This is a genomic window from Gordonia heveisoli (assembly GCF_030315745.1).
Classification (GTDB): Bacteria; Actinomycetota; Actinomycetes; order Mycobacteriales; family Mycobacteriaceae; genus Gordonia.
Genome location: NZ_JASXSH010000015.1, coordinates 56,268 through 113,938, shown reverse-complemented (window position 1 = coordinate 113,938; position 57,671 = coordinate 56,268). Strand labels below are relative to the sequence as shown.

At 67.0% G+C, this 57,671-nt stretch carries 41 protein-coding genes (2 of these 41 cut by a window edge); 12 read left to right on the top strand and 29 right to left on the bottom strand.

What is annotated here, in order from left to right:
• The 6 genes from QSJ18_RS14375 to QSJ18_RS14350 form a co-directional block, all read right to left on the bottom strand.
• Positions 1-10,391: part of a non-ribosomal peptide synthase/polyketide synthase coding region (locus tag QSJ18_RS14375; protein WP_286327215.1), annotated on the bottom strand (this coding region is incomplete at its 3' end). 8,437 nt of the annotated region lie to the left of the window's left edge; the window shows 10,391 of its 18,828 annotated nt.
• A gap of 23 nt (positions 10,392-10,414) precedes the next feature.
• Positions 10,415-18,490 carry a non-ribosomal peptide synthetase gene (locus QSJ18_RS14370; protein ID WP_286327214.1) on the bottom strand — a complete coding sequence of 2,692 codons (8,076 nt, stop codon included), beginning with the start codon at positions 18,488-18,490 and terminating at the stop codon, positions 10,415-10,417.
• Positions 18,491-18,846: 356 nt separating this feature from the next.
• Entirely contained in the window at positions 18,847-19,719 is an 873-nt protein-coding gene (locus QSJ18_RS14365) for an ABC transporter permease (protein ID WP_286327213.1), read from the bottom strand.
• On the bottom strand, positions 19,716-20,588 hold the full coding sequence (locus tag QSJ18_RS14360; RefSeq protein ID WP_286327212.1) for an ABC transporter permease: 873 nt from the start codon (positions 20,586-20,588) through the stop codon (positions 19,716-19,718). The genes QSJ18_RS14365 and QSJ18_RS14360 overlap by 4 nt, the downstream gene beginning before the upstream one ends.
• A 1-nt stretch (position 20,589) precedes the next feature.
• Entirely contained in the window at positions 20,590-22,233 is a 1,644-nt protein-coding gene (locus QSJ18_RS14355; protein WP_286327211.1) for an ATP-binding cassette domain-containing protein, read from the bottom strand.
• A gap of 284 nt (positions 22,234-22,517) precedes the next feature.
• Entirely contained in the window at positions 22,518-23,228 is a 711-nt protein-coding gene (locus tag QSJ18_RS14350) for a hypothetical protein (RefSeq protein WP_286327210.1), read from the bottom strand.
• 782 nt (positions 23,229-24,010) lie between these two features.
• On the opposite strand from QSJ18_RS14350, the gene QSJ18_RS14345 reads away from it, so the two are divergent.
• From QSJ18_RS14345 to QSJ18_RS14335, 3 genes are read left to right on the top strand one after another with little or no spacing between them, the layout of a single operon-like run.
• Positions 24,011-25,750 (top strand): ABC transporter ATP-binding protein, encoded by a 1,740-nt coding sequence (locus tag QSJ18_RS14345; protein ID WP_286327209.1) that lies wholly within the window; start codon positions 24,011-24,013, stop codon positions 25,748-25,750.
• Positions 25,743-27,656 (top strand): ABC transporter ATP-binding protein, encoded by a 1,914-nt coding sequence (locus tag QSJ18_RS14340; protein ID WP_286327208.1) that lies wholly within the window; start codon positions 25,743-25,745, stop codon positions 27,654-27,656. Before QSJ18_RS14345 ends, QSJ18_RS14340 begins: the two co-directional genes overlap by 8 nt.
• Positions 27,657-28,658: an alpha/beta hydrolase gene (locus QSJ18_RS14335; protein ID WP_462476083.1), complete on the top strand. Its 1,002-nt coding sequence runs from the start codon at positions 27,657-27,659 to the stop codon at positions 28,656-28,658.
• Positions 28,659-28,681: 23 nt separating this feature from the next.
• On the opposite strand, the gene QSJ18_RS14330 is transcribed toward QSJ18_RS14335, so the two are convergent.
• Positions 28,682-29,797, bottom strand: a complete 1,116-nt coding sequence (locus QSJ18_RS14330) for a hypothetical protein (RefSeq protein WP_286327207.1) — start codon at positions 29,795-29,797, stop codon at positions 28,682-28,684.
• Complete coding sequence (locus QSJ18_RS14325; protein WP_286327206.1) at positions 29,794-31,263, bottom strand: sensor histidine kinase; 1,470 nt, start codon at positions 31,261-31,263, stop codon at positions 29,794-29,796. Before QSJ18_RS14325 ends, QSJ18_RS14330 begins: the two co-directional genes overlap by 4 nt.
• Before the next feature lie 88 nt (positions 31,264-31,351).
• On the opposite strand from QSJ18_RS14325, the gene QSJ18_RS14320 reads away from it, so the two are divergent.
• The gene (locus QSJ18_RS14320; protein WP_286327205.1) at positions 31,352-31,720 is read left to right on the top strand and encodes a GNAT family N-acetyltransferase; all 369 of its coding nucleotides are present in this window, start codon (positions 31,352-31,354) and stop codon (positions 31,718-31,720) included.
• 104 nt (positions 31,721-31,824) lie between these two features.
• Entirely contained in the window at positions 31,825-33,156 is a 1,332-nt protein-coding gene (locus QSJ18_RS14315; protein WP_286327204.1) for a serine/threonine-protein kinase, read from the top strand.
• Positions 33,157-33,185: 29 nt separating this feature from the next.
• Here the strand turns inward: QSJ18_RS14315 and QSJ18_RS14310 are convergent, their stop codons facing one another.
• The 14 genes from QSJ18_RS14310 to QSJ18_RS14245 all read right to left on the bottom strand — a co-directional run bounded on the left by QSJ18_RS14310 (position 33,186) and on the right by QSJ18_RS14245 (position 41,771).
• Complete coding sequence (locus QSJ18_RS14310) at positions 33,186-33,653, bottom strand: GNAT family N-acetyltransferase (protein ID WP_286327203.1); 468 nt, start codon at positions 33,651-33,653, stop codon at positions 33,186-33,188.
• 159 nt (positions 33,654-33,812) lie between these two features.
• Entirely contained in the window at positions 33,813-34,097 is a 285-nt protein-coding gene (gene rpsQ / locus QSJ18_RS14305; protein WP_286327202.1) for a 30S ribosomal protein S17, read from the bottom strand.
• Positions 34,094-34,327 carry a 50S ribosomal protein L29 gene (rpmC, locus tag QSJ18_RS14300; protein ID WP_188328728.1) on the bottom strand — a complete coding sequence of 78 codons (234 nt, stop codon included), beginning with the start codon at positions 34,325-34,327 and terminating at the stop codon, positions 34,094-34,096. Before rpmC ends, rpsQ begins: the two co-directional genes overlap by 4 nt.
• Complete coding sequence (rplP, locus tag QSJ18_RS14295) at positions 34,327-34,743, bottom strand: 50S ribosomal protein L16 (RefSeq protein WP_004020548.1); 417 nt, start codon at positions 34,741-34,743, stop codon at positions 34,327-34,329. The genes rpmC and rplP overlap by 1 nt, the downstream gene beginning before the upstream one ends.
• Before the next feature lie 3 nt (positions 34,744-34,746).
• A complete protein-coding gene (rpsC, locus tag QSJ18_RS14290) occupies positions 34,747-35,559 on the bottom strand; it encodes a 30S ribosomal protein S3 (protein ID WP_286327201.1) in 813 nt (270 codons plus the stop codon).
• A gap of 2 nt (positions 35,560-35,561) precedes the next feature.
• A complete protein-coding gene (gene rplV, locus QSJ18_RS14285) occupies positions 35,562-35,969 on the bottom strand; it encodes a 50S ribosomal protein L22 (protein WP_286327200.1) in 408 nt (135 codons plus the stop codon).
• Positions 35,970-35,972: 3 nt separating this feature from the next.
• Positions 35,973-36,254 (bottom strand): 30S ribosomal protein S19, encoded by a 282-nt coding sequence (gene rpsS / locus QSJ18_RS14280; protein ID WP_286327199.1) that lies wholly within the window; start codon positions 36,252-36,254, stop codon positions 35,973-35,975.
• A 20-nt stretch (positions 36,255-36,274) separates the two neighbouring features.
• Entirely contained in the window at positions 36,275-37,111 is an 837-nt protein-coding gene (gene rplB / locus QSJ18_RS14275) for a 50S ribosomal protein L2 (protein ID WP_286327198.1), read from the bottom strand.
• A 29-nt stretch (positions 37,112-37,140) separates the two neighbouring features.
• Positions 37,141-37,446 carry a 50S ribosomal protein L23 gene (gene rplW / locus QSJ18_RS14270; protein ID WP_286327197.1) on the bottom strand — a complete coding sequence of 102 codons (306 nt, stop codon included), beginning with the start codon at positions 37,444-37,446 and terminating at the stop codon, positions 37,141-37,143.
• Between the two features lies 1 nt (position 37,447).
• Entirely contained in the window at positions 37,448-38,104 is a 657-nt protein-coding gene (rplD, locus tag QSJ18_RS14265) for a 50S ribosomal protein L4 (RefSeq protein WP_286327196.1), read from the bottom strand.
• Positions 38,104-38,760, bottom strand: a complete 657-nt coding sequence (rplC, locus tag QSJ18_RS14260) for a 50S ribosomal protein L3 (RefSeq protein ID WP_286327195.1) — start codon at positions 38,758-38,760, stop codon at positions 38,104-38,106. The genes rplD and rplC overlap by 1 nt, the downstream gene beginning before the upstream one ends.
• A gap of 17 nt (positions 38,761-38,777) precedes the next feature.
• Positions 38,778-39,083 carry a 30S ribosomal protein S10 gene (gene rpsJ / locus QSJ18_RS14255; protein WP_003938093.1) on the bottom strand — a complete coding sequence of 102 codons (306 nt, stop codon included), beginning with the start codon at positions 39,081-39,083 and terminating at the stop codon, positions 38,778-38,780.
• A 653-nt stretch (positions 39,084-39,736) separates the two neighbouring features.
• Positions 39,737-40,384, bottom strand: a complete 648-nt coding sequence (locus QSJ18_RS14250; RefSeq protein ID WP_286327194.1) for a hypothetical protein — start codon at positions 40,382-40,384, stop codon at positions 39,737-39,739.
• Positions 40,385-40,682: 298 nt separating this feature from the next.
• Positions 40,683-41,771 carry a hypothetical protein gene (locus QSJ18_RS14245; protein ID WP_286327193.1) on the bottom strand — a complete coding sequence of 363 codons (1,089 nt, stop codon included), beginning with the start codon at positions 41,769-41,771 and terminating at the stop codon, positions 40,683-40,685.
• Positions 41,772-41,958: 187 nt separating this feature from the next.
• Between QSJ18_RS14245 and QSJ18_RS14240 the strand changes: the two genes are divergently transcribed.
• From QSJ18_RS14240 to QSJ18_RS14215, 6 genes are all read left to right on the top strand, one after another.
• Positions 41,959-42,444 carry a hotdog fold domain-containing protein gene (locus tag QSJ18_RS14240; protein WP_286327192.1) on the top strand — a complete coding sequence of 162 codons (486 nt, stop codon included), beginning with the start codon at positions 41,959-41,961 and terminating at the stop codon, positions 42,442-42,444.
• Between the two features lie 139 nt (positions 42,445-42,583).
• Entirely contained in the window at positions 42,584-44,380 is a 1,797-nt protein-coding gene (locus QSJ18_RS14235; RefSeq protein ID WP_286327191.1) for an N-acetylglutaminylglutamine amidotransferase, read from the top strand.
• Positions 44,347-46,347 (top strand): S9 family peptidase, encoded by a 2,001-nt coding sequence (locus tag QSJ18_RS14230; protein WP_286327190.1) that lies wholly within the window; start codon positions 44,347-44,349, stop codon positions 46,345-46,347. The genes QSJ18_RS14235 and QSJ18_RS14230 overlap by 34 nt, the downstream gene beginning before the upstream one ends.
• A 71-nt stretch (positions 46,348-46,418) precedes the next feature.
• Positions 46,419-47,135, top strand: a complete 717-nt coding sequence (locus QSJ18_RS14225; RefSeq protein WP_286327223.1) for a GntR family transcriptional regulator — start codon at positions 46,419-46,421, stop codon at positions 47,133-47,135.
• Positions 47,136-47,246: 111 nt separating this feature from the next.
• Positions 47,247-48,845, top strand: a complete 1,599-nt coding sequence (locus QSJ18_RS14220; RefSeq protein WP_286327189.1) for an NCS1 family nucleobase:cation symporter-1 — start codon at positions 47,247-47,249, stop codon at positions 48,843-48,845.
• Complete coding sequence (locus QSJ18_RS14215) at positions 48,842-49,573, top strand: aspartate/glutamate racemase family protein (RefSeq protein WP_286327187.1); 732 nt, start codon at positions 48,842-48,844, stop codon at positions 49,571-49,573. The genes QSJ18_RS14220 and QSJ18_RS14215 overlap by 4 nt, the downstream gene beginning before the upstream one ends.
• On the opposite strand, the gene QSJ18_RS14210 is transcribed toward QSJ18_RS14215, so the two are convergent.
• The 4 genes from QSJ18_RS14210 to mftE are packed head-to-tail and all read right to left on the bottom strand — an operon-like array spanning position 49,563 to position 53,522.
• Positions 49,563-50,009: a PPOX class F420-dependent oxidoreductase gene (locus tag QSJ18_RS14210; RefSeq protein WP_286327185.1), complete on the bottom strand. Its 447-nt coding sequence runs from the start codon at positions 50,007-50,009 to the stop codon at positions 49,563-49,565. The genes QSJ18_RS14215 and QSJ18_RS14210 overlap by 11 nt on opposite strands.
• Before the next feature lie 32 nt (positions 50,010-50,041).
• Positions 50,042-51,364: a mycofactocin system GMC family oxidoreductase MftG gene (gene mftG, locus QSJ18_RS14205; RefSeq protein WP_286327184.1), complete on the bottom strand. Its 1,323-nt coding sequence runs from the start codon at positions 51,362-51,364 to the stop codon at positions 50,042-50,044.
• Entirely contained in the window at positions 51,361-52,812 is a 1,452-nt protein-coding gene (gene mftF / locus QSJ18_RS14200; protein ID WP_286327182.1) for a mycofactocin biosynthesis glycosyltransferase MftF, read from the bottom strand. The genes mftG and mftF overlap by 4 nt, the downstream gene beginning before the upstream one ends.
• Positions 52,809-53,522 carry a mycofactocin biosynthesis peptidyl-dipeptidase MftE gene (gene mftE / locus QSJ18_RS14195; protein ID WP_286327181.1) on the bottom strand — a complete coding sequence of 238 codons (714 nt, stop codon included), beginning with the start codon at positions 53,520-53,522 and terminating at the stop codon, positions 52,809-52,811. Before mftE ends, mftF begins: the two co-directional genes overlap by 4 nt.
• 194 nt (positions 53,523-53,716) lie before the next feature.
• Here mftE and QSJ18_RS14190 point away from each other — a divergent pair, with 194 nt between their 5' ends.
• Entirely contained in the window at positions 53,717-54,826 is a 1,110-nt protein-coding gene (locus tag QSJ18_RS14190; protein ID WP_286327180.1) for a CaiB/BaiF CoA transferase family protein, read from the top strand.
• A 79-nt stretch (positions 54,827-54,905) separates the two neighbouring features.
• On the opposite strand, the gene QSJ18_RS14185 is transcribed toward QSJ18_RS14190, so the two are convergent.
• From QSJ18_RS14185 to mftC, 3 genes are all read right to left on the bottom strand, one after another.
• Positions 54,906-55,706, bottom strand: a complete 801-nt coding sequence (locus QSJ18_RS14185; RefSeq protein WP_286327179.1) for a mycofactocin-coupled SDR family oxidoreductase — start codon at positions 55,704-55,706, stop codon at positions 54,906-54,908.
• 37 nt (positions 55,707-55,743) lie between these two features.
• A complete protein-coding gene (gene mftD, locus QSJ18_RS14180; protein ID WP_286327178.1) occupies positions 55,744-56,940 on the bottom strand; it encodes a pre-mycofactocin synthase MftD in 1,197 nt (398 codons plus the stop codon).
• Positions 56,941-57,046: 106 nt separating this feature from the next.
• A protein-coding gene (gene mftC / locus QSJ18_RS14175) for a mycofactocin radical SAM maturase (protein WP_286327177.1) crosses the window boundary here: on the bottom strand, positions 57,047-57,671 show its 3' end. 656 nt of this gene lie beyond the right edge of the window; only the last 625 of its 1,281 coding nucleotides appear in the window; its start codon lies beyond the right edge, outside the window; the stop codon is at positions 57,047-57,049.

Genomic DNA, 57,671 nt, shown 5'->3' with positions numbered 1-57,671 from the left:
GCCTGCAGGTCGAAGGGGATGGTCTTCTGGCGATCCGCGACCTCCCGGACGCGTTCGTCGACGTCGGATTCCGCACCGGAATCAAGGCCGCGGAGATCGAGATCCTCCCATGGAATCCGTACCTGCTCAGGCACCACTGCGACCACGGCCCCACCCGCGGTCCGCACATACCCTGAGCGCAGTACCCGATGATGGGCCAGCAACGCCTGCGCCGCATCGCGCAGGCGACCGGCGTCGACGTCCCCTTCCAGCGTCAGGACAGCCTGCGCCACATAGACATCCACCGCACCGGCATCCCGACCAGCGGCCGCCAGTTCGGACTGGAAGTACAGGCCGCGCTGCAGCGGCGAAAGCGACCACACCGCCGCATCCCGGTACCGACGCGCGAGCGCATCCAGATCATCCTGGGTCAGCGCGACCCCGGGGACATCCGACGGCGACAGACCGGGGTCACCGGTCACCGCAACATAATCCACGATCGCGGCCAGCTCGCCACGCCATCGCTGCGCCAGGTCGTCCACGGCGTCCCGGTCGAGGAGACCGGCCGGACAGGAGAACTCGACCTCGAGTTCACGCCCGCTGTCGGTGCGCACCGTGCCCGCGGTGACCGTGAGAGCACTGGTCGCGACCATCGCGCCGGTCACGGTGGCCGGTAGTCGCGGCGCAGCCGGGTCCGGCAGCAGATCGCCGATCGCTGATCCGTCATCCGCACCGCGATCATCAACACCGCGATCACCAGCACCGGCGACATTGCCCAGGTAGTTGAAGGCGATCGACGGCAACGGCCGATCGGCCGCGGCGGTACCACCGCCCGCACCGTAGCGGAGCAGTCCGAATCCGGCACCGTTGTCGGGCTGGGCGCGCAGCTGCTCCTTGACCGCCTTGACCGCATGCCCCAGGTCCTCGGGCGTATCCAGGCGGACCGGCGCGATGGTCGTGAACCAGCCGACGGTGCGCGAAAGGTCGGCGCTGCGGGGGTCGGCCCCGCGTCCGACGATCTCCTCGTAGCGTCCGTGACCTTCGAGCAGCACCGAGACCGGTGATGCGTCGACGATTCCGCGGTCCGCCTGCCAGGACCGCACGGCGCGCGCGAGCGCGGCGAGCAGAACGGCGTCCACCCCGGCCCCGAAGGCTGTCGGCACCGTGGTGAGCAGGGCTTCGGCGAGTTCGGGTTCGACTGCGGCGACCACCGACGTGAGCGTGGACATCCGGTCGCGCTCCCGGTCAAGCTCGCCGCCGAGGTCGGTCGGACGTTCCGGGAGCTGCCGCGCCCAGTGGTCGAGTTCGTCGGCTCGCACTACGGCCTGCGCAGCGAGCGCGGTGAACCAAGCAGCTGCGGAAGTCCCCTCGCCGCGCAGTTCGTAGGGCTGCCCGGTCTGGTGCTGGGCCCACGCGGTGATCAGATCCTCGATGATCGGTCGCCAGGACACCGCGTCGACACCCAGGTGATGGATCACCAGGACGATCCGTCCAGCGCCGGACGGATCGGTCACCAGGACCGCCGACACCAGTCGGCCGGATTCGGGATCCAGTCGCGCGGAGGCGGTCTCGAATGCGGAGCGCACCTCGTCGGCGAAGGCCGGGTCGGTGACGGTGACCTCAGCGGTGTGTGCGGACACCATCCCCGCACCGTCGAAGGAACCACCACCGCGCAGCCGCCAGCCGGCAGGCTCGGCGCGCAGCGACGACGACAGCATGGGGTGCACGGAGACGACGGCACCGAGCAGATCGGCCAGCACGGGCACCGACAGACCGGCCGGGGCGATCAGCACCTGCGACTGGGAGAAGTCCGCGAAATCGGCGGCGGTGTCGGAATGTTCGATCATCCACGAGACGACGGCGGGCAGCGCGATATCCGCGGCCGGATCGACGGGCTCATCCAGAGCGGGCAGACGGCTCCCACCACCCTCGGTGGCACGCACGATGGCACGAATCGTGCGGTGCTCGAAGATCTCTCGCGGTGAGATCGACAACCCGGCGGCGCGGGCCGCGGAGGCCAGCTGGATCGACATGATCGAGTCGCCGCCGAGCGCGAAGAAGGATTCGACCACACTCACCCGGTCCAGGCCGAGCAGACCACCGACGATCGCGGCGAGTTGCTCTTCGGCCGCGTTGGCGGGCTCGACCAGATCGGCGCCGACCACCACCGTCGGGGCAGGTAGCGCGCGGCGGTCGAGTTTGCCGACCGGCGTCAGCGGCAGGGCATCGAGCACCGTGAAACTCGAGGGCACCATGAACACCGGCAGCCGCTCTTCCAAATGCGTACGCAGCGTGCCGCTCTCGATGGCCCCACGGGTCACGACGTAGGCCGCCAATGCCGAGACCACCGAGTCGCCCGAGTCGGCCAGCATCCCGTCGCCGAGCACGCCGAGCACCACCGCCGACTCGACATCGGGATGGTCGGCCAGCGCCTTCTCGATCTCGCCGAGTTCGATACGCAGACCGCGCAATTTGATCTGGTCGTCGCTGCGTCCGCTGTACACGACGGTCAGCGCACCCTTGGCGTCGCGAGCCCACCGCACCACGTCGCTGGTGCGATACATCCGGTCGCCTTCGGAGCCATAAGGGTTGGCGACGAAGCGTTCCGCGGTCAGTCCCGGCCGGTCCAGGTATCCACGGGAGAGTGCCAATCCGGTCACATAGAGTTCGCCGGGCACCCCGACGGGCACCGGCGCCAGGAAATCGTCCAGGATCATCAGCCCGATGCCGTCCAATGGACCGCCGAGCGTGACCGGTTCGCCGACCTGCATCGGCTCACTGATCGTCACGCCGATGGTGGTCTCGGTGGGGCCGTAGAGATTCTGTATCCGCCGATGGCTCGCCCACCGGTCCTTCAGCGACTGCGCCACCGCCTCACCGCCGGCGTAGACCACCTGTAGCGAGCCGAGGAGCTTCGGGTCCAGCGAGGCGAGCACAGTGGGAGTGAGGAAGGTATGGGTGACCTGCTGGTCGCGGATGAAGTCCGAGAGATCCTCACCGGCAATGGCATTGGTCGGGCGGTACACCAGGGTGCCGGTCGTGGTGAAGGCCAGCAGGTACTCCAGAACCGAGGCGTCGAAGCTGGGCGAGGCGAACCCGAGAACACGGACGGCGCCGGCGGCGTCCGCGCGGCGGGCCTCCTCGACACCGAAGTTGCGCAGCCCGCGATGGGTCACCGCGACACCCTTGGGCCGGCCGGTGGAACCCGACGTGTAGATGACGTAGGCGACGTTGTCGATGCGCACCGGCGCCCGCCGGTCGGCGTCGGTGACCCGTGCAGCAGACTCCTCGGCGACCGCGGAATACACCGGGTCGCTATCGAGCCGCAGCCAGTCGAATTCGGCACCGGGCAGTGCTCCGGCCGTGGACGTACTCAGGCCGAGCATGGCCCCGGAGTCGGCGATCATCGTCGCCACCCGGTCGGCCGGATAGTCGGGATCGATGGTGACATAGCCGGCACCGGTCTTGGCGACCGCCCAGATTGCCACCATCAGCTGCGTCGACCGTTCCAGCGCCAGCGCAACCAGGTCCTCGGGACCCACTCCGCGCCCGATCAGGTGGCGCGCCAGACGATTCGATTGTTCATCCAGTGCCCGGTAGGTGAGCGAATCCCGGTTGGTGGACACCGCGACCTCGTCGGGAGCACGACGTACGGCGTCGTCGAAGAGCTGCGCCAGCAGTCGCGGTTCGGTGCCCGCGGTCCCGCCGACCGGGGTCAGTTCCGCGGCCTCGACCACGGTCACCAGAGGCACATCGCCGACCGGGCGGGACACCTGGGTGGTCAGCTCACGCAACAGTCTGCTGAAGCGAGCCATGAACCCCGCGACGGTGGACTCGTCGAAGAGGTCGGTGGCATAGCCGACCTGCCCCGACCACGATCCGGACGGATCGACACCGAGACCGATGGTGAGATCGACCTTCGCCGCGGTCTCCTCGATGTCGAGGACAGACACGCCCAGATCGTCGAGCTGCGCGACCATCGCGGCCGGGTCCGGTGCGTTCTGCCCGAAGGTGAGCAGCACCTGGGCAAGTGGGGCGAATGCCTCGGACCGCACCGGGGCAAGCGCCTCGACGACGCTTTCGAAGGGCACCGCGGCGTGCGCGTACGCATCCAGATCGACGGCGCGAACCACCTCGAGCAGCTCGGCGAAGGAACGTCGCAGGTCTACCGGGGTACGCAAGACGAGGGTGTTGACGAACATGCCGACAAGGTCGTCGAGTGCGGCCTCACCGCGACCGGCAATCGGCGAACCGATCGCCACCTCGTCGGTGTGCCCGAGCCGGGCCAGCAGAACGGCGAGTGCGGCATGGACGACCATGAACTCGGTGACACCGTGTGCGGTGGCCACCGACCGCACGAGTTCGGCTGTCTCGGCAGGAATCTCGAAGTTCACCTGCGCGCCCCGCATCGACGCCACGGCGGGCCGTGGACGATCGGTGGGCAGCGCGATGACGTCGGGCAGACCCGCAAGCTGGTCACGCCAGTACGCCAGTTGGCCGGCCACCACCGATCCCGGGTCGTCGGGAGTGCCCAGTTCGCGATGCTGCCAGAGCGCGACGTCGGCGAATTGCACGGCGAGTTCGGGGAACTCAGGAGTGCGTCCCTGAGTGCGGGCGACATACGCGGTGACCACGTCGGTGACCAGGGGTCGGACCGACTCGCCGTCCCCGGCGATGTGGTGCACGACGATCAGCACGATGTGCTCGCGATCCTCCACGCGCTGAACGCGGACCCGGATCGGGTGTTCGCGGGCGACGTCGAACCCGGTGTGGGCGGCTGCGAACAGGTCCGACTCATCCGCGACGACCTGCCAGTCGAAGGCGGCGTCGGCGGTGGTCACGTCATCGACGATCTGGCGCGCCACTCCGTCGACGGATGGGAAGGTGGTGCGCAGCACCTCTTGGCGTTCGATCACGTCCACGATGGCCGCCCGCAATGCGGGCAGGTCGAGTTTGCCGCGCAACCGCAGGCCGATCGGGATGTTGTAGGCCGGCGAGGAGGGGTCGAACTGGTTGATGAACCACATCCGTTGCTGTGCGAAGGACAGCGGCACCTGCTCGGGACGGGGGACGACGCGGGTGACCGGCGGAAGCCCCGAGCCGCGACCGGCGACCGTCCGGACGAGCTCACGCACCGACGGCGCGTCGAAGATGTCACGGACTGAGACCTCGACGTCGAGTGCGGCGCCTGTCCGTGCGGCGAGTCGTGTCGCCGACAACGAGTTGCCGCCCAGGTCGAAGAAGGACTCGGTGACCGACACCTCCTCGACACCCAGCAACTCGGCGAACACCGCGGCCACCGCGATCTCGTCCTCGGATGCCGGGGCCACCGTGGCGGCGGCCTCGAATACCGGTGCGGGCAGCGCGTTCCGGTCGACCTTGCCCGACGAGTTCAGCGGTAGCGCATCGAGTGTCTGCCATGCCGCGGGCCGCAGGAACGGCAGCAGCCGGTCGCGGGTGTAGGACTTGACCACGTCGAGGTCGACCGGTTCACCCGGTCGGCCCACCAGGTAGGCCACCAGATTGTCGCCGGCCGGTCCGCTGGCGACCGCGGCCACCGCGGCCACGATCCCCGGCGCCGCGGCCAGCACGGTCTCGACCTCACCGAGTTCGATCCGCTGCCCGCGCAGCTTCACCTGGAAGTCGGTGCGCCCGATGTACTCGAGGTCACCGTGCGGTGTCCAGCGCACCAGATCGCCGGTGCGGTACAGCCGTTCGCCAGGTGCGCCGAGAGGATCGGCGACGAATCGCTGTGCCGTCAGACCCGGTGCGGACGCATAGCCGCGCGCGAGTTGCGTACCGCCGAGGTAGAGCTCGCCGGGGACGCCCGCGGGCACCGGGCGCAGCCACTCGTCGAGAACGTGAGCCACGGTATTGACCACCGGTCGGCCGATCGGCACCATCGCGGCCGGTTCGGTGAAGGACTCCACTGTGGCGTCCACCGTCGCCTCGGTAGGGCCGTACTGATTCACGATCTTCGCGCCGGGCAGCACGGCCAGCGACCGCTGCAGCACCGCGGGCGTCAATGCCTCACCACCGGTGAGGATCTGACGGATCGAGGTGAGGTCGGCACCACCGACCGCGACATCCTCGCAGAACACCGCGAGCAACGACGGCACGAACTGCACCGTGGTGATCTCGGCATCGCGGATCACCCTGCGCAGATACGCCGGATCGCGATGACCATCCGCGTCGGCAAGTACCGCAGTCGCACCGGAGAGCAACGGCCACAGCAATTCCCACACCGACGCATCAAAGGTGTACGGCGTCTTGACGAGTACCCGTTCGGTTGCGGGTTCGGCACAGACCGTGCCGAACCACGACAGCAGATTCGACAGCGCCCGACGCGACACCGTCACGCCCTTGGGCCGACCGGTCGAACCGGAGGTGTAGAGGATGTAGGCGGCATTGTCGGGGCCGGGTGTCACGCGCCCGTCATCGTCTCCGGCGCCGAGGCCCGCCGCGGGTGTCTGAGCATCGACGGGTTCGATGCGCACGGCGGGCAATGCGGCGACCCCGGCCGGAATCTCGCCCGGTCCGACGACGATCGTCCCGACACCGGCCGTGGCCGTCATGTGGGCCACCACATCCGCCGGGGCGTCGGGATCGATCGGAACGTAGGCGCCACCGGAACGCAGAACCGCGTGCACCGCGATCAGCATCTCCAGCGAACGCGGAATGCACACGCCCACGGCGATATCCGGCCCCACGCCGGCACCGGTCAGCCGCCGCGAGAGCTCCCCGACCCGCAGGTCGAACTCGCCTGCCGACACCGACCGCGAACCGGCCTCCACGACGGTCCGGCGCCGGCCGCTGCGCAGTGCGTCGGATAGACGCGCACCGATATCGGCGGTCGGGAGTTCCTCGGTCGGCCCGGCCGACCATGACCGGACCGCGTCCAGCTCGGTGACGTTGAGCCATTCCGCCGCACCGATCGGAGCATGCGGCGCCGACGTCAGCGCGTCGAGCAACGCGGCGAACCGGCGACCGAAGACATCCATCGACGGGGCGTCGAACAGGTCGGTGGCATAGAGGATCGACCCACGCCATCCGGCGTCGGTGCTGGTGATCCCGACCGTCACGTCGACCTTACTGGGCAGATCATCGGGTTCGACCGGACGGACCCGCAGTCCGTCGGCGGCATCGTCGACGACGATCGCATCCGAGGCCAGCTCGGCGATCGCGGACTGGTCGAAGGACAGCCAGACCTGCGCCAGCGGCGCGAATGCGGTCGACCGAATCGGGTCGAGACGTTCGACCACGGACTCGAAGGGCACGTCGGCGTTGGCGAGCGCGGCCAGATCTGTCTCCCGCACCGCGGCCAGCAGGCCCGCGAACGAGTCGGTCGCATCGACGCGGGTGCGCAGGACGAGGGTGTTGACGAACATGCCGACCAGTGGATCCAGCACGGACTGTCCACGGCCGGCGATCGGCGTACCGACCGCGATGTCGTCGGTGGCGGACAACCGCGACAACAGCACTGCCAACGCCGCATGTGCGACCATGAACGGGGTCACACCGTAGTCGCGTGCCAGTATCGCCACACGGTCGGAAACTGTTGCCGGAACCTCGAATTCGATCCGACTACCACGCTGGGAGGCAACCGTCGGACGCGGGCGGGTGGTCGGCAGTGCGAGCACATCGGGCAGCCCTTGGAGCTGACGCTGCCAGTAGTTCAGCTGCGCTCCGATGATCGAGGTGTCGTCGGCGGCATCGCCGAAGACGGCCCGCTGCCACAGTGCGAAGTCCGCGACCTGCACGGCCAGCGGGACGAATTCTGGTTCAGTACCGGCCACCCGGGCGTGGTATGCGGTGAGGAGATCGCCGACCAGCGGCGCCAACGACTCACCGTCGCAGGCGATGTGGTGGAGCACCAGCGCGATGACGTGATCGGTGGCCGACCGGCGCCGGATACGCACGCGCACCGGCCACTGCGCCGAGACATCGAATCCGGTGGTAGCCGCTGCGGCGAGGTCGGCGTCGGTGACGGCCTCGGCCCAGTCGACGCCCCCGCCGATCTCACCCCCGCCGATCTCCTCGCTGTCGTGAATCTTCTGGAAGGGCACGCCGTCTACCGACGGATAGGTGGTGCGCAGCACCTCGTGTCGGACGATCACGTCGTCGAGAGCCTGCCGCAGCACCGCAGGATCGAGTTCACCCGTGAGTTGCAGGACGACCGGGATGTTGTACGCCGGGGAGGCCGGATCGAGCCGGTTGAGGAACCACATCCGCTGTTGTGCCAGCGACAGCGGCACATGGGCGGGGCGCGACTGCGGTTCGATCGGCGGGAGCCCGGCACCCTTCTCGGCGGATCGGGCCGCGAGACCGCGCACCGTCGGCGCCTCGAACAGATCGCGGACAGTCAGATCGGTACCGAGTTCCTCGGCCGCACGGCCGACGATGCGAGCCGCGATCAGTGAGTTGCCACCGACGTCGAACACCGACTCGACGACGCTGATCTCATTGAGCCCGAGCACGTCGGCGAAGATGGACGCCAGCGCCGACTCCGTGTCGCCCGTCGGCGCCACGAAGGTGGCACTCGCCTCGATCCGGGGACGCGGCAACGACTTTCGATCGAGTTTGCCGTTGGTGGTGAGCGGCAGGTGGTCGACCGGCACAATCAGGTCCGGGACCATGTACTCGGGCACCGAACGTGCTGTTCCCGAACGGATCTCGCGGGCATCGGGTTCAACGCCGGGTTCGGTGACGATGTAGCCGACGAGTACCTCGCCGCGCTCGGGCAGGTCGACCACATTCGCAGCGGCGGCCGTGACACCGGCCGTGCGCAGGAGCGCCGCCTCGATCTCGCCGTATTCGATACGGAAACCACGCAACTGGACCTGCGCGTCGCCGCGACCCAGATACTCGATGTCGTCGCCGACACGGCGAGCCAGGTCACCGGTGCGGTACAGGCGCGCACCGGGTTCGCCGAACGGGTCGGCGACGAAGCGGGTGGCGGTCAGCGGGTGGCGACGCAGGTAGCCGCGGGCGAGTTGGCCACCGGAGACGTACATCTCCCCCACGACGCCGGGTGGGACCGGGCGCAGCCGCGAGTCGAGGATGTGAATGCCGAGTGACGACAGCGGCCGACCGATGAAGGAGGCATCGTCGGCCGATACCGCCGCAGGGTCGAGTGCGCGGTGGCTGACATGCACGGTGGTCTCGGTGATGCCGTACATGTTCACCAGAGCCGCGGTGTCCGTGGGATTCTCGTCGAACCACCGGCGCACCTGCTCGAAGTGCAGCGCCTCGCCACCGAACACGATGTAGCGCACCGACAGGGTGACGTCGTGCCTGCGGCGCGCGTCGACGAGCTGATAGAACGCCGACGGCGTCTGGCTCAGCACGGTCACGCCCTCGTCGGCGAGGACCTGCAGGAACCGATCCGGGTCGCGGGTCAGGCCGGTGTCGAGGACCACGAGTCGTGCGCCGGTGAAGAGCGGACCCCACAGTTCCCAGACGGAGAAATCGAAGGCGTACGAGTGGAACATCGTCCAGACGTCGGTTTCGGCAAACTCGAAATCACGAGCCGCCGCGGCCATCAGCGTGACCACGTCACCGTGGGTCACGACGACCCCCTTGGGCTTACCGGTGGAACCCGAGGTGTAGATGACGTAGGCGGGCAGACGATCGTCGAGTGTGGTCGGCAGTGCCACCGCAGGGTCGGTGCGGTCGGTGAGTCCGGCGTCGAGCAGGCTCGGTGGGGTCGTCAGCGCCATCCCCAGGTCGGCCCACTCGGTCACGGTCTGCGGATCGGTGATCGTCACCAGCGGCGCGGCATCGTCGAGGATGGTCGCGATCCGCTCGCGGGGGTGGGTGCGGTCCAGCGGCAGATATGCCGCCCCCGCCTTCAGCACGCCGAGGAGCACCACCACGAGTTCGACGGTCCGCGGCAGGGCAACGCCGACGAGTACCTCCGGGCCGGCCCCGGCGGCGACCAGGGCCGCGGCAAGGCGATCCGCGCGTGCATCGAGTTCGCGATAGGTGAGGCTGCCGCCCTCGACGTCGGTGACCGCGACACGATCGGGATGCCGGGCCACCGAGGAACGAAACACACCCGGCAACGAACCGAGGTCTGACGAACCCACGACGTCCAGCGCGCGCGTCCGGATGGTGGCGATCGCGGCGCCGGTCAGTTCGGCGATCTCGGTCGGTGCTCGACCAGCCGTCGACAGGAGACCGGTGATGCTGGCGCCGACTGCCGCCTCGGTGTCGATGCCCTGGGCTGCCAGCACATTCGCCGTTACCGAGACCTGGGTGTGCAGCCGACCGAAGGACACGCCGCCCGCCGTGGTGTCCACGGCGATGCGATCGGGTGCCACTGAGGCGGCGAAGGCGATGAGATCAACGGTCGGAGGACGAGAACCCCAGGTACGCGAGATATCAGCGGATCGTGGATCGACGTCTGTCACGTTGGTTTCGTTTCCTTCTCTCGTCATGCCTTCGCGCCGGAAGTAGCTATCGCGTGGGCGTTGTCCCGTAACACCTGGAGGACTTCACCGAACGCTTCCGGCGGTGCGCCCGACACCTCCGGAATCAAACTCATCAGGGCCGTGGTCAACGCGGAATCCAGATCCGGCAGTGCCGCCGCCATCGCCTCGGTGATCGACCACACCGCACCGAAGGTGACCTGTGCACCACCGCGGCTCACGGCGGTGGCCTCTGGTTCGGATCGTGCGGCCATCGCGACCAGGTCAGGCAGCGACATCAGTGCGTCGGCATCGGCATCGGCGAGGGCACCGTCCTCCTCCGAGGTGATGATCGAGATGTCGCCGACCAGCACCTGCGGGTTCTCCGAAACCTCTTCCAACACCCGCACATAACGCTCGCCATACAGTTCGACGGTGCGTCGGGTAAACAGATCGGTGGCAAAGATCAATTGACCCTTCATCGGGTCCGCCTCGTTTCTGGGTGAGGGGTCGGGTGCGGTCGGAAACAGCGTGAGCTGGAGATCGACCTTGGCCGCCGTGAGTTGTTCGGAAACCGGGGTGATCGTCAGATCCGCGAGTTCCAGCGATGGGAAGTCGAAGTTCTGGAAGGCGAACATGACCTGGAAGACGGGGTTGTAGCTGACCGGCTGCGTCGAGACCACCGACGCGGCGATCGTGTCGAAGGCGACATCTGCATTCGCCATGTCGGCCAGATCGTCGTCGCGCAGCCGCTCCAACAGTTCGGCGAACTTCTCCTCGTCATGGAGCCGGGTCCGCAATGCGAGCGTGTTGACGAACATGCCGACCACGCCGTCGAGTTCGGGCTGGCCCCGCCCGGCGAAGGGAGTGCCGATGACGATGTCGCGGGTAGAACTCAACCGGCTCAACAGAATCGCGAAGGCTGCGTGCATGACCATGAACAACGTCGCATTGTTCTGCCGGGCAACGCCCTCCAGGCGACTGATGAGCTCCGGTTCGATCTCGAAGGTGACCTCGTCGCCGGCAAAACTCGGGGTCCGCGGCCGCGGCCGGTCGGCAGGAAGTTCAAGACGGGCCGGTGCACCGGCGAGACGGTCTGTCCAGTAGTCGAGCTGCCTGGACGACTCACCCTCGTCGGCGAGCCACTGATGCTGCCAGACCGAGAAGTCGAGGTACTGGATGGGCAGCGGTGCCCAGTCGGGTGTCTGCCCACCGGCGCGAGCGGTGTAGGCGGCGATCATGTCGGCGGCCAACGGCGACATCGATGCACCGTCTGCGGCGATGTGGTGAACCACCAGTACGAGGATGTGGTCATCGGGCGCCAGCGCGAGCAGCGCGACGCGCAGCGGTGGCTGCGCGGTCACATCGAATCCGCGGCCGGTGATGTCGGCGATGGTCGCCTCGATATCCGCACCACCGCCGCCGACGTCGATGATGCGCCGCTCGATCAGCTCCAGCGCCTGCGCCGCGTCGAGGACGACCTGGCTGGGTTCACCACCGAGCATCGGATAGCGCGTGCGCAACGATTCGTGACGCTCGACGATGTCATCGATCGCGCGCCCCAGTGCCACCCGATTCACCCGGCCGGACAGTCGCATCGCCATCGCGACGTTGTAGGCCGACGAGTCCGGATCGGCCCGGTTGATCAGCCACATTCCGCGCTGCACGGAGGACAGCGGCGCCCGGTCGCGTTCGTCGGCCACCCGCAGCGGGGGCCGACGATTGGACACGTCCAGTGCACCCGCCAACTCGGCCATCGCCTGCACCGTCGGAGCGTCGAAGATCGCCGTCACCGGGATCTCCCGGTCGAGTTCCGCCGACAGCCGGGCCGCGACCTTGGTCGCGCTGAGTGAATTGCCACCCAGATCGAAGAACGAGTCCAGGACACTGACCCGCTCCGCTCCGAGAACGCCGGCGAAGACGGCGGCGACGACACGTTCGGTCTCCGAGCGGGGTGCGACATATTCGGCTTCGGCCACCTGCGGGCGCGGCAGCGACGTGCGGTCGACCTTGCCTGCGGAGTTCAGCGGCATCCGCTCCAGGAGCATCCACACCGTCGGCCGCATATACTCGGGCAGTCGTTCGGCGACAACGGCTTTCACCTCGTCGAGGATCACGGTCTCGGGCGCCACGTAGGCCACCACCTGTTCCCCACCGGCGAGGGAGGCCACCGTGGCGGCGACGTGGACCACGCCGGGTGCCGACGCGATGACCGATTCGATCTCGCCGAGCTCCAGCCGCTGTCCGCGCAACTTCACCTGGAAGTCGTTGCGGCCGAGGTACTCCAGCTCGCCGTGCCGAGTCCACCGCACCAGGTCGCCGGTACGGTACAGGCGCCCGCCCGCCGCACCGAACGGACTGGCCACGAACCGCTCGGCGGTCAGCGGGCCCCGGGCGGCATAGCCGCGCGCCAGTTGCACACCACCGAGATACAGCTCGCCGGGAACTCCGACCGGGACCGGACGCAGTCGCGCATCCAGCACGTAGGTCCCGGTGTTCCAGATCGGCCGGCCGATCGGCACCAGGGCGTCGCCGGCCACCACCTGATGATCGGTGACGTCGACCGCGGCTTCAGTGGGGCCGTAGAGATTGTGCAGCGCGGTGGCAGGCATGGCCGCGACCGTCGCCTGCGCGGTAGCCGGGGCCAGCGCCTCACCCGAGGTGAACATCCGGCGAAGCGACGTCAGCTCCGCCAGCCGTCCCGGTCCGAGCACGTCGAGAAATGCCGACAACATCGACGGAACGAAGTGGACCGTGGTCACCGCATGCCGGTCGATGACACCGCCGAGGTAATCCGGCTCGCCGTGCCTGCCGGGTTCCGCGACGACCAGGCGGGCACCGACCATGAACGGCCAGAACAACTCCCACACCGAGACGTCGAAGGTGATCGGGGTCTTCTGCAGCACCACGTCCTGGGCGGTCAGGTCATGGGCATCCTGCATCCAGGCGAGCCGGTTCACGATCGCGGCATGGGAGATCGTCACCGCCTTGGGGCGTCCCGTCGACCCCGAGGTGAACAAGGTGTAGGCGGGGTGAGCGGGCCGTAGCGCCGTACGCCGTTCGGCGTCGGCGACCGGACCGGTGGCGCGGGTGGAGAACCTGTGCCGGTCCACCGACACGCTCCGCACGCGATCACCGAGCTCGAGGATCACCGGCGCGGGACCGACCGGACCGACCAGCACCACCGACACCGCCGCGGTGTCGACCATGTACCGAGCACGGTCGAGCGGGGTGTCGACGTCGATCGGCACATACTGGCCACCCGCGACGATGACCGCATGGATGGCGATCAGCATCTCCAGCGACCGCGACTGGCAGACGCCGACCGCGACCTCCGGCCCGACACCCATCGAGATCAGTTCGCGGGCAAGAGCGTTCACCTTCGCCGCAAAGTCGGCATAGGTCAGCGTCTCGTCGGCGAAGACCAGCGCGACATCGTTCGGGACCTGGGCATCGAGATCGACGAGATCACCCAACAGCCGGGCGTCGACGGCGACCGCAGGACCCGCGGACCAGTCGGCGACGGTATCCACCTCGGCGGCGTGGAAACCGAACATGTCGTCGACGAGGACTTCGCCGGTGCGTCCGGTCAGCTGGGACACCATGTCCAGGATCTCGTGGAAATATCCGGCAAGGCGCTCGACGGACCCACGATCGAACAGGTCGGTGGCATAGCTCAACGAGATCGACATCTTGTCCGAGTACGGCCCCGCGTCGCCGTACTCGATCGCGCTCACCGAGAGGTCATACTTGGCGAATGGCGTTCGGGCGTCGATGAATTCGAGTTCAGAACCCTCCCCAAGAAGCTGTAACACGTTGTCGTGCTGCAACACCAGTTCCACCTGGAAGAGCGGCGAATGCGCCAGTGAACGCCGCGCACCGACGGCGGTGACGACCTGCTCGAACGGGATGTCGGCGTTGCTGAGCGCCTGGGCACGGGTGTGATGCACCGCCCCCAGGAGGTCGGCGACCGTCTCATCGGGGCGGACCCGGGTGCGCAACACCACTGTATTGACGAACATGCCGATGAGGTCGGTCAGTTCCGGTTCGTCGCGCCCGGCGACCGCGGTCCCGATCGCGATGTCACCACTCCCCGACAGACGCGACAGCAGAATCGCCAGCGACGCATGCAGAATCGCGAACATCGTGACACCCGATTCCGCGGCGACAGCCCGCAGCCGGGCAACCAATTCCGCGTCGGCCCAGATGTCGACGTGGCCGCCGGATCCGGTCGCCACCGTCGGTCGCGGCCGGTCGTTGGGCAGCCCGACCAACTCCGGCATACCCGCCAACTCGCTGCGCCAGAAGGCGAGCTGGCGGCTACCGAGCGATTCGGGGTCGGAGTCGGTACCCAACCGCACGCGCTGCCACATCGTGTAGTCGGCGTACTGCACCGGCAGCGGAGTCCAGGCGGGTTCGGTGCCATGTACTCGGGCGGCGTATGCGGTCAGTACATCGGTGATGAGCGGGCCGAGCGAGGCGCCGTCACCGACGATGTGGTGCATGACCAGCACCAAGACATGCGCGGGGGCGCCGTCGACACTGACCGACCGCAGCAACCGAACACGCACCGGATACTGGGTGGCCAGATCGAATCCGACGGCGGAGATCTCGGCGATCAGTGCGTGGACCCGATCGGGTGCGGTGTCGACGACCTCGAAGAGGCCCGCGTCGGCGGCCTCGCCGACGCTGTGGATATGCTGCTCGGTCTCCCCATCGAGATCGGGGAAGGTGGTGCGCAACGGCTCATGCCGCGCGATGACGTCGGCTACCGCCGCCCGCAACGCCTCCACATTCACCTCGGCTCGCAATGCGACCGCGCCGGGGATGTTGTAGGCACCGCTGGCCGGGTCGAGCCGGTTGATGAACCACAGCCGGTTCTGCGGATACGACAGCGGAATCCGATCCGGACGGACCACCGGTGCGAGGGGCGGTAGTTGCGCCGCATCATCGAGCTGTCGCGCACTCGCGATCAGTCCCGCAATGTCGTGACTCTCGAAGACATCGCTGAGACCGACCTCCAGGCCCACTGCGCTGCGCAGCCTCGAGACCAGCCGGGCAGCTACCAGCGAATCAGCACCGAGCGCGAAGATGTTGTCGCGCAATCCGATCCGCTCGATACCGAGCAGCTCTTCGACCAGCGCGACGACCTCGACCTCGACCGGCGATGCCGGCGCGAGGTAAGGGGTCTCCTCATTCCGGGTGACCACCGGCGTCGGGAGCGCCACACGATCGAGCTTGCCCGAGTTGTTGACGGGGAACTGATCGAGGATCACCACGGCCGCCGGGACCATATGCGAGGGCAGCCTGCGTCGGCACCAGTCGATGGCGTCGGCGCGTCCGGCACCCGTCGCCCCGACCGTCAGATACGCGACGAGCATCGGCGCAGTCGACAGATCGGTGCGGGCGACGACGACCGCCCCCTCGACTCCCGGCATCTCGGCCAGCACCGACTCGATCTCGCCCAGTTCGATGCGCTGGCCACGGATCTTCACCTGGAAATCGGACCGGCCGAGGTACTCGAGTTCGGCGGATTCATTCCAGCGGACCAGGTCACCGGTCCGGTACATACGTCGCGGCGTCCGACCGACGAACGGGTCGGCGACGAACCGGGCCGCGGTCAGGTCCGCGCGGCCGACATAGCCGACGGCGAGCTGGCAGCCCGCGAGATACAGTTCCCCGGCAACACCCCTAGGAACCGGCCGCAGCGCCGAATCAAGGACGTAGACATCGGAGTTCGCGACCGGACGGCCGATCGGCACCGCGGTCTCGCGACGGTCGACGACATGTTCGGTGATGTCCACCGCGGCCTCGGTCGGGCCATACAGATTGACCAGCTGAGTCGACGACGTCTCGAGTACGCGATCGGCCAGCTGCCTGCCGAGAGCCTCACCGGAGGTGAAGAGCAGCCGGACGGAGTCCCCGAAGACCCGCGGACCGCGCGCGGCCTGCACGACGTCGACGTAGGTGTGCAGCATCGAGGGTACGAAGTGCGCGACACTGACCGCAGCATCGTCGATCACGTGGGCCAGATAGTCCGGATCCCGATGCCCGCCCGGCCGGGCGATGACCATCGTCGCGCCGATCTGCAACGGCCACAGCAACTCCCACACCGACACATCGAAGGTGAACGGCGTCTTGTACAGCACCGAATCCGTCTGCCGCAGCGGATAATTGCGCTGCATCCAGGCCAGCCGGTTGATGACCGCGGCGGTCGCAACCTCCACACCCTTCGGTTTGCCGGTGGAGCCCGAGGTGAAGATGACGTACGCCGCGAGATCGGCTGTCGGCAAACCCTCGACCGGTTCGTCGGACCGCCCGGCGACACCTGTCGCCTCGTCGAATCCGATACCCGCCAGATAGTCGTCGTCGATGACCAGCGCCGGGCGCGCGCTGTCGAGAATGTGCCATCGACGCTCATCGGGCTGCGCAGGATCGAGCGGGACATGGGCGGCACCGGCGCCGAGTACCGCGTAGATCGCGCACACCTGTGCGAAACCGCGTTCGAGGGCCACCACCACACGGTCGCCGGCCGCGACACCATCGGCGACCAGCTGATGCGCCAGCTGATTACGGAGCCGGTCGAGCTCGCCGTAGGTCCACGACCGCGCATCGGTCCGGATGGCCACCGCGGTCGGGTTGCGCCGCGCCTGGCCGACGAAGTCGTCGAGCAGATGCCGGCCGGTCAGCGGCCAATCCTGACGTTCGCCCCGGCCGTCACGCACCAGTGCTGTGCCCTCGCCGGGGAGGATCAGCTCGTAGTCGGCGATACGAGCATCGACGTCGGCGACGAAACGTCCCAGGAACGCCAGGAAATGGCGGTGATGGGAGGCCATCTGGGCCGACGTGTACAAGTTCGGGTTGCCGTGCAGGTCGACGACCAGCGGCGCGCCGGGGCTCGACTGATACAGATTGATCAGGAGATCTTCGAGGATCCCGGAGGTCAGGATCCGGTACTCCATGGTGGTGTCCGCGATCGCCACCTGATCGTCGAAGAAGACCATGTTGATCGTCGGGCCGAAGGAGAACGAACCGGCGTCGAGGCCGGCGTCGCGACGAATGTCGTCGGAGCGGTACCGCTGATGCCGCAGCGCTCCGGTCAGTTCGAGCTGGGCGGCGCGGATCAGATCGCGCGCGGTCTGCGTCGACACCTCACGCAGCCGGATCGGGAGCACATTCGACACCATCCCGCCCGCGGCCTTGATCTTCGCCGTGGCCCGGCCGGTGACCGGAAGGCTCATCACGATGTCGTCGGAGCCGGTCATCCGGGACAGGAACGCGCCGAAGGTGGCGGTCAACACGACGGCCACCGAGCTGTTGAGTTCGGCGGCGAGATCTTCGAGGCGGCGCTGCAATCGCGACGGCAGTTCATCGCCGACGACCACGTTGTCGAAGGACAGCGGGGCGGCGGCGGCCGAATTCGACAGCGTGACACGCTCGGGCAGATCCGATACCCGCTGCAACCAGTGCTCGCGGTCGGCGGCGCGGCGGCTGCTCGTCTGATAGTCGTCCTCGTAGGCGATGATCTCGGCCATCGACGCGGGGGCCTTGTCCAGCGGCGTCTCACCCTGTCGCAGCGCGTTGTATCGATCGACGGTGCGCCGCATGATCGACAGCGCTGCGTACCCGTCGATGATGATGTGGTGCGCACGGTTGTACCAGAACGTCCGATCGTCGGCGATGCGCAGAAATGCGATGACGATGAACTGGTCGTTCAGCAGATCCACCGGCCGCCGGTACTCCGCCTGCATCCAGGCCATCGCGGCCACCACCGGATCGGCTTCGGCACGAAAGTCCAGGAAATCTACATTTTGGTCGAAGTCGAGGTCGACGTATTGAACCGGCACGCCGTCACGCTCATCCAGACGCACGAACGGCGACTCGACCAGCTTGCCCACCTCGACACAGCAACGCTCGAGCAGTGCGAGATCGAGCCCATCCGGTTCATGTCGAATGTCCACGTACTGCGCGATGTTGACCGAGTAGTCGCCGGACAGCCGCTCGGCAAACCACATGCCGCGCTGCGCCGAGGTGAGCGGCAAGACCTCAGGGGACTCACCCGGCTCACCCGGCGTCTCCGCACGGAACTCGGCTACTGCCACAGTTTCTGACCACTTCCTCAATCGACCGGCGTGTACCGATTAGACCTCACGGCACCAACAACGAAAAACCATTCATATGACCATTCTCGCCGTTGTCGCCCGCCGACATGAATCCTCCGTCCGACAGAAAGGCAGGCTCGCCAGCCTACTCACCGATCGACTCCACTCTGACATCGTGGATACCCGACGCACCGTTACGCCATGCCGCAGGGGTGTCGGTTGACCACGCCTGACCAGGTACGATCGGTTACTCGCGAGTAGAACTGACATATCGTCGAAATGTGTCAATAATTTCAGATCGCACATCTCATTAGGCGCAGTGAAATTCTGGACTGACGTGCTGGATTTCAATTCCGTCACCTTTCTCGCGCCGCCTTGCGGTAACCGCGCAATGCCGGGTAAATCGAAAGCCCGAGAATCAGGACCGTCCAGATCGTCACCTTGACGAGACTCTCGGTCAGCGGGCCCCCCGCGGCCAGCGCGCGCATCGCCTCGATCGCCGGAGTCATCGGCTGGTTCTCCACGATCGGCTGCAGCCAGGTCGGATACGCGCTCACCGGCGAGAACCCCGAGTTGAAGAACATCAGCACACTGGAGACCAGTCCGAGATACGGCACCAGCGGCGCGCCCGGCTTCGCATTGACCGCCAGAGCCAGGGTGAGCGTGGAGAATGCCGCCCCGTAGGCGAGCGCCACCAGGACCAACCCGATCGCCGGCCCTACTCCCTGCGTGAACCGGAAACCGATCAGATGACCGACCGCCAGCAGTACGACGGTCGTCATCAGGATGCGGGTCAGCTCCGAGAACACGCGCGAACTCAGATCGGCCGCCCGATTGATCGGCAGCACATACAGACGTGCCAGCAAACCTGTGGAGCGCTCCAGGTTGAGCCGCATCGCCGACGCGATCGAACCGAACATCGCACCGACCAGGATGACCAGCGGAACCGTGCCATAAGCACTGTTCTGCCCGGTCGCCGAACCGATCGCATCGCCGAGGACGACCTTGAACATCAGCATGCTCAGCGCGGGGAAGATCAGCGACTGCAGCAGCGTCGGTACGTCGCGCACGAAGACCAGGACCTGCCGGCCGGTCAACGGCCGGGTCTGTGCCCACCAGGCACGCACCGACCCCTCGGCGGGAACGTCGGCCGCCGTCGTTGCGAGCCACCGACGTTCGCGGACCTCCGCAGCCGTCTCCGGCACACCCGCTGCCGCCGCGGTACTCATGTCCGCACCTTCCGGTTGCCCAGCCACAGCAACACCACGGCGGTCACCGCCAGGCCCGCACACCACCACATGGATGGACGCAGGATGTCCCAGGTCGCCGAACCGGAATCCAGCGCCCGCATCGAATCGGCCAGCTGCGAGATGGGTTGATTGCGGACGAACGGCTGGATCCACTCGGGGAACTGCGACAGCGGCACGAAGCCCGTCGACAACATGCCCAGGATGAGTGTCGGCAACGCCATCGACTGGCTGGTCGCCTCGGGACTGCCCGCGAGCAGGCCGATGCCGTCGGCCACCAGCGCGAGCAGGGTGCCGAACAACGCCGCGAGACCGAACAGGCCCAGGACCCCGGCGACGCCGCCCTCGGGCCGCCATCCGATCAACAGGCAGGCGATCGCGGCACACGCCAGCGACACCGCCAGGAGCACGAGGTTGGTCACCGTCCGTGCCGACATCGGGACCACCGAGGACATCGGCAGCACACGGAAGCGGGTATTGATCCCCTCCGCACTGTCGAGGGCCGCGCGCATGGCCGCCGACGACGCCGCGAAGCCGACCGACTGCAAGACGATGATCGGCATCAGGAACTGGCCGTAGCTCATTCCGGGTGCGGAATCCATGATGCTGCGCAACGGCAGGTAGAAGCAGATCGCGAGAAAGGCGGGCGAGACGAACGCGAAGATGAACTCGCCGTTGCGAACCACCTTGGCGATTCCGCGCTGGGTCAGCACCCACCACTGCTGCAGGGGCCGGACCTGCGGTTCGACCGGCAGGGTCAGCGCGAGGGCACCGGATGCGTCCCCGCCCGACCGGTGGGCAGCTGGGGGGTTGACGGCGGTTGGGGGGTTGACGGCGGCAGGGGTACCCATGTCACGAACTCCGGTCGCGCCGAGGGTCGGTCAGAGCCAGGAACACCTCGTCGAGGGAGGGTCGGCGCATGGCGACGTCGGACAACGCGATCCCCGCCTCCGCGGTACGCCGAATGACCTCGACCAGCGTCTCCGGACCATCGGGGGCGGGCACCGCCACCACATGATCGTCGGTGGGCCGCGCTTGGTCGGCGGCGATGAGATCGGCGAGCGCCTCGCGCAGCCGCGGCACGTCGGCCGCATGCGCGGGCGTGACCTCGCAGTACGCCGAACCCGCCGAGGCCTTCAGCTGATCGGACGTGCCCTCGGCGATGACCCGACCCTTGTCGATGACGACGATGTTGTCCGACAACACGTCGGCCTCTTCGAGATACTGGGTGGTCAGCAGGATCGTCACACCCGAATCACGCAGCTTCTCGACGAGGGTCCACACCTCCTGCCGGCTTCGGGGGTCGAGCCCGGTCGTCGGCTCATCGAGGAAGACCACCTTGGGGGCGGTCAGCAGACCACAGGCGATGTCGATCCGGCGACGCATTCCGCCGGAGTACTGCCCGACCCGTTTGGCACCGGCGTCCACCAGCGAGAAGGCGTCGAGCAATTCGTCGGCGCGGGTCTGCGCCGCCGACTTCGACAGACCGAGCAGCCGGCCGAACAGGATCAGATTCTCCCGGCCCGTCAGCGCCTCGTCGAGGGCGGCGAACTGTCCGGTCAGCATGATCGACTTCCGCACCGCAGCGGCCTGCGTGTCGATGTCGTGGCCGTTCACCGTCGCCGTGCCACCGTCGGGTTTCAGCAGGGTGCACAGCATATTGACGGTCGTGGTCTTTCCCGCCCCATTGGGTCCGAGCAACGCGACAATCGAGCCTGGTTGCACCGTGAAGCTGACGTCCTCGACCGCCACCGTGTCCTTGAACCGCTTCTGCAGGTTGCGCACCTCGATGGCGAGGGCCGGTGTCGCGGGCCCCGACTCGACGACCGTTTCGACGCCGGGCTGCGGGGTCTGGAGCACTGAGGTCTGGGGCACCGGCGTCTGGGGCACCGGAGTCTGGGGCACCGGCGTCTGGGGCACCGGAGTCTGGACCTGGTTCGGTGGCTGGGTGCGATGGTCGACCCAACTCCCCGACACCGATCGCCCCGGATCCGATCGCCCCGTCACCGCAGCTGCGGGCCGGGCGGGAACAGCCACGGTCGGGATGTCCGCTGCCGGCACATCCGCGGTCGGAGCCTCGAAATCGGCGAAGACCTCTTCCCGGGGCTCCGGCCTGGGAAGTTGCGGTGCCGGCGGGCCACCGAATCCCGCATGCCGACCGAGCCGTTCGTCGTGCGCCTGGGCCGGGTACTCCGACCGCCCGACATCGACGCCATCGACCGTGTCGCTCGTCACTCCGTTGTGGGCCGCATAGCCGTTACGTTGTGGCTGCCCAGCACGCTGCGAGGGCGCTTCGCCCTGCGGCGGGTCCTCGCGCTGCGGCATCGGGTAGCGTCCGGCCTTCTGCTCTGCGCGCTCCACACGCCACCGACCCAACTGTGCGAGGACCGGGTCCGGCAACTGGAACGGATCCGATTCGGCGAGCTCCGGCGCGTCGGGATGGACGCGCGGTTCCCCGGCGGATGAGGGCGTTGGCGGTCCGTTGACCTCGGGCATGTCATCCTCTGCGACGTCGGCGAACGTGGACGGGGGGCACGGCGTACGGACGCCGACGGCCTGCGCGCCGACAGCCGTACTTATCTTCAAACGTACGCACGAAACGTCCGCGAAGCCGTGGTTCCCCTCCTTTGTCGTTCGGTCGCCGCCCGAAGTTACCGACGCGACGCGCACCGCGACGCCCTGATCGGCCTCGGCGCTCCGGGTGGCCGGTGGCCGGGTGCCGACGTCTGCCGATTCGCGTCCGCGACGTGACGCAGCAGTGACCTCCGCCGTCGCGCCGGTCACGACGATCGATCGCCTGCTGAGCGCGCGGACACGCGGTTGGGTTCGGCATGTGCGGGGCCGCGATGACCATCGTGGTCACGGACGGGGTCGCGTTGCAGGATCTGCACGCGGGGTCCATCGGTGACGACGAACTCGGCACGAGGTGTCGTCGACCAGCGTCGCTCATAGGTCGCGGCGAGAGCGGGATCACTGGCCCTGGCGATCACCGCGACGCCGTTCCGATCGGCAAGGGCGACGACATGGTCGACCAGATCGGCGAGCACCCCGGTACGACGCATATTCGGCGCGACGGCCGCGAAGACGACGTCGACCGATGCCGGCGGCGTCCAGGCCGCGGCGTCGGCGGCCGCCATCTCCTGATAGCGGCGCAGGAACCCCGCATCGGCCTGCCCCATGTCGGTGATGAGGCGGTGCAGCCGACCGGCGTCGCCCCCGCGGGCGTGATCGGTCGACGACCAGAGGACCAGCCCACACATGCGCGGCGTTAGCCGTCCGGGCTCCTCGGCGAAGACAGCACGGGCGCCGTCGTGCAGGTGCACCGCCAAGAGCACCTGTGACCACCGGCGAGCCTGCTCGGCGGTGCATTCGTCGCCGAGGAGCCACCGGTACAACGGCACTTCGACGACGCTGCGCTCGAGGACCTCCAGAGCCGACGCCTCGTCGGCCGGCCCGAGGTCACGAACGCACAGATTTGCGAGGTCACCCATTGTCGCAAACCCATCTATCGGACCTGTTCTGCATCACGGATTAGTGATAGCACAGGCCTCCGACGCGCGATTGACGAACCGTACCCTATGGCCAGTTTTGCGAATGCTAAAGCGGAATTCGACTTCTCTAACAAAGAAACTCTAACCGGTACTTATGATCGTTAATCAATCCTGAATATCCATTCACGTTGCAAACTAACCGGCTTATGCATGTATGGTGGGCCGCGTTCGATCAGTTCGAATTGATCGTTCGCGAGAAAGAATGCAAATCCCCACAATGACAGGAGTCACCAATGGCTGGTGGAACCGACATCAATGACATCATTTCCGGCGTTATCAGCGAGCTGATCACCGGCTCGCTCGACAGCGGGACCAGCGGCGGAAGCAGCGAACCTACTGCCTAGTAGGGGCTTCCGCAGTACAGGGCGAACCGTCTCTACATGCGGGAGGCGGTTCGCCCGCCGCTCTCTTGTTCAACGAATATTCACCGCCAGTATTCGATTGCCCCGCCCCGAATACCCCGCGATTGATACCTACTCAAGTGTCATTCGCCAATCGGGACAATTGACCAAGAATCGAGCCGGACGCCAGACCTCGGATTAACCCAGCGCGAACGAAACCGCCGAAGAATTCGTTGGTTGCATTGAGGTTGCACGGCTCACACCCGGAAGCGAAGTTGGTTTGGACGAACGACCCAGAAACCTGGACAATTGACCCAAATAATCGAGCGCGGACAAGCGCAAGATGCCAGGGCGCACAGTTTCTACACTCTGCGCCGACTGGTGCAGAATGCAGGAGCACACCACCGGCGCGCGCTTTTCGCCTTCATCGGTTGCCAGCTGGGAGTCGTCGCCACCACACTGGCCGCACCGGCCCTCAACGCCGCGATGATCGACGACGGCATCATGCGCGGCAACATCGACACCATCGAGCGCCTCGCCGTCGTCATGACGGTCGTCGCCTTCGCCAACCTGGGGCTCGCCCTCGGGTCCACATATCTCGCATCGCACATCTCCGCGTCGATCGCGCATCGGTTGCGCGGGCAACTCAACACCCAGGTCACCAGCTTCGGCGATCGGGAGGCCGGCCGGTTCTCGATCGGCGGTCTGCTGACCCGTTGCACCGCCGACGTCGCCAATGTGCAGGGATTCATCTTCACCTTCCTCACCGTGATGGTCATCGCACCACTCATGCTGGTGGGGGCGTTGGTGGTCACCACGATCGGCGGATCGGCACTGACCCCGGTGGTCGCCATCGCCGGGGCCGTCCTGGTCGCCACGGTGGTGAGCCTGATCCGCAGGCTCCTGCCCCTGTCCGGAGCCATCCAGCGTGGCGTCGACACCCTCAACCGCATGGTGCGCGAGCAGTTGATCGGCGTACCCGTCACCCGAACCTTCATCCGCGAAGAGCATGAGATCGACCGCTTCGACCTCGCCAACGGTGAGCTCACCGAACTGTCGGTGCGGGCCGGGCGTCTCCAGGCGGCCCTGCTACCACTGGTCACGGTGATCGCCAACCTCGCGACCGTGCTGGTCGCGGCCGTCGGCGCCAAACTCGTCGACACCGAGCAGATGCAGATCGGCCAGATAGCCGCGACCACCGGCTATCTGTTGCACATCCTCGTCGCCGTGTCGATGCTGTCCATCCTGGCCGGGACGTTGCCACGGGCCGCCGCCAGCGGCAGCCGGGTCGCCGAAGTTCTCGACACACCGCCCGACGCCGTCGAACACACGACGACCCACCCCCCGCGGGCACATCTGCCACGGCGCTGCGGTGGCTCGATCGCGCCACGACTGCACTTCGACGCCGTGACCCTGCATCACCCGGGCGCGAAGGCACCGGCGTTGGACGCGGTCACCATCACCTGCGCGTCCGGCTCGGTCACCGCATTCATCGGCGGCACCGGCAGCGGCAAGTCCAGCCTGCTCGCCCTACCGGTGCGATTGAACACCCCGACATCGGGCGCCATCCGTGCCGGCGATGTCGATCTCGCCGACGTCGATCCGCGCACGATCCGCGCCCGTACCGCCTTCGTCGGACAGGGCAGCGCACTGGTCAGCGGCACCGTCGCGGAGAATCTCCGGTTGGGTCGCCCAGCCGCCACCGACGACGAACTGTGGACCGCGCTCGACGTCGCCGACGCCGCCGGTTTCGTCGCCGCGCGCGCACACGGTCTGGCATCCGAGGTCACCCAGGACGGCCGGAACTTCTCCGGTGGCCAGCGTCAGCGGCTGGCGCTGGCGCGGGCGATCCTGCGCCGCCCGGTTCTCTACCTGCTCGACGACCCGTTCAGCGCCCTGGACGTCGACACCGAAGCGCGGATCATCGCCCGGCTGCGTACCGCCGCACCGGAGGCGACGATCGTCATCGCCTCCCAACGTGTCTCCTCGATACGGCACGCCGACAGCATCGCCGTCCTGGAGGGCGGACGCATCACCGCGATCGGCGGTCACCACGACTTGCTGCGCGTCTCGGCGGTCTACCGCGATCTGGCAGCGGCGCAGGCGGTGATCGATGGCTGATCGTGCGACCCGGCCGCCCGACACCCGAGGTGTCCTCCGCTGGATGTTGGGTCAACTGCGGATCGGCCCTCGCCGAGCGCTGGCAATCAGCCTGCTCGCGACCCTCGCCACCGTCGGAACGGTCTGTGCGCCACTGCTCTACGCACGGATCACCGACGTGATCCTCGACGGCCTCGATGCCGACGGCCCGATGTCGTCGCTGTTGTGGATCCTGATCGGCGCGCAGACCGCCGTCTATGCCGGTGTCTTCGTCTGCAGCCTGGGTCAGGGAAGGATGCTGAACACCGCGGTACAGCGTTGCGCCGCACACCTGCGTAGTACGGTGCAGCGCAAGGTTCATCGCCTTCCGGTCCCCCATCTCGACGCGATACCGCGTGGTGAACTCCTCAGCAAACTCACCACACATACCGACAACGCGACCACCGTCCTCGGCCCCGTACTGGTCACCGTGCCGACCAATCTGCTCACCATCGCCGCGACCACGATCCTGCTGTTCGCACTGTCGCCGATCCTGGCGTGCGTCGTGCTGGCTGCGGCCCCGGTGTCCGCGGCGCTCGCGACGCTCGTCGCACGCCGCGCACGCCCGCATCTCGTCGACCAGTGGACGACCACCGCCGCGCTCACCGCCTGTGTCGAGGAGCAGCTCAGCAACCGGCGAATGATCAAGGTGCACAACGCCGAGGCCATCGCACAGAAGCGGTTCGACGCCCTCAACGATCGCCTGCTGATCTCGGCGCGATCGGCCCAGTGGTCGACGGGTACCCTGGCGCCGACGGTCACCTTCGTCAACGCGCTGCTCTTTCTGGCGCTCGCCGCGTTGGGTGGCATCGGCGTCGTCAACGGCACCCTCACGCTGGGAGTGGCGCAGGCGATCATCCTGCTGGCGCAACAACTGAGCAGCGCACTCCGATCCCTGGCGGGCTTCTATCCGCGAATTCAGTCCGCCACGGTGTCGGCCGCCCATGTCCGCGAACTGCTCGACGACACTCCCGACGAGACCGGACCGAATCCGGCCGGGCCGGTCCCCGCCCACCGACGTCGGCCGCCGGAGATCGTCTTCGACGGTGTCGACTTCGGTTACCGCGCACAGGAACAGGTGCTGCATTCGGTGAGTTTCGTGCTGAAGCCGGCGACCACCACGGCGATCGTCGGGTCCACCGGATCGGGGAAGACGACACTCACCCGACTCCTGCAGGGTTTCGGCACACCGTCGTCGGGTCGCATACTCATCGACGATCTCGACATCACCGAGATGTCGCGACAGGAGCTTCGGGGGTCGATGGCCGTCGTACCTCAGGAACCGTGGCTGTTCACCGGGACCGTGCGCGACAACATCGCGTACGGGGTGCGAGTCCCGCAGATGCGCACCGGCGACGGCATCGGCAAGAACGCGACCGACGCCGCAATCGCCGATGCGATCACCGCCAGTGCCGGAGCACAACTCATCGCCGCATTACCCGACGGTCTGGACACCCTGGTGGGCGACGACGCCGAGAACCTGAGCACCGGCGAGAAGCAACTCGTCACCGTCGCGCGCGCCTTCGCGGCCGCACCATCAATCCTGATCCTCGACGAGGCGACCAGCGCCGCCGATCCGCACACCGAGCTGCTCATCGCGCGGGCACTGACCCGGCTCCGCACCGACACCACCACGCTGATGGTCACCCACCGACTGGCCACCGCCGCGCGGGCCGATCACATCGTCGTCCTGGAGAACGGCCGCGTCGTCGAAGTCGGGACCCACGACGAATTGCTGCGCCGCGAGGGGTATTACGCACAGCGATACACCAATTCAGTCACCGGGACCGCCCGGCCTGCCGCACCGGCGCCACCACAGCCGGCGCCACCACCTGTTGACACCACCGACCCGACACCCGTACGGGTCGCCCAGATGACGGAGATCTGAGTGCTGAGACGACTACTCGCCGCTACGCTGACCGCCACCGCGCTACTCGGTGCGACATCGGTGATCAGGCCACCGGCAACACTCGCGCAGGCGTCGGCATCGCCGGCCGCACATCTGGTCTCGGCTGGGCTGGATGGTTCACGGGTGCGCGACATCGTGGTGTATTCGGCCGCGATGCGGCGCGACATCCGGCTGACGGTGCTGACCCCCAAGGACACCTCGGCACCTCGCGGCGTGCTGTACCTGCTGAACGGCGCAGGCGGAGGCGAGGACCGCGCCACCTGGGTCCGCAAGACCGACATCGTAAACTTCTTCGCCGCCAAGAATGTCTACGTCGTCATCCCCGACGAGGGTGCCTTCAGCTACTACACCGATTGGCAACGTCGGGATCCCGAACTGGGACTGCACAAATGGTCCACCTTCCTCGGGTCGGAGCTTCCCCCGGTCATCGACCGCCACTACGGCACCTCGGGACGCAACGCCATCGGCGGCATCTCCAGTTCGGCGACCTCGGTCCTGAATCTGGCCATCGAACATCGTGGTCGCTATCGCGGGGTGGCCGCCTACAGTGGCTGTCTGACCACCGCCGATCCCCTCGGCCAGAACAGCATTCGACTGGTCGTCGAAACCCGCGGCGGCGGCGATGTCACCAACATGTGGGGCCCGCTGACCGGATCAGGCTGGCGCGCACACGATCCGACACTCAACGCCGCCAAGCTGCGCGGAACCCGGCTCTACATCTCCAGTTCGACGGGCCTGCCCGGCCGGTACGATACGCCGCGGTATGTCCCCGATCCGTCGACCCTGGCCGATCAGATCCTGGTGGGCGGCGGCATCGAGGCCACCACACTGGCCTGTACCGCGCAGTTCCTCCAGTCGCTCGGCAGGTCGGGAATCCCGGCGACGGTCGACGTACCGCCGACCGGTACCCACTCGTGGGGCTACTGGCAGGACCAGCTGCACCGTTCCTGGCCGTTCCTGGCGGCCGCGCTGCGGTCGTGACCCGACCGACGGTGAACAGGCATCTACCTGGTCGACACGGTCTGCGGTGACGACGCCGTCGTCGACCCATCAGCGGCATCGCCGATGATCCCGTCTGGCAGCGCACCTTCCGGATAGCCGAAGTCGACGCGCTCGTCACGGTCCGGCGCGTCGATCGTGACCGACGCCAGCAGCGACCGACCCGGCGGCTTGATGCGCACGGTCACCCGGCCCGCCGACACCTCGTCGAGAATCCGCACGACCGCGTCGATCAGATCTTCCCCGGTTCGCCGCCGTACCCGCGCGTCGAGTGCGGCGAGTGCACCGTCGTCGAGCAGGGTCACCGTCGCGCCCCGTGATCGGGCCGCCCACACCGCCGCGCGCATTGCGGGTACGTCAAACCCCGGAGCCCGGATCCCGTCGCGCAGTCGCGCTTCCAGCAGCCGCGCCTGCTTCACCTCGTCGGTGGAGAACTCGTGGCCGTCGACGATCGCGGTGAGGATCGGACGTGCGCTGTCGTCGAAGATGGCCACCTCTCGCTCGCGGACCTCGGCGGCGGCCGCGGCGGCGGCATCGTGCGCCGCCTGACGCTCCTCCCGGCGCCGCAGGACATAGATCTGTCTCGACATCGGCCGCAACATCACCGAGAACAACGACCCCATGATCATGATCGCGTAGCCGGGCATCGTCAGTCCCAGCCCCCATGCCCATCCCTCGCCGACCCAGATCGACCACACCGTCACGAGGACGGTGATGACCGCACTCGAACCCCAGGCAGCTGCAGGGCGGCCGCGAACCGCGACGAAGGCCAGCATGATCACCGACGTCCCGATCGGCGGGCCCGTCATCATCACATGGGTCGGCGGATGAGGTAACGGCGCCAGCCCAAGCACCACCGCGGCCGGCACCAGCACCGAGACCACCACGGTGGGCCGCACCGGCAGCGGGTCACCCACGGTGAACAAGATGATCACACCGATCACGACGAACAACGCGAATCCCGCCAGCAGTGCGGCCCAGTTCGGCGTTCCCGTTACGTCGCGGCAGGCCTTGGCGGTGATCACCACGTAGGTGACACCCAACAGCGCCATCGCCAGTCGCAGATGGCGCGACCCGATTCCGAATGTGTTGACCACGGCGACATCCGACTGGACAGTCATGGGCGCTCCCATCCGATCTGCACCGTGGTACCCCGACCGACCGTGCTCCGGACATCGGCCCAGCCGCCGTCGAGTTGCGCCATGCGACCACGAATGCTGACGTCGATGCCCAGCCTGCCCGCCGGAATCCCGGCCGTGTCGAATCCTGCCCCGTCATCCATCACGGCCATGCTCACCGAATCCGGGGCCAGCGCAACCAGAACCGCGCAGGGCGCGTCGTGCTCCACATGGCGCACGACATTGCGCAGTGCCTCGCTCATCGCCTCCACGACCGCGCCGACGACGTCGGCCGGGTATCCCTGGTCGGGGCCACGGGCGGTCGCGGTCGCCGCAGCGGCATCGACGACACCGTCGGCGTCGTCGTCCGCGGTGCCTGCCGCATCGAGCAGCGCGACCACCTCGGCGTCGGACATGATCTCGACGTCGACACGATCGGTGATGTCGGTTGCCGCCGAACGTATCCGGCGGGCGGCCTCGTCACGGTCCACCGGCCCATGCCGATCGGGCACCGCCGGTCCCTGCGCCAGCTGGTCGAGCTCGGACAGCGCCGACCTGGCCTGCACCATCAGCCGACGGTCGGCGCCGCCGGCGCGGACGGCCAGCAGACTTGCGATGACCCGATCGTGGATGAGCGCATCGAAGCGCGCCTGCTCGGCGTCGCGGGCGGCTGCTGCCGCCGCGGCGGCGGCCTTGCGGTAGGCACCCTCACGGGTTGAGTCGAGGGTCTGCCCGGTACGCACAGCCACCACGACCACCGCCATGAAGACCGAGGTGAACGCCGAGGACCACACGACTTCCAGCACCAGGTCGGAGTTGACGTGCCCGAACCGGCCGACCTGCTGCGCGGTGTTGGCCAACGCGGTCGTCATCACCAGGTTCACCACGCTCAGACGTGGAAGCGTGAGCGCCAGCACCATACTCGGCATCCCGCAAAAGGCGAGCATCCAGACCGCGATCTGGTCGGCGTCGGCCAACGGTTCGCCGCTCCAGGCCATGAACCACAACGCGATCGCCAGTAGGTAGCTGCCCGCGCACAACAGCGCCAGTGGTCGTAGCCACGCCATTCCGGACCGGAAGCTGGACGCGAACAGCAGCAGACCCGGGCCGATCGACAGCAGCACCCCCAGCGGCACCCACCAGAATGCGACCACCTGGGCGGACTGTGCGATATTGCCCGCGGTGACAAACGGATAGCCGACGAAACCCGCACCCAGAAAGCGGGCCCCGATCCGCTGTACCCGCGCGCGGTCGTCATCTCCGGGTTCGGCGGCGAACAGCTGATCGGCGATCCGCCGGCGACGTGAGGTGACCTTGTCGGTGGGATCGGCGCCCGGATCGCCCGAGGCCACCACGACATCGCCGACGACGCTCATCGCCTCATCCCACCTCCCCGATTCCCCGCCGTGCTCCAGGTCGTAGGTCGGCCTGGCCATCATCGCCACCACGCTTCCAGTCATCCGGGTCATCAGCAATCCCCCGAAGGAACCAATCGGCGTATCCAACCCTCCACGGCCCGTGCGGTCAACCCGGACCACACGGCCTAAGCTGGCGACCATGCTCACCGACAAGACCGGCGCCCAGGTCGTCGTCACCGAACAGCCCACCGAACGCCTCTACGAGATCAGCGTCGCGGACACCCGCGCCGGCCTGACCGCCTACCGTGACCACCGCAATCCGGATGCGGCGGACGGTGACCCGATCGAACGGGTGTTCTTCCACACCGAGGTCGCCGAGGAATTCGGCGGCCGCGGGCTCGCGAGCATCCTGGTGGCCGAAGCCGTTGCGGCCACCCGAGCCGCCGGCCTGCTCATCGTCGGGGTGTGTCCGCTGGTCGCGGCCTTTCTCGACAAACATCCCGAATACGACGACATCCGACGACCGGCGACCCCCGGTCTGCAGAGCTGGCTCGAAACCCAGCTCTAAGATTGCGCACCGGTCCCGATACTGTCGGGTACGGGCACTACCCTTACCGTCATGACCGCTGCACAACTGCGCGACCGGCGCACCGACGACCGGCCGGTGGCGTCATGACGCTGCAACCCGGTCAGGAATTCGCCGGCTACCACATCGTTCGCAGACTGGGCGCGGGCGGCATGGGCGAGGTGTATCTCGCGACGCACCCACGGCTCCCCCGGTCCGACGCACTCAAGATCCTCCCCCAGCAGTTCTCCGCCGACCCGATGTTCCGGCGCCGGTTCACCCGGGAGGCCGACATCGCCGCCGGTATCGACCATCCGAATGTGGTCAGCGTGTACGACCGCGGCGAGTCGGACGGCCAGTTGTGGATCACGATGTCCTATGTGGACGGGACCGACGCGTCGAATCTGCTGCGCGACTCGCCGAACGGGCTGGCCACCGACGAAGTGTCGGCGATCATCGGCGCGGTGGCCGACGCGCTCGATCACGCCCACGCGCTCGGGCTGTTGCACCGCGACGTCAAACCGGCGAATATCCTCATCACTAACCCGGCCGGGTCCTCGCGTTCGCCGTCCAAGCGCCGGATCATGTTGGCCGACTTCGGTATCGCCCGACCCATGATCGATGACTCCCACCTCACCTCGACGAACCTCACCGTGGGATCGGTAGCCTACACCTCCCCCGAACAGCTGGCCGGGGACGACCTGGACGGTCGCGCCGACCAGTACTCGCTGGCCTGCACCGCCTACCAGTTGCTGTGCGGCTCAACCCCATTCGCCAACAGCAGCCCGGCAATGCTCATCCACCAGCATCTGTCGGTCCCGCCACCGCCGATCACCACCCGCCGCCCAGACCTGTCATCGCAGGTCGACCGGGTGCTCGCGCGGGCCCTCGACAAAGAACCCGCTCGCCGGTACACCTCGTGCGAACACTTCGCGGCGGATCTCGAAGCCGCGCTCCGGGCCCGCCCGGCAGACGCGACCATGTTCGCCCCGGCATCGGCCCCTCCCGTACCAACTCCGCCGACGCAGAGTCCCCCACCGCCGATCCCACCGGTCGGCCGACCGGCCGACCCACGACCCACCCCACCTCCGTACGCCTCGCCGCCATCCGCACCGTCGTCGGCCCCACGGTTCGTCTCCTCACCTGCGTACGGAACCGTCCCCGCGTTCACACCGGCCCCCTTGTCGCGGACAGATCGGAAGGCTACCGCCGCCCTGATCATCGGCATCGTCGGAATCTTCATCGGGTTCTGTACGTTAGGGCTGCTCAACATCCTCGGCATCGTGCTGGGCATCCGATCGATCAAGGAGAGCGACGGCGGCCCGACTCCGTACGCGAACCGCAACAACGCCGTAGCCGGAGTCGTCCTCGGCGTCGTGGGCCTCCTCATTTCGATCGGCCTTCTCGTGATCGGCTTCACCACCGACAGCTCGTCCTGATCCAACCGATCACGACCCGCACGGGCCGCTCACCATGCCAGCGTCATGAAGACGCTGTTCGGATCTTCCTCGTAGCACCCGAAAGGTCCGCACGGAACGAACCCGGCCGAGCCGTAGAGGCGGCGGGCAGGCTCGAAGAATTCCATCGACCCGGTCTCGAGGGAAACCCTGGTCACATCTCGCATCTTGGCGTCGACCAACAGATGCTCCAGGAGGAGCCGTGCGATCCCTTGACCACGCACCTCGGGAGCGGTTCGCATGCTCTTGAGCTCTTCGTGGCCCGGTTCGAGCTGCACGAGAGCTCCGGTCGCGACCACGTCACCGCCCTGCTTGACAACCCAGAGTCGAACCGACGAATCCATGAGCTCCGCCATGTTCAGGGCGTGCTGACTCGTTGCCGGTGCGGTCGGGGCGATATCCCGGAGATGCGCCTCCAGGAACCCAGTGAGGCCGGCGTCGTCGAAGTCGGCCCGTTCGATCAGGTGCGTTGCAGCCATCGGTGTCTCTCCTCCGCCAGTACCGAAGCTATCTCACGCAGTCTGCGCTGTCAGCCCCAGAGCTTCAGCCAACCTGCTGCGGCCGCCTGCCGAAAAGCAGAAAAGCGGCGCAACCCCTTTCGGGATTGCGCCGCTTCTGCCATGCGCTGAGGGGAAGGCTTACTTGGCCTTCTCCAGCACCTCGACCAGACGCCAGTGCTTGGTCGCCGACAGCGGGCGGGTCTCCATGATCCGCACGCGGTCACCGACGCCGGCATCGCCGTTCTCGTCGTGTGCCTTGACCTTGCTCGTGGTCCGGATGATCTTGCCGTAGAGCTTGTGGCTCTTGCGATCTTCCAGCTCGACCACGATGGTCTTCTGCATCTTGTCGCTCACGACGTACCCGATCCGCTCCTTGCGGCGGGCACGCTCTTCGGTGGTCGTCACCTTCTGGTCCTCACTCATGCGTCATCACCTTCCGGTCCGGACGCCAGGCCCAGCTCGCGCTCACGCATCACGGTGTAGATACGTGCGATCTCGCGACGCACGGTCCGCAGGCGACGGTTGTTGTCGAGCTGGCCGGTGGCCATCTGGAATCGAAGGTTGAACAGCTCTTCCTTCGACTCCTTCAGGCGGTCAACCAGATCGGCATCGTTGAGCTCACGCAGCTCGTTCGCAGCAACTCCGAGTGCCATCAGAACTGCTCCTCTCTGGTCACGATCCGGGTCTTGATCGGGAGCTTGTGCTGCGCGCGACGCAGGGCCTCGCGAGCGATCTCCTCGTTGGGGTAAGTCATCTCGAACAGCACGCGACCCGGCTTGACCGGGGCGACCCACCATTCCGGCGAACCCTTACCGGAACCCATGCGGGTTTCGGCAGGCTTCTTGGTCAGCGGACGGTCCGGGAAGATGTTGATCCAGACCTTGCCGCCACGCTTGATGTGCCGGTTGATGGCGATACGAGCGGACTCGATCTGGCGGTTGGTGATGTACGCGCCTTCCAGAGCCTGGATGCCGTAGTCACCGAACGTCACCTTGGTGCCGCCCTTGGCCTGACCCTTCAGGCTGGGGTGGTGCTGCTTGCGGTGCTTGACCCGCCGTGGGATCAACATGGGCTAGCCCTCCTGCTTCTCGGTACCGGCGCCGGCACCCGCAGTCGCATCCGCAGGAGCATCCGCGGCACGACCGGCCTCGGTGCTGGTCGCGGTGGTACCCGAGGCACCGCTGCGACGCGGACGGCTGGGCCGACGCGGACGGCGATCCTCAGCAGCAGGCGCAGCTGCGGACAGCTCACGACGGCCACCGACGATGTCGCCCTTGTAGATCCACACCTTCACACCGATACGGCCGAAGGTGGTCTTGGCTTCGTAGAGTCCGTAGTCGATGTCGGCGCGCAGCGTGTGCAGCGGCACGCGTCCCTCGCGGTAGAACTCACTGCGGCTCATCTCGGCGCCGCCCAGACGACCCGAGCACTGGACCCGGATGCCCTTCACGTTCGGCTGACGCATCGCCGACTGGATCGCCTTGCGCATCGCGCGGCGGAAGGCCACACGGTTGCTCAGCTGCTCCGCGACGCCCTGGGCCACCAGCTGGGCCTCGGACTCTGCGTTCTTGACCTCGAGGATGTTCAGCTGAACCTGCTTTCCGGTCAGCTTCTCCAGGTCACCACGGATCCGGTCGGCCTCGGCGCCGCGGCGACCGATGACGATGCCCGGACGGGCGGTGTGGATGTCGACGCGAACCCGGTCACGGGTGCGCTCGATCTCCACCTTGGCGATGCCTGCGCGCTCAAGGCCGGTGGCCAGGAGCTTGCGGATGGCAACATCCTCTTTCACGTACTCCGCGTACTGCTTGTCGGCGTACCACCGGGACTTCCAGTCGGTGGTGATGCCCAGACGGAAGCCGTGCGGGTTGATTTTCTGGCCCACTATCAGGCTCCCTTCTTCTTCGGCTGACGCGAACGGCCGCTGGTGGTCGCCTTCGCCGGCACGCTCTCGACCACCACGGTGATGTGGCTGGTGCGCTTGCGGATCCGGAAAGCACGACCCTGTGCACGCGGCTGGAACCGCTTGAGCGTGGGGCCTTCGTCGGCGAACGCGGTGTTGACGACCAGGGTCCGGCGATCCAGACCGAGGTTGTTCTCCGCATTTGCCGCCGCGCTGGCGACGACCTTGTAGACCGGCTCGGACGCCGACTGCGGAGCGAACCGCAGGATGTCGAGGGCCTCGTCGACGTTCTTGCCGCGGATCAGATCGAGCACGCGGCGTGCCTTCATCGGCGTGACGCGAACGAACTTCGCGGTCGCCTTGGCAGTCTGGTTTTCAGTCTGAGTAGTCATGGCTTACCGGCGCTTCGCTTTCCGGTCATCCTTGATGTGACCCTTGAAGGTGCGGGTGGGAGCGAACTCCCCCAGCTTGTGGCCGACCATGTTGTCCGAGATGAACACCGGCACGTGCTTGCGACCGTCATGGACGGCGAAGGTGTGACCGATGAAGTCGGGGATGATGGTCGAACGACGGGACCAGGTCTTGATGACCTGCTTGGTGCCCTTTTCGTTCTGATCATCCACCTTCTTCAGGAGATGGTCGTCGACGAACGGGCCCTTCTTGAGGCTGCGTGGCATTCTCTTACCTCCTCCTGTTCTTATCGCTTGTTCTTGCCGGTGCGGCGACGGCGGACGATCAGCTTGTCGCTCGCCTTGTTCTTACGGGTACGGCCTTCGGGCTTACCCCACGGGCTGACCGGGTGGCGACCACCGGAGGTCTTACCCTCACCACCACCGTGCGGGTGGTCGACCGGGTTCATCACGACACCACGGACCGTCGGGCGCTTGCCCTTCCAGCGCATACGGCCGGCCTTGCCCCAGTTGATGTTGCTCTGCTCGGCGTTGCCGACCTCGCCGACGCTGGCGCGGCAGCGCACGTCGACGCGACGGATCTCACCCGACGGCATACGCAGGGTGGCGTAAGCGCCTTCCTTGCCCAGCAGCTGGATCGAGGCTCCGGCGCTGCGGGCCATCTTGGCCCCGCCACCCGGACGCAGCTCGACGGCGTGCACCTGGGTACCGGTGGGGATGTTGCGCAGCGGCAGGTTGTTACCGGGCTTGATGTCGGCGGTCGGGCCGCTCTCGACAATGTCGCCCTGGTTCAGGCCCTTCGGCGCGATGATGTAGCGCTTCTCGCCATCGACGTAGTGCAGCAACGCGATCCGCGCGGTGCGGTTCGGGTCGTACTCGATGTGCGCGACCTTGGCGTTGATGCCGTCCTTGTCGTTACGACGGAAGTCGATCAGACGGTAGGCACGCTTGTGGCCGCCACCCTTGTGACGGGTGGTGATGCGACCGTGGGCATTTCGGCCACCGCGACCGTGCAGCGGGCGAACGAGCGACTTCTCCGGATGGTCACGGGTGACCTCGGCGAAGTCAGAGCCACTGGCTCCGCGACGACCCGGGGTCGTCGGCTTGTACTTACGAATAGCCATGAGTTCTCAGTCCTTACCTCGAGCCCCGGTCAGCTGACCGAGCCTCCGAAGATCTCGATGGGCTTGCTGTCTTCGCTCAGCGTCACGAACGCACGCTTGGTGGCCTTGCGCTGGCCATAGCCGAAACGGGTGCGCTTGCGCTTGCCCTGTCGGTTCGCGGTGTTGACGCTGGTGACCGTGACGTCGAAGATCTTCTCGATCGCGATCTTGATCTGCGTCTTGTTGGAGTCCGGGTGCACCAGGAAGGTGTAAACACCGTCTTCCTGCAGTCCGTACGACTTCTCCGAGATCACCGGTGCCAGGATGATGTCACGCGGGTCAGCCTGCGTAGCCATCTCAGGCCTCCTTCTTGTTCTGCTCGATGAACGCGTTGAGCGTCTCGACGCTGAACACCACTTCGTCGGCGTCGAGGACGTCGTAGGTGTTGAGCTGGTCTGCCGAGATCGGCAGCACGTTCTGCAGGTTCGCGACGCTCTTCCATGCCGTCAGGTCCTCGCGGCCGAGAACGACCAGGAACTTGCGACGGTCCGAGAGGAGCTCCAGGAACTGCCGAGCCGACTTGGTCGACGGGGCCTGCCCGGCAACCAGTTCGGTGATCACGTGGATGCGCTCGTTGCGGGCGCGATCGCTCAGTGCGCCGCGCAGCGCGGCTGCCTTCATCTTCTTCGGGGTGCGCTGGCTGTAGTCACGCGGCTGCGGGCCGTGGACAACGCCACCGCCGGCGAACTGCGGTGCGCGAGTCGAACCCTGACGGGCGCGGCCGGTGCCCTTCTGGCGGTACGGCTTGGCGCCACCGCCGCGGACCTCGCCACGGGTCTTGGTCGAGTGCGTGCCCTGGCGCGCAGCGGCCTGCTGGGCCACGACGACCTGGTGCATCAGCGCGATGTTCGCCGGGGCGTCGAACAGCTCGGCGGGCAGATCAACGGTTCCGTTGGTCTTACCGTCGGCGGTCTTGACGTCCAGCGTCAGCTTGGTTGCGGTCTCGGTGCTCATTACTTGGCACCACCCTTCACTGCGTCGCGGACCACCACGATGCCGCCCTTGCGACCCGGGATAGCGCCCTTGATCAGCAGGAGGCCGGCCTCGGCGTCCACGCTGTGGACGGTGAGGTTCTGGGTGGTCACCTTGTCGTTACCCATACGTCCGGCCATCCGCATGCCCTTGAACACGCGACCCGGGGTGGCGCAGCCACCGATCGAGCCGGGTGCGCGGTGCACGCGGTGCGCGCCGTGGCTGGCGCCCAGACCGGCGAAGCCGTGACGCTTCATGACGCCGGCGAAACCCTTGCCCTTCGAGGTACCGGTGACGTCGACAAGCGCGCCCTCGGCGAAGACCTCGGCGGTCAGTTCCTGGCCGACCTCGTACGCGCTGACGTCAGCCACGCGGATCTCGGCCAGATGACGGCGCGGGGTGACCCCGGCCTTGCTGTACTGGCCGGCGACCGGCTTGGTGACCTTGCGCGGGTCGATGGCACCGTAGGCGAGCTGAACGGCGGTGTAGCCGTCCTTCTCAGCGGTCCGGAGCTGGGTGATCACGTTCGGGCCGGCCTGAATGACGGTGACCGGGACGACGCGATTGTTCTCGTCGAATACCTGGGTCATGCCGAGCTTGGTGCCCAGAATGCCCTTGCTGCTCTGCTGGTTGCTCATAATCTCTCGTCCCCCCGTCACTGAATGTTGACGTCGACGCTCGCCGGCAGGTCGATGCGCATGAGCGCGTCGACCGTCTTCGGCGTCGGGTCGAGGATGTCGATGAGTCGCTTGTGGGTACGCATCTCGAAGTGTTCGCGGCTGTCCTTGTACTTATGCGGCGAACGGATGACGCAGTACACGTTCTTCTCGGTGGGCAACGGCACCGGGCCGACCACGCGTGCACCCGTACGGGTCACGGTTTCCACGATCTTGCGCGCCGAAGCGTCGATCGCTTCGTGGTCGTAGGCCTTGAGCCTGATGCGGATCTTCTGTCCCGCCACGCTGTGTCCTCTTCCGTCAGTTGTTCTCGACAGACAAACACCGCGTGACCAGGAGCGAGACCTCTCGCCGGCTGAGCACATGACCACCGTGTGAGATACGGCAATCGACGCTGTTCATCTGTCGTTGTACGTTGGTTCGTCGCTGGTACGAACCTTGTCGCCCCGGCACCCGCGGTCGGGCGTGTCGGGTCCGTGAGCCGATATCGGCGCACGCGTTACACGCCCATTCCCCGTTTCCCGGGCTTGGGAGTCATTCACCGTGATCGTCGGCCGCAGTTCACCCGCGTCCGCCGGTCAAGGCAACCCGACAAGTATGCACCAGGTCGGAGGCTCGATCAAATCCGTGGTCGCGAGGGACGGAGGCGACCCTCCCGACGACCACCCGAACGGCCGGATCGGCATCCCCCGCCTCGTGTTCACCCGGCCGTCGAAACTCGGGGACGAATGTTCTTCCCCCACTTACGACGTTTCCCCTAGGTGCAACCAGGGGACGAGTCGGAACCTCGGGGACGAACATTCGTCCCCCACTTTTGGTCCCCCACTTTCGTCCCGCACTTTCGGTCCCCCAAATTCGTCCCCGACTTTCGGCAGGCACGGACCGACGACAAACGCCCCGCGGGTCACCGCGAGGCGTTTGGTGTCGTGCGTGAAGACTATGCCGCCGGAGCCGGGGGCTGCTGCCATCCGGCCTGGGCAGCAGGCTGCGGACGCAGCAGGAGGAACAGACCGCCGACCGCGGTCACGAAGGCCGCGAGCGAAGCCAGGAAGACGATCCAGAGTCCATAGCCTGCACCCACACCCTCGGTGTCGCCGGAACTGTCCCCGACCGCACCGGCCGGATCGGCGAAGAACACCGACGCCGTGATGAGCAGTGCGAATCCGACCAGCACCGAGGCCACCAGTCCCCACGGGAAGTACTTCTTGAGCGACCCGATGAGGAGCGGCAGGGACGCACCGATCAGCAGCAGGCCGAAGATGATGGTCCAGACACCGGGCGCCGACGTGCCTTCCTCGACGCTGTCGGTGTCGACGTCGATACCCTCGGTCGACACCGAGCCCAATCCGCTCACGCTGACACTCGCCGAGCCGCCACCCTGGCCGGCGAAACTGTGCACTTCATAGTCGGCCGACGCCCACGACAGTGTGCTGAAGATGACCAACAGAACGCCGAGGAAGGCGAGCACCGCACCGACGACGGTGAACTGCTTCTGCGCCTCCGGCGTCGGCGGGGTGAAGAATCGAATCAGCAACTGCTGGGTCGTCGTCAGGCCACCGGCGGGCTGCTGCCCCTGTTCTGCCATGGTCTCCCTTTGTTCGTGCGCGACGCGCAGCCGCACTGTCGTCATCTGGACTCTTGTCCAACCGGGTGAAGACTAACCGTCGATCCGTGTCCGGCAAAGCTATTCAGGACACCGGATTGAATGTCGCGACGAAGTCGGTTATGTGACCGACAAGGAACCCTGATGGCAGACAATCCATGACAGTCGACCCATGACAGACGACCCATGACAGACGACAACGGCCGGTCACCATCGTCGCGAGAATTCACGACGACGATGACCGGCCGAATACCAGTCGCGGACTAGCGGACGCGCAGGCTTACTGCTGGCCGCCGGGCCACTGGTTCTGTCCGGGGTACTGCTGATCTCCGTAGCCCTGCTGACCGGGCTGCTGGCCGGGCTGCCCTTGCTGGGGCTGCTGACCCTGCTGGGGCCATCCGCCGGGCTGCGGCTGTCCACCGGTCTGCGGCTGCCCGTAGGCGCCGTAGGACTGCTGCTGGCCACCGGCCTGGTAGCCGCCCTGCTGGGGCCAGCCACCCTGACCGCCACCGGGCGAACCGCCACCGATGAATGCGGGCTGGTTCGGCAGCAGCATCAGCACCGCGGCACCGACCGCCAGGAAGAAGGCGATCAGCGTCGCGAAGAAAACGATCCACAGTCCGTAACCGGCGTCGACTCCGTCGCCGTCGCCGCTGCTGTCCACCACCGCGCCTGCGGGGTCGGAGAAGAAGACGATGCCCATGATGAACAGCGAGAAGCCGACCAGCACTGCGGCCAGTACACCCCAGGAGACGTACTTCTTGATGAGCAACGGAACCGCAGCCGCGATCAGGAAGAGGCCGAAGATGATGGTCCAGACGCCGGGAGCCGAGGTGTCCTTCTCCGCAGCTTTCTCCTGCTTACTGATCTCGGAGCCGCTGGCACCGTCCGCGTCGATCGATACGGAGCCCAGTCCGGACACGCTGGTGTTGACCGAGCCACCACCCTGGTCGCCATAGCTCGGAATGTCGTAGCTCACAGTCGCCCACGACAGGCAGCTGAAGACCACCAGCAGCAGACCGAGGAAGGCCAGCACTGCACCGATGATGACGTACTGCTGTTCTTGAGCCTTACTCGGTCCACCCAGGAAACGTTCGACGATGGCCGGGCGCGGGGCCTTCGGGGCACCGTAGCCGGGCTGGCCGTAACCACCGGGCTGCTGGCCGTAAGCAGGCTGCTGCCCGTAAGCCGGCTGCTGTCCGTAGCCCGCAGCCGGGGGCTGCTGGCCGTATCCGGGCTGCTGCGGCTGGCCGTATCCGCCGGGCTGCTGACCGTAACCGGGCTGCTGGGCTCCGGGCCCGGGGGTACCCGGGTTCTGGCCGCCGGCCGGGTTGTTCCACCCGCCACCAGCTGGTGGTTCGTACGTCATGAGTTCCCCTTCGCTGCGGCATAACGAGCCACTTGAAATATTGACAAATCGGAGCATATCGAATGCGGTGTCGGCTGTATCTCCCCCGAATGCCCCAATCCGCTCGTCAGTATCGTTACCGGCTCCACCTGACAGCGCACCGCAACCCCGACCGACCGGCAACTGACCGTCCAGTAAGATCGGTGCGATGACAGGTTCTGAACGCACCAGTCCGACCTATGCCCTCCGCCGCCGCCTGCCGTCGAATGCACTCGGCAATGCACTGTTCTCGCTCGGAATGGTCGCGCGCGTCCCCTATTTCGGCACCGTGTTGCCCCTGGTGCAGGATATGGAGCCGGGATTCTGCCGGGTCACCGCGCCCAACTGGTTCGGCGTCCACAACCACATCGGAACGTTTCACGCGATCGCCGCGTGCAATCTCGCCGAGGCCGCGATGGGCATGTTGATGGAGGCGACGACGCCGACATCGCATCGCTGGATCCCGAAGGCCATGAACACCGAATATCTGGCCAAGGCGACGACGCGACTCACCGCGGAGGCACGCCTGTCCGGTGACATCGACTTCGACGCGATCACGGCGGGTTCCGACGTGGTCGTGTCGGTCCGGATCCTCGATACCCACGGCGTAGAGGTCGTCCACTGCGACATCACCACCTGGGTCACACCCGCCTGAGACCACGCCGGGCACCCGACCTGCCGAATCCCCATCGAGCCTGCCGGATCAGCGATCACCTCCTACCCTTGGGGAGATGACGTCCGGACTCCCCGAGCACGACGACCCCGCCGACGCGCCACCGAACGAGGCCTGAGCCATGTGCGGAATCTGCGGCGAGATCAGGTTCGACCGGCGGTCGCCGGAGCTGGCCGCAGTGGACGCGATCAACCGGGTGATGACCCCACGAGGCCCCGATACCGGCGGGGCCTTCGTCAAAGGGCCGGTGGCACTGGCCCACCGCCGACTCAAGATCATCGACCTCTCCGAACGCGGAAGTCAGCCGATGGTCGATCCCGACCTTGGTCTGGCCCTGGTCTTCAACGGATGTATCTACAACCACCGCGAGTTGCGGACGGAACTCGAACGCAAGGGGTACCGCTTCTTCTCCCACGCCGACAGCGAGGTGATCCTCAAGGCTTTTCACGCCTGGGGCGACAAATGTGTCGACCGCTTGCTGGGGATGTTCGCCTTTGCCATCGTCGACACCGACACCCATACCCTCACCCTGGCCCGTGACCGTCTCGGCATCAAACCGCTGTACCTCACCCGCGACGCGCAGCGACTCCGTTTCGCGTCCTCGTTACCGGCACTGCTCGCCGGTGGCGGCGTGGACACCGAACTCGATCGGGTGGCGCTGCACCACTATTTCAGCTTTCACGCGGTCGTTCCCGCGCCACACACGATCTACCGCGGCATCACGAAACTTCCCCCCGCCACCGTGGCCACCTTCGGCCCGGACGGACGAAGCACCGAACGTCGTTATTGGACACCGTCATTCGAACGCCAGGAGATCTACGCCGCCTGGGATGCCCGACGCTGGCAACATGAACTGCTGGATTCGCTGCGCACCTCGGTCCGGCGGCGGATGGTCGCCGACGTCCCGGTCGGCGTGCTGCTGTCGGGTGGCATCGACTCGTCGCTCGTGGTTGCCCTCCTCGCCGAGCAGGGCCAGACCGACCTGGCCACGTTCAGCATCGGATTCGACTCCGCGGGTGGTGAATCCGGCGACGAATACGCCTACTCCGATCTGGTGGCAGACACCTTTGCCACCGACCATCACCGCATCCACATCGGTACCGAACGACTACTGCCGGCGGTACCGGACGCGATCGCCGCGATGAACGAGCCGATGGTCAGCCACGACTGCGTGGCCTTCTATCTGCTGTCGCAGGAGGTCAGCAAGTCGATCAAGGTAGTCCAATCCGGGCAGGGCGCCGACGAGATCCTCGGCGGGTACTCCTGGTATCCGCCACTCCAGCGGGTGCCCCGCTCGCAGACCACCGCGGCCTACGCGTCGGTGTTCTTCGATCGATCCGACGCCGACCTTCGGGCGCTCTTGTCCGACGACTACCTTCCCGACGAAACCGACGATCCCAGTTGGACATTCGTACACGACCAGCAGTCCGCCCCGGGCGCCGACACCGCCGTCGACGCCGCCCTGCGCCTGGACACCACGATCATGCTCGTCGACGACCCGGTCAAGCGGGTGGACTCGATGACGATGGCATGGGGTCTGGAGGCCCGCGTCCCCTTCCTCGATCACGAGTTCGTCGAGCTCGCCGGAGCCTGCCCACCCGAGCTGAAACTCGCACACGGCGGCAAAGGTGTACTCAAGGACGCCGCCCGCGGTCTCCTGCCCGGCGCCGTGATCGACCGGACCAAAGGCTACTTCCCGGTGCCGGGCATCCGTCACCTGTCCGGTGGCGTACTCGACCTCGTGACCGACGCCCTGCGGTCGAGGGCGGCGCGCAACCGCGGTCTCTACCGGCGTGCCGCGCTGAAGCGGCTGTTCGCCCACCCGAACGACTATCGGACCCCACTCGGCGGCAACGAGCTCTGGCAGGTTGCCATCCTCGAATTATGGTTGCAGTCAATGGAAGCCCCGCGCCGGTGACCGCCATCCGATTCGACGACCACGGGCTGCACACACGGGGTGCCTCGGTATCACCGAACGGTCGCGCCTTCGCCTATGTCGTCGACGACGGCACCGGCGACCCACGGGCGACGCAGCGCGCGCTGTCACCGAGCGGGGTGGGACCCCGGCGTGACGTCGAGATCCCCGCCACCGGGCCGGTCCGCAGGCTGATGCACTCCGCCGACGGTCGCTGGCTCGCCGTCGAGGTGGCACCGGGCGGCGGTGAACACCATCAGGTCTGGGTCGTGACCACCGATCCCGACGACGACACCGCATTCCGCATCGACGGCGCCCGGCCCGACGCTCCCCCGTTCGCCACCATGACGCTGGTCGGCTGGGACACCGACTGGGTGCTGATCACCGCGACCACCGCAGACGGCACCGGTCACGGATTGCGGGTGCACCCGGGCACGCAGACCACCCAGACGCTCGATATCAGAGTCGGCGGATCGCTCATCGACTCGTGGAAGGGCGCCTCGCTGGTGTGCGCCGGCCCGCGCGGCTATCGGGACATGCTCCTCGTCCGCCGCACGATTCACTCCGAATCCACCACCGGGCAGCCGATGGCGACCGGCGATGTCGCACCCGTGGCAGTCGGCGCGGGCGACCTCGGCGCTCGCACGATCCGGCCGCTACTGCCCAACGATCCCGGGTCGGTGACCGATCGCGGCCGCATCCTCGATCAGGGTTATGACCATCCCTCGCTGGTCTTCGTCGGCTCGCCGCCGTACGGTGAACGCGACCTGGACTCGGTACAGGCACTGGTCCTCAGCGACGTCGACGCCACCTATCCTCGGCTTCTCGGCGTCGAGGTCGGCACCTACGGCATCCGCTACCGGGTGCTTGCCGAGCGTGCCGATGCCGGACTCGACGACTTCGCCGTCTCCCATGACCAGTCCACCGTCGCGCTGCTCTGGAATGTGCGGGGCCGCAGCGAACTACAGATCCTGAGCCTGCCCGATCAGACCCTGCTCCCGCCGATCCCGCTCCCCGGCGAGGTGGGCTCGGAGCTGTCGATCAGCGCAGCCGGGGCACTTGTCGCGCTGACCGTCGCCGGCCCCGATGCCCCGCCCCAGGTGCATCTGGTGACCACCGCGACCGGCGCGGTGACCTCGATCGGGCACGACGACGACGAGGTCGACGCCCCGACAGCCGGTCTACGTGCCGAGCCGCTGGACGTGACCGCCCGGGACGGGATGTCACTGCCCGGCTGGCTGTATCGCGCCGCAGGCGACCGGCCGCCCTGTCTGCTGTACTTCCACGGCGGGCCAGAGGGACAGAGCCGCCCCGATCACCAGTTCTTGTTCGGTCCACTCGTCGACGCGGGTATCTCGGTCTTTGCCCCGAATGTCCGGGGATCCGCCGGGTATGGCCGGATCTTCTCCCACGCCGACGACCGCTACGGCCGGTACGCCGGCATCGACGATGTCGCCGACTGCGCAAAGTTCCTGCGGGACAACGATCTCGCCGACCCCGACGCCATCTACTGTGCCGGCCGTTCCTACGGCGGCTATCTGACGCTGGCCGCGCTCACCTTCCACCCGGAACTGTTCGCCGCAGGGGTGGCGATCTGCGGGATGAGTGACCTCGAATCATTTTTCCGCAACACCGAACCGTGGATCGCGATCGCCGCGTATACGAAGTACGGGCATCCCGACTCCGACCGCGAACTGCTGCGGGATCTGTCCCCGATCCACCGGATCGCGTCGGTCCGCGCCCCGCTGCTGGTCGTCCACGGCGCGCATGACACCAATGTCCCGGTCAGCGAGTCCCTGCAGATCGTCAACGAATTGCGTTCCGGCGGATCACAAGCCGAACTGTTGATCTTCGACGACGAAGGACACGAGATCGTACGCCGCGTGAATCAGCGCACGCTGGCCGAAGCAGCCGTGAGTTGGATCCGGCAGGCCGATCCACGCGGCACCGTGGCGCGCTCCGGGGCCTGAGGGTCCAGTGCCACGCTCATCATCGGCGAAGTGCCGAGGTCAGTGCGACAATCACCGACGTGAACTCCCGAATGAGCGATCGGCTCCGCGCCCAGCTGGGGCTGAGTGAGTCCCACCTGAGCCGGGCCCATGCCACCGGAACCGATGTGCTCGGGGAGTTGCGGCGTCTGATCCTGTCCGGCGCGGCCCGGCCCGGCACGCCGATCCCGGCCGGCGAGGTGGCCGACGCCTTCGCGGTCAGTCCGATCCCGGTGCGTGAGGCCCTGAAGACTCTGGTCGGAGAGGGTTTGGTGGTTCACCGGCCGAACTCCGGTTATCGAGTCGGACAGATGTCGGCGGACGAACTACGGGAGATCTACTTCATCCGCGGCGTACTGGAACAGGCCGCGCTCACCGGGGCCGTCGCCCACATCACCGACGACGAGATCGATGTCGCGCGCGGCCATCACGAGCAACTGCTCACCGCGGCCCGCTTCCACGACGGCAAGTCCTTTCACGACGTGTCGCGTGAATTCCATCGCCGCCTGTGCCTGCCGTGCGGCATGCCGCGGCTGCTCACCATGTTCGACGCGACGTGGAATCTCACCGAACCGTTCCAGGTGATGCGCGCGGTGGACACCTACACCCAGCGGCTACTCAACGACGATCACGCGGCCCTGCTCATCGCCTTCGCCGACCGCGATGCCCAATCGGTACTTCAGATCGCAGGAATCCATCACACCCGGTTGGAGAGCGCCATCATGGCGACCGCCACCCGGCTCGACGTGCTGCCCGACACACCGTCCTGACCTGAGCCGCCCGCGCAGAATATATCTGCGCGGTAATCGTCGAGTAACACAACATTTCTAGGTTGTCTCCATCGGGCCCACCCCCATAGGCCCCGACCCGAGGAGACCCCCATGTCGGCATCCGACACCGGCGCCCCGACCAGCGGCCACAGCGCCGCCGGCGAGAGCGTCATCAAACCCGACTACGACCCCCAACTCACCAACGCCGATCTCGCCCCGCTGCGGGAGCAGAAGTGGAACTGGTACAACATCTTCGCGTTCTGGATGTCGGATGTGCACAGTGTCGGCGGATATGTGTTCGCGGGCAGCCTGTTCGCCTTGGGAATCGCAGCCTGGCAAGTGCTGGTGGTACTGGTGGTCGGCATCGTCGCGGTGAACCTGCTATGCAATCTGGTTGCCAAGCCGTCGCAGCAGGCCGGCGTGCCCTACCCGGTGACCACCCGAATCTGTTTCGGCGTCAAGGGAGCCAATATCCCCGCGATCATCCGCGGGCTCATCGCGGTCGTCTGGTACGGCATCCAGACCTACCTTGCGTCGGTGGCCTTTGGCCTGCTGGCCCTCAAGTTCTGGCCATCGCTGGCCGACTACGGCGAGGACGGCACCCATTCGTTCCTGGGACTATCCCCGCTCGGCTGGGCCGGCTTCATGCTCATGTGGGTCCTGCAGGCGCTGGTCTTCTGGAACGGTATGGACACCATTCGCAAATTCATCGACTTCTGCGGTCCCGCAGTCTATGTCGTGATGATCGCATTGGCGGGCTATCTCATCGTCAAAGCCGGTTGGGACAATGTACATTTCGACCTCACCGACGGTCCGGCCAGCACCGGTTGGGCTTCGGTCACCGCGATGATCAGTGCCTTCGCACTGGTGGTCTCCTACTTCTCCGGTCCGATGCTCAACTTCGGCGACTTCTCCCGCTACGGAAAGTCCTTCGCCGAGGTCAAGAAGGGCAACTTCCTCGGCCTGCCGGTGAATTTCCTGTTCTTCTCGATTCTGGTGGTGTGCACCGTATCCGCGGGAGCCACCGTCATCGGTCGTGACGCGGACGGCAAGATCATCACCGATCCGGTACACATCGTGGACCAGATCGACAACACCACCGCGGCCGTCCTGGGAGTGCTGACCTTCGCGATCGCCACCATCGGCATCAACATCGTCGCCAACTTCGTCTCGCCTGCCTTCGACTTCTCGAATGTCGCACCCACCAAGGTGTCCTGGCGGATGGGCGGCATGATCGCCGCAGTCGGCTCGGTGCTGATCACGCCATGGAATCTGTTCAACAATGCGAACGCCATCCACTACACGATGGACACCCTCGGAGCCGTGATCGGCCCGCTGTTCGGCATTCTCATCGCCGACTTCTACTTTGTCCGCAAGCAGCGGATCATCGTCGATGACCTGTTCACGCTGAAGCCGTCGGGCGCCTATTTCTACCGCAACGGCTGGAACCCGGTCGCGGTGATGTCGGTGATCGTCGCCTCGGTTCTGCCTATCTCCGTGGTCATCTGGGGCACGCCGTATCAGGCCAGCTTCACCTGGTTCATGGGTGCCGCCGCCGGCGGCGTCGCCTATTGGTGCGGTATGCGATTCCTCCCGCACTCGTTCATCTGCGGTGCCGCACCGTCAGCACACCTCACCACCGACATCGAAGTCGCCGCCGATGGCACCGAAACCCCGGTGACTAGCGCCGAAAAGGCCGATCTGGCTTGAGAATCTGCGTCATCAACCCGAACACCACCGCGTCGATGACCGCGCTGATCGAGACCTCTGCGCGTGCCGTCGCCCGCCCGGACGCCGAGATCGTCGCGGTCACCTCGGCCACCGGCCCCGCTGCCATCGAGAGCCACTACGACGAGGCTCTCGCAGTGCCGGGACTGCTGCGCGCGATCGAGACGAATCCCGGTATGGACGGCTATCTCGTCGCCTGCTTCGGCGATCCGGGCGTACACGCCGCGCGGGAGATCGCGACGGCGCCGGTACTGGGTATCGCCGAGGCGGCGATGTCGATCGCAGCCCCGCTTGGCCGAGGATTCTCCATCGTCACCACCCTGTCCCGAACGGTCGGCCACGCCTCGGATCTGGTGCACCACCATGGTTTCGGTCGTCGTTGCCGCGGCATCCACGCCTGCGACATCGGCGTACTCGAGCTGGAGTCGAATCCGGTGACCGTGGACATCCTGATCAAGGCCGCCGACGCCGCGCTGGCCGCCGACGGGTCCGACGCGATCGTCCTCGGATGCGCGGGGATGGCGGATCTGGCCGGTGAGATCGGTGCCCGGATCGGGGCACCGGTCATCGACGGTGTCGCGGCCGGGGTGGGCATGTTGACAACAATGGCGGCGATGGGACTGTCCACCGGCACCGCGTCCGGCGAATTCGCGCCGCCGTCACCCCAGCCATACTGCGGGGCACTCTCCGATTTCGGGATCAGCTCGTGACTCCAGGACCACTCACGTCCAGGTTCGCGATGACCCGGTCCGGGTCGATCCAGACCACGAGTTCGCCGGGTACCCCGTTACGCGCCCCGAACTCGGCGGCGCGTTCGGCACCCATGTAGCGGCTGCCGCACATCGCCGCGATCCGGGTCACCTCGTCGAGGTCCTCGCCGAGGATTGCACGACCCTGCACCTGCACGAAGGCGTACGGCGGACCGGCTAGGTCCACCGACATGGTCACCCGCGGATCACGGACCAGCGCACGACCTTTCGCCGTATCCGCGCCGGTGTTGAAGGCGATACGGCCACCGTCGAGGACGAACCACACCGGCGCGACGAGCGGCCTCCCGTCGCCGGCAAGAAACCCGAGATGCCCGGTCCGGGTGCCTGCGGTGAGAAACTCGCGGATGCGCGGGTCGTCGAGTGAGGTGGCGTTCATGTCCGATCTCCTGATTCGATAGTCGGCCTGATTCATCGCGCGGCGAGAACGTCTCCGATCCGGCACGCCATCATCATGATGGTGGCGTGCGGGCCGCTTCGGCCACCGGTGGGCAGGATCGAACCGTCCACCACCCGTAAGCCGCGAGTATCGACCACGCTGCCGAGTCCGTCGGCCAGCTCCCCCATCGGCAGACTGCCCCAGGCGTGCTGGGAGGTCCCGAAAGCCTCGGCGACCGTGATCGAATCCGGATCGGCGACGTCGGCGAAGGTCGGGTCGGCGAGCATCTCGGCGACCTCGTCGGCAGCTGCGCGCATGGAGCGGGCCGAGTCGGCGTCGACCTCGTCGAAGTCGACGGCCATCGTATGACCGTCCGAGCGCACCCAGCCGACGCCGTGATGCATGGCGGCCACCCCGATCTCGGCGAACGATCGTGGCAGACCATCGATATAGGCAGCCAGATCGTCACGGTAGCAGCGTATTTCGAGTCGAGCGTCGGTATGGACGACGGTGGGGAGCAGCGGACCCGGTTCGGCCGGACGCGGCCGGCGATAGGTGACGGCAAGACTGCGATGCTCGCCGATGCGCAGCGCGGTCGATCCTGCGAACCCGCTCAGGCCGCTGCGCAGCAGGATACCCGCGGTGCCGATCGTACCGGCGCACAAGATGACCTCACCCGCCCGAACGGTGGTGGACCCGATCTGTACACCGGTTACCGTGCGCCCGCCGGTAACCGCCAGGGCATCGACGGTGGAGTTCGCCAGGACCCGAAGATTCGGTCGGCCGGTCGCCGGGCGCAGATAGGCCTCTGCCGCGGTCATCCGCAGCCTACCGGCCCGGTTGCACGGCACCCGATTGAGGCCGACGATCGGCCATCGTTCGCCCGCCGGCCGGCTCGGCATCCGCGCCGACCAATAGGACTCGAATGCCATTGCGGTGTCGCCGATTTCACTGTCGTCCAGGATGTCTACACCCATCGCGCCACCCGGCCCGTCGAGTTCGGTGTAGGCGGTCTCGACCTCATCGCGTCCCCAACCGTCGGGCCAGCCATGAAAGTCCTCGACATGCCAGCGCAGGAAGTACCCGCCGTTGATGACCGACGACCCGCCCAGGCCACTGCCCCGCACGATCTGAAGTCCGGAATCGGCGGGGTGACTCACGGCATGCGCCGCGCTGACTCCGATCGGCAGCCGGCGCAGGTCACGGACCGAGTCGGCCGGCCAGGTGTCCGACCCCCGTTCGACCAGCACCACCGACCGATCGTGGTCGCGGGAAAGACGTTCGGCCAGGACACATCCGGCACTGCCGGCACCGACGATGACGACATCGGCCGGTTCGGTCCGGCCGATGGTCATGGCCGCAGGACCGGGCGCAACGCCGCCAGATCGCGGTGCTCGATAACGCCCTGCCACAGTCCGGCCCCATACGCCAGGTCGTCGAGGCGTCGCATGACCAGATAACTGATCGGACCGAGGGTCGGGGTGGCCGGATCAGCGATGAGCGCGCGCACCCAGGCGACGACCCCCTCGGCGACGGCCACCTCGACGGTCAACTTGCGGAAGCGACTGGAGATCAAGGCCAGCACAAGCGCTATCGGCCAGTAATGGCGACAGATCGCCCCGCCCGCCTGTAGCAGTCCGAAGCCTGCCGCGCGTCCGGTCATCTGTGCCGCCACCAGTGGCGCCGATGGCAGCTCACCGAGCCGGCGTTGCAGCCGAACGGCAACCTGCGTGAGGATCACCATCGCGATGGCCACACCGATCTTGGTTCGGCTCATCAGTGCGACGACCGCGGCCGCCATCGGGATCGACATCACCAGCGGGGCACTGCGCGCCCCATGCCGCTCGGCGAGGAAGGCCGCGCCGGTGCCGTAGAAGCGTCGCCGGGAGAGCACCGACCGCAGGTCGGTGCGATGGTCGTGGGACACCCGGGCGAGCGGGTCGTAGCGGATTCGCCAGCCCGCCATATGCGTACGCCAGCACACATCGACGTCCTCAGCCACCCGAAGTTCCTCGTCGAATCCACAGAAGACCTTGCGGCGCACCAGCATTGCCGCACTGGGAACATAGGCAACGGCAGTCGACGGCACCACGGCGGATTCCTCCGGACCCATATCGAGCGACGACCAGCCATTCTCATACCGTTCGGCCAGCGACTGCTTCTCCGCCGTGCCGCCGCCGGACGCCCCCGACCAGGTCAGTCCGACGATTCGCGGGGCGACGACCGCGACGGTCGGATCCGAGAAATGCGCGAGCAGGATCGTGAGCCAGTCCGGCCCCGGCACCACGTCGGAGTCGAGGAAGGCGACGTAGTCGGTGGCGGCGGCCGCCAGGCCCGCATTGCGCGCGGCGGCCGGGCCTCGATTCTCCTCGAACCGGATCACCCGCACATTCGGGGCGTCGCCGCTGATGGGTCGGCGCGAGCCGTCATCGACGATGATCACCGCAACGCCGCCGGCCGCCTCGATCAGCCGGTCCACCCCCGCCTGATTGTCCCTGACCGGCACCACGATCGTCACCTCGTCGGCGTGCGGCCCGAACATCGGCCGGGGGTTGGCCACCCCAGCGTCCATGAGGGATCGGGCCAGACGTCGAGTAGCCTTGTCGCACACAACTATCCGGCCGTCATCGGAGGTCATGGAAAGCGCGGCGTCGGACATCCGGAGCATCCGGGCGGGCGACCCGCCGACCAGGTAGCGCAGATCGTCGTGGCGCGCGCAGCGCAGATCGATCTGCACCTGGAAACCATCGGGCAACTCGTCGTCCTCCGGGGCGATGCGCACCGGATCCTCCAGCGCCGTCATCCCAGCCGCCCGTTCTCGTCGACATCCCACGCCGCGACCGCCGCAACCCCGCCGTCGACCACCGCGTCGAAGAGCCCGGCACCCGCCGCGGCGGTCGCGGCCCGAGGATCGCCGAGCACCCCGGTCGCACTCACCGCGGCGACACCACCGGCGCGCATCGGCTCCAGCAGGGCGGCGACGGGCGTACAGTTGCCCGGCACCCGACGCTCGGACTCGGCCACGAGTTCAGGCGAGATATGTAGCAGCACAGACGTTTCGGTATATCCCGCGTGAGCGTCGGCATCGGCGAAGGCGCACGGGAACCAGGCGACATCCCGTCCCTCATAGCGCAGTCGGGACACCGCGGAGCGCAGGGTCAACGCATTGCCTCCGTGTCCGTTGACGAACAGCAGACGGGCCGCCCAGCGGCAGGCGCTGCGGCCGTACTCGACGAGGAGCGCCAACAGTGCCTCGTGACCGATGGAGACCGTGCCCGCGAATCCCTCATGTTCACCGCTCGCGCCGTAGGCCAGCGGGGGCGCGACGATCACCGACGCGTCGTCGAGCCGGGTACAGATCTGTTCGGCGACCGCCGCGGCGATCCGGGTATCGGTGTCCAGCGGGAGATGGGGGCCATGTTGTTCGACCGCACCCAGAGGAACCACCAGCGTCATCGGACGTCCATCGAGGTCTGGCCAGCTGCAGTGCCCCAGTGCCGCCCGATCTGTCATTCAGCCCATGCTAGCGAGCGCGCCGGGAACTGTTAACGGGGTCCGGCCAATTAGTGTCCGAAGAATCCAATTCGGCCCACTCGGCCGACCACACACCCCACCACCCTGACGAGCGTTCGCTCGGTTGTGTCATGCTATGCATTACGCGTGACGCCCGACACATCGGCGTCCACGGACTGGTACCGGGAGGACATATGAGCGCAGAGACGCACAACAGCGGAAAGAGCGGACCGCTCAGCGCAATCCGCGTCATCGAATTCGCCGGCATCGGCCCGGGGCCACATGCGGCGATGATGCTGGCCGACCTGGGCGCCGACGTCGTCCGGGTCCAGCGCCCCGGCACGCTACCCGCCGAGGGTCGCAACGCCGACGCCCTGCTGCGCGGACGCCGCGTCGTCGAAGCCAATCTGAAGGATCCCGCCGACCGCGACACGATCCTGGGACTCATCGCCAAGGCTGATGTCGTCATCGAGGGTTTCCGCCCCGGCGTGATGGAGCGGCTGGGCTTCGGGCCCGACGATCTGGAGAAGGTCAACCCGGCCCTCGTCTACGGCCGGATGACCGGCTGGGGGCAGGAGGGCCCGCGCGCGGATCTCGCCGGTCACGACATCAACTACATCTCGCTGACCGGCATGCTGCATGCCGTCGGCCGCCGCGGCGAGCGTCCGGTGCCGCCGCTGAACCTCGCCGGCGACTTCGGTGGCGGGTCGATGTTCCTGGTGATGGGCGTTCTGGCCGCGCTGCTCGAGCGCGGCGTATCCGGCCGAGGACAGGTCGTCGACGCGGCCATGGTCGACGGCGCTTCTGTTCTCGGACAGATGATGTGGGCCTTCCGCGGCACCGGCTTGTGGAGCGACGAACGCGGCGTCAACATGCTCGACACCGGCGCCCCGTACTACGAGGTCTATGAGACCTCCGACGGCAAGTACATGGCCGTCGGCGCCATCGAACCGCAGTTCTACGCCGAACTCCTCAAGGGTCTCGAGCTCACCGACGCGGATCTGCCCGACCAGAACGACGTGACCGGCTGGGACAAGCTCAAGCAGGTCTTCACCGAGACCTTCGCCTCCCGCACCCGCGACGAATGGGCCGCGGTCTTCGAAGGCACCGACGCCTGCACCTCGCCGGTGCTCACCTTCGCAGAGGCACCCCAGGATGCCCACATGGCGGCCCGTGCCAACCTCGTCGACATCGACGGCGTGACCCAGGCCCAGGTGGCTCCGCGCTTCTCGCGCACCAAACCGGAGACCCCGGCGGCCCCCGACCGTGTCGCGACCGACGCGGCCACCCTCTGGCAGGACTGACACCGGAACACCGCACACGCGAAAGGGGCCGATTCCCACCGGGAATCGGCCCCTTTCGCCGTTGCTGCTGCGTGCCGCCTCAGACCTTCGAGCTGCCCATGTCGATCTGGAACTCCGCACCGGTGACCGCTTTCGCCCCGGCCAGGTAGAGCACCGCGTCGGAGAGTTCGTCGACGGTGGCCACCGGGTAGTGGTCCAGCATCGACGGGAAATGCCGATTGTGCGTCTCGAAGACCTTGAACGCCGTCGTGTCCTGCACCCCCATCGGGGTGTCGACGGCATACGGATGGACCGTGTTCACACGGATATGGCTGTCGCCCAGTTCCTTTGCGACCGCCTGCGCCAGCCCGCGAAGTCCGAACTTCGACGCCCCATACCCGGACTGGACGGGCATCGCCTTGAGACCGGCACACGAGCTGATGATCGTGATCGAGCCGCCGTTTCCGGCCGCCAGCATCGCCGGGATGGTCGCCTTGAGGGTCTTCCAGGTACCGACGAGGTTCACCTCGATGACGTCGGTGAACTGTTCCTCGGTCTGCTCCCACGTGAGTCCCCAGGACAGGATGCCCGCATTGGCGACCACGTGGTCGATGCGCCCGAACTGCTCGACACCGTCGGCCACCAACTGCTGCTGGAAGGCGAGATCACGTGTATCGCCCTGACGCGCAAGGATCTTGCCGCCCGCTTCCTCGACCAGCCGGACCGTCTCGTCGAGGTCGGCGACGGTCGCAGGCGGATAGGTCATGTGGTCGGCGACGGGCGCGGCGATATCCATGCCGATGATGGCCGCGCCCTCGCGCGCGAACCGGATCGCATGACTGCGACCCTGCCCGCGCGCGATACCGGTGATGTAGACGACCTGACCGTCGAACTGTCCCATACCAAAACTGTAACACGTTCTAGTTGGGTGGAGACCCCTAGCCGCCGAACGCGCGGGTGAAGCCGTCCGGGATGACCAGATCGTCGCGGCTCAGTTCCTGAACACTCTTGTGCCCCAGACCCATTACCGCACCGTCGAGGCCCATGCGCAGCAGGTCGAGGACGTTCTCGACACCGGCCTGGCCGTTGGCCGCGAGACCCCACAGGTAGGCGCGACCGATCATGACAGCGCGAGCACCGAGCGCCACCGCCTTCGCCACGTCGCTACCGCGGCGGATGCCACCGTCGAGCAGAACCTCGATGTCGTCACCGACGGCGTCGGCGATGTCGGGCAGCAGACGAATCGTCGCCGGCGTGCCATCCAGGTTGTTGCCACCGTGGTTGGACACCGACAGTGCCGTGGCACCGATGTCGACGGCACGCTTGGCATCGTCGAGACGGGTGATGCCCTTGACCATGAACGGCCCGCCCCACTGCTCACGCAGCCACTGCAGGTCCTCCCAGGTGGGCGGCGGGGTGTTCATCCACTCGCCGTAGGCACCGAAGAAGGTCGGTCCCGGCTGCCCCTTGGGTGCGACGTTGGGGGCGGTGAGGTCGGGGATGGTGATCTTTCCGCCGTTGATCCAATCCAGCGCATACCGCGGCTTGACGGCGATCTCCGGCGCCAGCCGCAGCAGCGCCTTGAAGTCGACCTTCTCCGGGATCTCCGGGCTGCCCCAGTCACGACCGATGTTGAACACCCAGTCGGTGGTGACGATCAGACCCTTGGCACCGGCCTCCTTGGCGCGCATGGCACGCGCCAGGATATCCTCGCGCGACCCGAGCCAATAGATCTGGAAGAAGATCTTGTCGTTGACCGCGGTGACCTCTTCGACGGCGTGGCTGGCGAAACTCGACAACCCCATCGCGGTGCCACGGGCCGCGGCCGCACGCGCGACGGCGACCTCGCCATCGGGATCGACCGCCTGCACGCCGGTCGGTGAGATCATCACCGGGAACGGGAGTTCCTGTCCCATCACCGAAGTCGAGAGATCGCGCTCGGCCTGCGCCCCGACGACATGCGGCGCCCACCCCAGTTCACCGAATGCATCGGTGTTGTCGTTGACGGTCACACCGCCCTGGGTGCCTGCGATCAGCGACAGGTAGACCGATTTCGGCAGACGCTTCTTCGCCCGGCGCTGAGCTTCGGCGACTGATTCGAACCAGGGATTGCGGGCCCAGGGATTGGCAGGCATGTCTCGTCCTCTTCATTCGTCACGCCGACCGCCCCGACGGCGGTCGCGCGGCACTCGCCCCGCCGATCGCATTCGGCGGCGGGGCAAGCGCAGGTGTTTGTTGATCTCAGGTGGTGGGCACGAAACCCGCGAGCGGGTTCTCGTCACAACTCTTCGACGGCGGGGCGCCGACCGGCAGCAGATCGCCGTCCGGCCGCCGGGTCATCAGGGTCAGCGGCGTGCCACGCGAATGATCCTTGTTCGCAGTGGGTTTGGTGCGCTCACCGGCGAGTAGCTGTTCACCGTAGCCCTGCACACATTCCGGGTCGGGCCCCGCCAGTGGCAGTCCGGTGAAGAATTTGGCGGCCATGCAGCCACCGCGGCAGGCGTCGAAGTGTGCACAGCTCGTGCACGCGCCGGCGTTCTGCGGCTCGCGCAGCTCGCCGAACAGCTTCGAGTTCTGCCAGATCTCCTGGAAGCCACCATCGGTGGTGATGTTGCCGGCCAGGAAGTTCTCGTGGATCGCGAAGGGGCAGGCGTAGACGTCACCCACCGGATCGATCAGGCACACGACGCGTCCGGCACCGCACAGGTTCAGGCCGGGCAGCCCCCCGCCACTGTCTCCACCGAAGGCGGACAGGTGGAAGAAGGAGTCGCCGGTCAGCACCCGATCACCGTGTGCGACAAGCCAGTTGTACAGATCCAGTTGCTGCGAGGGCAGCGGGTGCAGATCATCCCAGACGTCGGCGCCA

Coding starts and splice junctions, on each gene's coding strand:
- QSJ18_RS14245 (WP_286327193.1), bottom strand. CDS start 41,771: ATGACGTACGAACCACCAGCTGGTGGCGGGTGGAACAACCCGGCCGGC.
- mftE (WP_286327181.1), bottom strand. CDS start 53,522: ATGACAGATCGGGCGGCACTGGGGCACTGCAGCTGGCCAGACCTCGAT.
- QSJ18_RS14355 (WP_286327211.1), bottom strand. CDS start 22,233: ATGCCCGAGGTCAACGGACCGCCAACGCCCTCATCCGCCGGGGAACCG.
- QSJ18_RS14230 (WP_286327190.1), top strand. CDS start 44,347: ATGGTTGCAGTCAATGGAAGCCCCGCGCCGGTGACCGCCATCCGATTC.
- QSJ18_RS14190 (WP_286327180.1), top strand. CDS start 53,717: ATGAGCGCAGAGACGCACAACAGCGGAAAGAGCGGACCGCTCAGCGCA.
- QSJ18_RS14350 (WP_286327210.1), bottom strand. CDS start 23,228: ATGGGTGACCTCGCAAATCTGTGCGTTCGTGACCTCGGGCCGGCCGAC.
- rplD (WP_286327196.1), bottom strand. CDS start 38,104: ATGAGCACCGAGACCGCAACCAAGCTGACGCTGGACGTCAAGACCGCC.
- mftD (WP_286327178.1), bottom strand. CDS start 56,940: ATGCCTGCCAATCCCTGGGCCCGCAATCCCTGGTTCGAATCAGTCGCC.
- QSJ18_RS14340 (WP_286327208.1), top strand. CDS start 25,743: ATGGCTGATCGTGCGACCCGGCCGCCCGACACCCGAGGTGTCCTCCGC.
- QSJ18_RS14185 (WP_286327179.1), bottom strand. CDS start 55,706: ATGGGACAGTTCGACGGTCAGGTCGTCTACATCACCGGTATCGCGCGC.
- QSJ18_RS14320 (WP_286327205.1), top strand. CDS start 31,352: ATGCTCACCGACAAGACCGGCGCCCAGGTCGTCGTCACCGAACAGCCC.
- rplP (WP_004020548.1), bottom strand. CDS start 34,743: ATGTTGATCCCACGGCGGGTCAAGCACCGCAAGCAGCACCACCCCAGC.
- mftF (WP_286327182.1), bottom strand. CDS start 52,812: ATGACGGCGCTGGAGGATCCGGTGCGCATCGCCCCGGAGGACGACGAG.
- mftG (WP_286327184.1), bottom strand. CDS start 51,364: ATGACCATCGGCCGGACCGAACCGGCCGATGTCGTCATCGTCGGTGCC.
- QSJ18_RS14310 (WP_286327203.1), bottom strand. CDS start 33,653: ATGGCTGCAACGCACCTGATCGAACGGGCCGACTTCGACGACGCCGGC.
- QSJ18_RS14360 (WP_286327212.1), bottom strand. CDS start 20,588: ATGGGTACCCCTGCCGCCGTCAACCCCCCAACCGCCGTCAACCCCCCA.
- rpmC (WP_188328728.1), bottom strand. CDS start 34,327: ATGGCACTCGGAGTTGCTGCGAACGAGCTGCGTGAGCTCAACGATGCC.
- QSJ18_RS14210 (WP_286327185.1), bottom strand. CDS start 50,009: ATGAACGCCACCTCACTCGACGACCCGCGCATCCGCGAGTTTCTCACC.
- QSJ18_RS14225 (WP_286327223.1), top strand. CDS start 46,419: ATGAGCGATCGGCTCCGCGCCCAGCTGGGGCTGAGTGAGTCCCACCTG.
- QSJ18_RS14330 (WP_286327207.1), bottom strand. CDS start 29,797: ATGACTGTCCAGTCGGATGTCGCCGTGGTCAACACATTCGGAATCGGG.
- rplV (WP_286327200.1), bottom strand. CDS start 35,969: ATGACTACTCAGACTGAAAACCAGACTGCCAAGGCGACCGCGAAGTTC.
- rplB (WP_286327198.1), bottom strand. CDS start 37,111: ATGGCTATTCGTAAGTACAAGCCGACGACCCCGGGTCGTCGCGGAGCC.
- QSJ18_RS14365 (WP_286327213.1), bottom strand. CDS start 19,719: ATGAGTACCGCGGCGGCAGCGGGTGTGCCGGAGACGGCTGCGGAGGTC.
- rpsS (WP_286327199.1), bottom strand. CDS start 36,254: ATGCCACGCAGCCTCAAGAAGGGCCCGTTCGTCGACGACCATCTCCTG.
- rplC (WP_286327195.1), bottom strand. CDS start 38,760: ATGAGCAACCAGCAGAGCAGCAAGGGCATTCTGGGCACCAAGCTCGGC.
- QSJ18_RS14235 (WP_286327191.1), top strand. CDS start 42,584: ATGTGCGGAATCTGCGGCGAGATCAGGTTCGACCGGCGGTCGCCGGAG.
- QSJ18_RS14325 (WP_286327206.1), bottom strand. CDS start 31,263: ATGACCCGGATGACTGGAAGCGTGGTGGCGATGATGGCCAGGCCGACC.
- QSJ18_RS14220 (WP_286327189.1), top strand. CDS start 47,247: ATGTCGGCATCCGACACCGGCGCCCCGACCAGCGGCCACAGCGCCGCC.
- rpsQ (WP_286327202.1), bottom strand. CDS start 34,097: ATGAGTGAGGACCAGAAGGTGACGACCACCGAAGAGCGTGCCCGCCGC.
- QSJ18_RS14240 (WP_286327192.1), top strand. CDS start 41,959: ATGACAGGTTCTGAACGCACCAGTCCGACCTATGCCCTCCGCCGCCGC.
- rplW (WP_286327197.1), bottom strand. CDS start 37,446: ATGGCTACGCAGGCTGACCCGCGTGACATCATCCTGGCACCGGTGATC.
- QSJ18_RS14315 (WP_286327204.1), top strand. CDS start 31,825: ATGACGCTGCAACCCGGTCAGGAATTCGCCGGCTACCACATCGTTCGC.
- QSJ18_RS14250 (WP_286327194.1), bottom strand. CDS start 40,384: ATGGCAGAACAGGGGCAGCAGCCCGCCGGTGGCCTGACGACGACCCAG.